Annotated in this window: 44 protein-coding genes (1 of these 44 only partly in view); 25 read left to right on the top strand and 19 right to left on the bottom strand. The window is 36.8% G+C overall.

The genetic code is table 11. The features are described 5' to 3' along the window. The 8 genes from IWC72_RS18060 to IWC72_RS18025 form a co-directional block, all read left to right on the top strand. Positions 1–9: the final stretch of a Gfo/Idh/MocA family protein gene (locus tag IWC72_RS18060; protein ID WP_194530753.1), read on the top strand. The gene continues 1131 nt to the left of window position 1, outside the view; 9 of the gene's 1140 nt are visible here — the last part of the coding sequence; its start codon lies off the left edge, out of view; the stop codon is at positions 7–9. Between the two features lie 262 nt (positions 10–271). Then, positions 272–1810: a hypothetical protein gene (locus tag IWC72_RS18055; protein ID WP_194527573.1), complete on the top strand. Its 1539-nt coding sequence runs from the start codon at positions 272–274 to the stop codon at positions 1808–1810. 87 nt (positions 1811–1897) lie between these two features. Beyond that, entirely contained in the window at positions 1898–3745 is a 1848-nt protein-coding gene (locus IWC72_RS18050) for a cytochrome-c peroxidase (RefSeq protein WP_194530752.1), read from the top strand. A 111-nt stretch (positions 3746–3856) separates the two neighbouring features. Further along, on the top strand, positions 3857–5005 hold the full coding sequence (locus IWC72_RS18045) for a fasciclin domain-containing protein (protein ID WP_194530751.1): 1149 nt from the start codon (positions 3857–3859) through the stop codon (positions 5003–5005). A 166-nt stretch (positions 5006–5171) separates the two neighbouring features. Further along, positions 5172–6056, top strand: coding sequence for a M14 family metallopeptidase (locus tag IWC72_RS18040; protein ID WP_194530750.1), 885 nt, complete (start codon positions 5172–5174; stop codon positions 6054–6056). Between the two features lie 188 nt (positions 6057–6244). Further along, complete coding sequence (locus tag IWC72_RS18035; RefSeq protein ID WP_194530749.1) at positions 6245–7105, top strand: AraC family transcriptional regulator; 861 nt, start codon at positions 6245–6247, stop codon at positions 7103–7105. 93 nt (positions 7106–7198) lie between these two features. Then, positions 7199–7396 (top strand): hypothetical protein, encoded by a 198-nt coding sequence (locus IWC72_RS18030; protein WP_194530748.1) that lies wholly within the window; start codon positions 7199–7201, stop codon positions 7394–7396. Between the two features lie 20 nt (positions 7397–7416). Next, entirely contained in the window at positions 7417–8277 is an 861-nt protein-coding gene (locus IWC72_RS18025) for an SDR family oxidoreductase (RefSeq protein WP_194530747.1), read from the top strand. A gap of 12 nt (positions 8278–8289) precedes the next feature. Here the strand turns inward: IWC72_RS18025 and IWC72_RS18020 are convergent, their stop codons facing one another. The 5 genes from IWC72_RS18020 to IWC72_RS18000 form a co-directional block, all read right to left on the bottom strand. Beyond that, positions 8290–9384 (bottom strand): aldose epimerase family protein, encoded by a 1095-nt coding sequence (locus IWC72_RS18020; RefSeq protein ID WP_194530746.1) that lies wholly within the window; start codon positions 9382–9384, stop codon positions 8290–8292. A 137-nt stretch (positions 9385–9521) separates the two neighbouring features. Then, entirely contained in the window at positions 9522–10511 is a 990-nt protein-coding gene (gene gap / locus IWC72_RS18015) for a type I glyceraldehyde-3-phosphate dehydrogenase (protein WP_194530745.1), read from the bottom strand. A 264-nt stretch (positions 10512–10775) separates the two neighbouring features. Further along, positions 10776–11189: a DUF1348 family protein gene (locus IWC72_RS18010; protein WP_194530744.1), complete on the bottom strand. Its 414-nt coding sequence runs from the start codon at positions 11187–11189 to the stop codon at positions 10776–10778. A 73-nt stretch (positions 11190–11262) separates the two neighbouring features. Further along, positions 11263–11694 carry a DUF1348 family protein gene (locus IWC72_RS18005; RefSeq protein WP_194530743.1) on the bottom strand — a complete coding sequence of 144 codons (432 nt, stop codon included), beginning with the start codon at positions 11692–11694 and terminating at the stop codon, positions 11263–11265. 56 nt (positions 11695–11750) lie between these two features. After that, complete coding sequence (locus tag IWC72_RS18000; protein WP_194530742.1) at positions 11751–12311, bottom strand: TetR/AcrR family transcriptional regulator; 561 nt, start codon at positions 12309–12311, stop codon at positions 11751–11753. Positions 12312–12669: 358 nt separating this feature from the next. Here IWC72_RS18000 and IWC72_RS17995 point away from each other — a divergent pair, with 358 nt between their 5' ends. The 3 genes from IWC72_RS17995 to IWC72_RS17985 all read left to right on the top strand — a co-directional run bounded on the left by IWC72_RS17995 (position 12670) and on the right by IWC72_RS17985 (position 17339). Beyond that, entirely contained in the window at positions 12670–13932 is a 1263-nt protein-coding gene (locus tag IWC72_RS17995; protein WP_194530741.1) for a TolB-like translocation protein, read from the top strand. A 176-nt stretch (positions 13933–14108) separates the two neighbouring features. Next, positions 14109–15974 carry a PorP/SprF family type IX secretion system membrane protein gene (locus IWC72_RS17990; RefSeq protein WP_194530740.1) on the top strand — a complete coding sequence of 622 codons (1866 nt, stop codon included), beginning with the start codon at positions 14109–14111 and terminating at the stop codon, positions 15972–15974. A gap of 723 nt (positions 15975–16697) precedes the next feature. After that, positions 16698–17339, top strand: coding sequence for a response regulator transcription factor (locus IWC72_RS17985; RefSeq protein WP_194527559.1), 642 nt, complete (start codon positions 16698–16700; stop codon positions 17337–17339). 114 nt (positions 17340–17453) lie between these two features. On the opposite strand, the gene lpxD is transcribed toward IWC72_RS17985, so the two are convergent. Further along, positions 17454–18446, bottom strand: a complete 993-nt coding sequence (gene lpxD / locus IWC72_RS17980; RefSeq protein WP_194530739.1) for a UDP-3-O-(3-hydroxymyristoyl)glucosamine N-acyltransferase — start codon at positions 18444–18446, stop codon at positions 17454–17456. 395 nt (positions 18447–18841) lie between these two features. Continuing rightward, positions 18842–19795, bottom strand: a complete 954-nt coding sequence (gene rlmF, locus IWC72_RS17975; RefSeq protein ID WP_194530738.1) for a 23S rRNA (adenine(1618)-N(6))-methyltransferase RlmF — start codon at positions 19793–19795, stop codon at positions 18842–18844. A 172-nt stretch (positions 19796–19967) separates the two neighbouring features. On the opposite strand from rlmF, the gene IWC72_RS17970 reads away from it, so the two are divergent. The 9 genes from IWC72_RS17970 to IWC72_RS17930 all read left to right on the top strand — a co-directional run bounded on the left by IWC72_RS17970 (position 19968) and on the right by IWC72_RS17930 (position 37888). After that, on the top strand, positions 19968–21260 hold the full coding sequence (locus IWC72_RS17970; protein ID WP_194530737.1) for a DUF2254 domain-containing protein: 1293 nt from the start codon (positions 19968–19970) through the stop codon (positions 21258–21260). 163 nt (positions 21261–21423) lie between these two features. Then, positions 21424–22056 carry a nitroreductase family protein gene (locus IWC72_RS17965; RefSeq protein ID WP_194530736.1) on the top strand — a complete coding sequence of 211 codons (633 nt, stop codon included), beginning with the start codon at positions 21424–21426 and terminating at the stop codon, positions 22054–22056. Between the two features lie 50 nt (positions 22057–22106). Beyond that, positions 22107–23297, top strand: a complete 1191-nt coding sequence (locus tag IWC72_RS17960; protein ID WP_194530735.1) for a DegT/DnrJ/EryC1/StrS family aminotransferase — start codon at positions 22107–22109, stop codon at positions 23295–23297. Between the two features lie 122 nt (positions 23298–23419). After that, a complete protein-coding gene (locus tag IWC72_RS17955) occupies positions 23420–24205 on the top strand; it encodes a 3-keto-disaccharide hydrolase (RefSeq protein ID WP_194530734.1) in 786 nt (261 codons plus the stop codon). Between the two features lie 391 nt (positions 24206–24596). Beyond that, positions 24597–27641 carry a SusC/RagA family TonB-linked outer membrane protein gene (locus tag IWC72_RS17950; RefSeq protein WP_194530733.1) on the top strand — a complete coding sequence of 1015 codons (3045 nt, stop codon included), beginning with the start codon at positions 24597–24599 and terminating at the stop codon, positions 27639–27641. A gap of 17 nt (positions 27642–27658) precedes the next feature. After that, positions 27659–29308: a RagB/SusD family nutrient uptake outer membrane protein gene (locus tag IWC72_RS17945; RefSeq protein ID WP_194530732.1), complete on the top strand. Its 1650-nt coding sequence runs from the start codon at positions 27659–27661 to the stop codon at positions 29306–29308. Positions 29309–29414: 106 nt separating this feature from the next. Next, a complete protein-coding gene (locus IWC72_RS17940; protein WP_194530731.1) occupies positions 29415–31466 on the top strand; it encodes a glycosyl hydrolase 115 family protein in 2052 nt (683 codons plus the stop codon). Positions 31467–31479: 13 nt separating this feature from the next. Next, positions 31480–33792 (top strand): GH92 family glycosyl hydrolase, encoded by a 2313-nt coding sequence (locus IWC72_RS17935; protein ID WP_194530730.1) that lies wholly within the window; start codon positions 31480–31482, stop codon positions 33790–33792. 58 nt (positions 33793–33850) lie between these two features. Beyond that, a complete protein-coding gene (locus IWC72_RS17930) occupies positions 33851–37888 on the top strand; it encodes a two-component regulator propeller domain-containing protein (RefSeq protein WP_194530729.1) in 4038 nt (1345 codons plus the stop codon). A gap of 14 nt (positions 37889–37902) precedes the next feature. Here IWC72_RS17930 and ribB read toward each other — a convergent pair whose 3' ends face one another. From ribB to nhaC, 10 genes are all read right to left on the bottom strand, one after another. After that, positions 37903–39045, bottom strand: coding sequence for a 3,4-dihydroxy-2-butanone-4-phosphate synthase (gene ribB, locus IWC72_RS17925; RefSeq protein ID WP_194527547.1), 1143 nt, complete (start codon positions 39043–39045; stop codon positions 37903–37905). After that, positions 39042–40619, bottom strand: a complete 1578-nt coding sequence (locus IWC72_RS17920) for an LptF/LptG family permease (RefSeq protein ID WP_194530728.1) — start codon at positions 40617–40619, stop codon at positions 39042–39044. The genes ribB and IWC72_RS17920 overlap by 4 nt, the downstream gene beginning before the upstream one ends. Before the next feature lie 10 nt (positions 40620–40629). Next, positions 40630–41274, bottom strand: coding sequence for a LolA family protein (locus IWC72_RS17915; RefSeq protein ID WP_194530727.1), 645 nt, complete (start codon positions 41272–41274; stop codon positions 40630–40632). A gap of 24 nt (positions 41275–41298) precedes the next feature. Then, positions 41299–43692 (bottom strand): DNA translocase FtsK, encoded by a 2394-nt coding sequence (locus tag IWC72_RS17910; protein ID WP_194530726.1) that lies wholly within the window; start codon positions 43690–43692, stop codon positions 41299–41301. Positions 43693–44099: 407 nt separating this feature from the next. Further along, on the bottom strand, positions 44100–44468 hold the full coding sequence (locus IWC72_RS17905; RefSeq protein WP_194530725.1) for a diacylglycerol kinase: 369 nt from the start codon (positions 44466–44468) through the stop codon (positions 44100–44102). Further along, positions 44461–44967: a thiol peroxidase gene (tpx, locus tag IWC72_RS17900; RefSeq protein ID WP_194530724.1), complete on the bottom strand. Its 507-nt coding sequence runs from the start codon at positions 44965–44967 to the stop codon at positions 44461–44463. The genes IWC72_RS17905 and tpx overlap by 8 nt, the downstream gene beginning before the upstream one ends. 186 nt (positions 44968–45153) lie before the next feature. Further along, positions 45154–45411, bottom strand: coding sequence for a DUF6952 family protein (locus IWC72_RS17895; protein WP_194530723.1), 258 nt, complete (start codon positions 45409–45411; stop codon positions 45154–45156). Beyond that, positions 45392–45706, bottom strand: a complete 315-nt coding sequence (locus IWC72_RS17890) for a thioredoxin family protein (RefSeq protein ID WP_194530722.1) — start codon at positions 45704–45706, stop codon at positions 45392–45394. Before IWC72_RS17890 ends, IWC72_RS17895 begins: the two co-directional genes overlap by 20 nt. 96 nt (positions 45707–45802) lie before the next feature. Next, a complete protein-coding gene (locus tag IWC72_RS17885; RefSeq protein ID WP_194527539.1) occupies positions 45803–46447 on the bottom strand; it encodes a peroxiredoxin in 645 nt (214 codons plus the stop codon). Between the two features lie 237 nt (positions 46448–46684). Further along, positions 46685–48175, bottom strand: a complete 1491-nt coding sequence (gene nhaC, locus IWC72_RS17880; RefSeq protein ID WP_194527538.1) for a Na+/H+ antiporter NhaC — start codon at positions 48173–48175, stop codon at positions 46685–46687. 131 nt (positions 48176–48306) lie between these two features. Between nhaC and lpdA the strand changes: the two genes are divergently transcribed. Continuing rightward, positions 48307–49713: a dihydrolipoyl dehydrogenase gene (gene lpdA / locus IWC72_RS17875; protein WP_194530721.1), complete on the top strand. Its 1407-nt coding sequence runs from the start codon at positions 48307–48309 to the stop codon at positions 49711–49713. Between the two features lie 96 nt (positions 49714–49809). Here the strand turns inward: lpdA and IWC72_RS17870 are convergent, their stop codons facing one another. Then, positions 49810–50994 (bottom strand): heparan-alpha-glucosaminide N-acetyltransferase domain-containing protein, encoded by a 1185-nt coding sequence (locus tag IWC72_RS17870; protein WP_194530720.1) that lies wholly within the window; start codon positions 50992–50994, stop codon positions 49810–49812. A gap of 219 nt (positions 50995–51213) precedes the next feature. Between IWC72_RS17870 and IWC72_RS17865 the strand changes: the two genes are divergently transcribed. The 4 genes from IWC72_RS17865 to IWC72_RS17850 all read left to right on the top strand — a co-directional run bounded on the left by IWC72_RS17865 (position 51214) and on the right by IWC72_RS17850 (position 56385). Continuing rightward, the gene (locus tag IWC72_RS17865; protein WP_194527535.1) at positions 51214–51747 is read left to right on the top strand and encodes an NADPH-dependent FMN reductase; all 534 of its coding nucleotides are present in this window, start codon (positions 51214–51216) and stop codon (positions 51745–51747) included. A gap of 12 nt (positions 51748–51759) precedes the next feature. Beyond that, positions 51760–53052: an anthranilate synthase component I family protein gene (locus IWC72_RS17860; RefSeq protein ID WP_194530719.1), complete on the top strand. Its 1293-nt coding sequence runs from the start codon at positions 51760–51762 to the stop codon at positions 53050–53052. A 106-nt stretch (positions 53053–53158) separates the two neighbouring features. After that, entirely contained in the window at positions 53159–54418 is a 1260-nt protein-coding gene (tilS, locus tag IWC72_RS17855; RefSeq protein WP_226979627.1) for a tRNA lysidine(34) synthetase TilS, read from the top strand. Beyond that, the gene (locus IWC72_RS17850; protein WP_194530717.1) at positions 54418–56385 is read left to right on the top strand and encodes a protein-disulfide reductase DsbD family protein; all 1968 of its coding nucleotides are present in this window, start codon (positions 54418–54420) and stop codon (positions 56383–56385) included. Before tilS ends, IWC72_RS17850 begins: the two co-directional genes overlap by 1 nt. Before the next feature lie 59 nt (positions 56386–56444). On the opposite strand, the gene IWC72_RS17845 is transcribed toward IWC72_RS17850, so the two are convergent. Further along, positions 56445–57659 (bottom strand): hypothetical protein, encoded by a 1215-nt coding sequence (locus IWC72_RS17845; RefSeq protein WP_194530716.1) that lies wholly within the window; start codon positions 57657–57659, stop codon positions 56445–56447. Positions 57660–57671: the final 12 nt, after the last annotated feature.

Genomic DNA, 57671 nt, shown 5'->3' with positions numbered 1-57671 from the left:
AGGGCGTAAAAAAACAAAAAGACAGTATGTACAAAAGGGCGGTTTCTATGACCGCCCTTTTTTTATTATTTAGATAGATTCTATTCTAAACCTGATCTTATATGCCAAAAATCAATCTTATTTAGAACGAATATGAATGGTAACATTGAGTTAACAATTTAACACAAAGTTATCATCTTGTTTATAGTATGGCTATAATGAGTTAACGTTTTTGGTATAACAGTAAGATACTTTTGGTGAAAATTAGTATAACTAATAACCAAAGAACAAAATGAAAACAGTATCTAAATTGTTATTACTAGCAGGTTTGGTAGCTACTACTTCCTGTGAAAAATTAGAAGAACATGTTGGGCATGGTGGTCCAAAAGAAGATGAAGGAACAATGTTCGAGAACAAATCGAATCTTGAGCCTTTAGTAGTAATGAATTCAAACTTTAACTTTGTAAAACCTTATTCTTTAATTAGTTCTACTGATATTTTAGAGGACGGTTTTCAATTGGTAGGTGCTCAAGATGGAGCCGGTTTCTTAAAAGAAGGTAACGGTTACATGTATATTGTAAATGCTGAAGATGATTATGCGGTTAGCCGTATCCATTTAGATGAAAACTTAAACCCAACAGGCGGTGAGTGGTTATTGAACTCAGGGGTTGCAGATTTCGCTCGTCAGTGTTCTGGTACTATGTGGGAAGCTGACATTCACGGTGGTGCAAAAGATATTTTTCTTTCTGCTTCAGAAAGCTTTCACTATGATGTTAAAGGTATAGACCCTCATGTTGCCGTACCTACGCCAACTGCAGATTTCGGTTTAGATGCTTTAGGTGAGTTCTCATGGGAAAACGCTGTTCCATTACCAAGAGATACGTATAAAGGTAAAACAGTAATTATTGGAGGTGATGATGACTCTAGCGGTTCTGAAGGTCAGATTACTCTTTATTACTCTGAAAACGGAGATGCCGATTTAAACAACGGTAAAATCTACGTTCTTAAATTGAAAGAAGTTGCTTCTGGTTCTACGGATGCAGATGGTAACCCGATCGCGCCAATGGCCGTTGAAGAAGGTGTTATCTATAACGAAGGTCAGTTGGCTTTTCAAGAAACTTATGCTTTCGAATTCGTTGAAATCGAAAACGGTGCGGCTATGACCAAAAATGAAATGGAAGATGCTTGTGTTGCTGCAGGTGCTTCTGCTTTTATGCGTGTTGAAGATGTTGATTACCAAAAGGGTTCTGTTGACAATGCAAGAAATATTTTCGTTGCCGTAACAGGTAGAGGTCCGGGAAGAGGTACTTATAACGATTGGGGTACAGCTTACAAATTAGAATTGGATGAAGAATCTCCATTGACTGGAAAAATCACTCAGATTATTAGTGGTAATACAGATACTAATAACATGGACGGTAACCTTCCTGAGCTTCAGAGTCCTGATAACATTACGGTTACAGAGAACTTTGTATACCTTCAAGAAGATCCTAACTCTTTCGATAGAAACCACGCAGCTGCTATTTATCAAACAGATTTAAACGGGAACAATGCAAAAACCGTTTTGGAATTATTGATCAGAAACGATCTTGATCCATCAGGAAGCACTGGTTTCAGTGGTGAGTTTGGTGCATTGGTAGATATATCCGATAAAGTTGGTGAAGATGACACGTTCTTATTAAACCTTCAGCCACACTACTGGCAGAATGATGATTACAAGAGCAAAGACGGTCACGATATGGAATCTGAAAATCCTGACGCAATTGCAGCAGGTGCTAGAGAAGATAACCAAGGTGGTCAAATCATTATCTTAAAAGGTTTGCCTAGATAAGACCTTACTATTTTATGGTGAAAGACCTCTATCTGTTGATGGGGGTCTTTCCCTATTTTATAATTTTTGTTTCAACTTACTTCTGTTATGAATAAATTTCTCCTCTTTTTTTTATCGATATTTTGTATTCTTTCCTGTAAAAATAAAAATAACGAATTAGCACAAGTGGACCATGTCGAAACTACCGACTGGAGTTATGCACAAGAGTTCTATATAAAAAATATGACCAAGGCGGTAGATTTGATCGATACCTTGAGTAAAATAGATGCAGAAAGCAACGAGGCTAAAAAAATCTTCAAAGACCTTCGCATTGCTTTTAAAAGAGCAGAACCCTATGCATCATATCTAAACCCAGAAGTTGGGCACCGTGCTAATGGGCCCGCTTTGCCCGTTTTTGCAGAAGATACAGAACGTATATTGAACCCTATTGGATTACAGAAAATAGAAGAGTCTATTTATGAAGGCGGTGAGTCACCTGCCGTTTTTAAAAAAGAAACGGTTCTGACCAAAGGTTTGATGGTCAATTTATTGAAAAATGTTACCGAACGGGATTTAAGTGCCGAGCGTTTTTTTATAGCCACTCATCAACAACTTTTACGAATCATTAGTTTAGGTATTTCAGGTTTTGATACACCGGTAAGCGGTTTGGGACTTTCAGAAAGTGTGGTCTCGTTGCGAGGGTTGGAAGAGGTTTATGACCATACATTGCGTAATTTGATACAAGAGAAAAACAGTGATTTAGATACTAATTTTCATCAAAACATAGCAAAAGCGGTCGATTTTCTTCATAAAAACACAGATTTCAACACTTTTGACCGCTACACCTTTATACGGGATTATATGAATCCTATTACGCGTAATTGGGTGAGTATAAGAAAAGAAAGTGGTCTTTGGGAGGGGGTAAATAACAAACCTTTCAATTTTGATGCGCCTACTTTCTTTGAAAAAAATGCTTTTAATCTGGAATACTTTACCCCTCCAATTAATAGAAATCCATCAGAAAAACAGATTGCACTTGGCGAAAAATTATTCTTTGACCCTAACTTGTCGCAAACAAAAAGCATGGCATGTGTTACGTGTCACATACCCGAAAAAGCATATACTGACGGTATTGCCGTAAACAACGGAAATAATGGGAGTCCGTTGCAGCGAAATACGCCAACTTTGATTAATTCCGCTTTTCAAAAAAGCTTTTTTTGGGACGGTCGTGCAGAGAATATTTTAGATCAGATTTCTATGGTTTTCAATAATGAACAAGAATTCAATACGGGCGTTCATGAATTTTCTACCGATATTTTAAAGGATACTACCTACCACGTTTTGTTCAAAGATGCTTTTGGGAGAATCTCCAATAGAAATACAGATATTATTAAAGCCATATCTTCTTATATCTCCACTTTAAACGGATTTGATTCCAAATTCGACAGGAATATGAGGGCAGAGGAAGATACGTTTACAGAAGAGGAAAAATTGGGTATGAACCTGTTTATGGGTAAAGCGCTTTGTGCTACTTGTCATTTTATGCCTTTAACAAACGGTACAGTGCCACCATTTTATGCGGAAACTGAAAAAGAAGTTATTGGAGTTCCAGAAACTGCCGAGAACAAACTTTTAGATGATGACCTAGGTTTTTATTGGCGCTACAACAAGGCAGAACATTTAGGAATGTTTAAAACACCCACAGTTAGAAATTCCGAATTCACGGGACCTTATATGCACAACGGAGTTTACAATACGTTGGAAGAAGTTATGGATTTTTACAACAAAGGAGGGGGCGGAGGCATGGGCTTTGAACTAGAGCATCAGACCTTGCCTTTTGATGAACTGGAGCTGACCCTAGAAGAGCAAAAAGCTATTATTTCGTTTTTGAAAACCATGACAGATACAAATGTTGATAAAGAGGAAATACCTCAAATAGCCGAAGTTACACCTTAATAGAATACATTTTTCCTGATAAATTTAAAGTTAAGCTAACCTAGAATTAAAGAAAAGCAGGGTTTGTGTTTTTATTAAAGAACTACTTTGTAGCCCAGATAAATAACCGCTATGAAAATGATGATTACTATAAAATTTCTAAAAAATATAGCCTCTTTAATTTTGGTTTTGGCAATAGCCATAGGGTGTTCAAATGACAGTGACCCTATTGACGATGTGGATCAAGAAGAGGTGGCCCAAGAACAAACGGAAGAGGAAGAAGAAATTACTGGAGAAGAGACTGCAGAAGAAGAGGAGGAGGAAACCTCAGAGGAAGAATCCTTATTGAATGCCGTAGAGTTTATTGATTCTGAAGAGAGTTTGTCCATGTCTTCGGATGCCTTGAATGTAATTGACAATACCCTTACGGATGCTCTTTCCGACGAAAATGGAACGGTTACATTTTTTGTGCCAAGTAATGAGGCTTTTGCCGATTTTTTGGAATCTTTAAAAGAGTATGCGGCTGTTCTGGATTTTGATGAGGAACTAGAGAAAGAGATTCTTGCCCAAGTATTAAAATACCATGCTGTTATTGGTGGAGCCAATTTCTCAACAGAACTGTCTAACGGAACCATTTTGGAAACGTTACAATCCGAAGAGATAAAAATTACGGTAGATGGTGATGTTTATATTATTGATACCACAGAGATCGACGCAAAGATTACCGAAGCGGATATTCAAGTTGCCAATGGAGTTATCCATATCATTGATAAAGTTTTGATTCCAGAGGCCGTTCTTGCCGATTTATTTCCAGAATCCCCATCTTCACTAATGGAGTTGATAAATGGGAACGAAGACCTTTCTATGTTCGCTGAGGCCATTGAAGAAGCAGATTTGGAAAGTAGATTCAATGATGGTGACTTAACTGTTTTTGCTCCAACGAACGAAGCCATTGAGGAATTGTTCAATACACTTGGTGACGATTATAATTCGTTTTCGGATTTTTCTAACATATTGGAACAGCAGGCGTTAAGAGAGATAATTTTAGGCCATGCCGTGGCACAGGTTATTCCGCGTAGCGAGTTGAAAGTAGGCTCGCTTCCCACTTTAATTGAAGATGATGCAGTAGATGTAGTTGAAGGTTCTGGCGGACTTGCGCTACAGGATGCTTCTGAGTTTAAGGCTAATTTTGTGGAGTTTGATATTGAGGCATCAAATGGAGTTATTCATACCATAGATAAAATTCTTATTCCACAAAAAGCACTTTTGATTCTTAATTAGAGTTTTGTTATATTGTTGTTGAATCGCTGTAATCTTTACAGCCCAAATCTCTATATTTAGCGCTTTTTAATTCCCCAAATCGCGAGACATTCTAATCGTGAAAAAATGAGCGTATGATATTACCAAAGACAACGAAAATAATATTTACGGGATTACTATTTTTTTTATGACCATTTCCTTGGCACAAGGTAACTTTAAGCAAGTTTTTAACGAGAAAACAAGAGGTACGACCACGAATATTAAAATAGATGTCACTGATGATTTGGGCAACGAAGGGTACTTGCCCGTTTCAATTGTAAAAGGAAAAACAGATGGTCCTGTTTTTACCATAGTTGCGGGCGTTCATGGGTTTGAGTATCCACCCATTGTAGCCACACAAGAGTTAATGCAAGAAATTGATGTGGATAAACTGGCTGGCACACTTATTTTTATTCCCATAGCCAATAGGGCTTCTTTCTATACGCGAACGCCCTTTATGAATCCGCAGGATAAAACAAATTTAAACGGAGCTTTTCCGGGAGATGCTTCGGGTTCTATAACTCAAAGAATGACATATAGTATTACGGAGAAAATTATTCCTGTAAGCGATGTTTTTTTGGATATCCATGGTGGAGATGCATGTGAAGACCTAATTCCATTTATTTGTTATTACAATAATGAACAGAAACAGGAACAAACCAGAAAAGCAAAAGAACTTTCTGAAAATAGTGGTTTTGAATACGTGGTTTCTTATCCCTATACATTAAAAGATGAAGATCCTGCCAAATATGTGTTTAAGCAAGCCGTACAAGACGGGAAAACCGCGTTGAGCATTGAAGCTGGTAAACTAGGGAATGTTCAAGAAGAATCGGTTCAATTGATTAAGACCGGAGTTTATAGTATGCTCGCTCAAATGAACATGTACGACGGGCCAAAAACTACTCCCAAACCAGATTTAATTAAATTGAATCACCAAACCTACATCAGGTCAAATGAAAAGGGCATCTTTTATAGTCCTCTAAAAGCAGGTGATTCCGTAAAAAAAAGGAGATATTGTTGGCCGTACCACTGATGAATTCGGGAAGACCATTACCGAGTACAAGGCAACCAGTTCCGGTGTTATTCTATATAAACTAGCTACACCTCCAATAAATAAAGGAGATACGGTAATGTGTATAAGTGAGCATCGCTAACAAACCAGTGTATTTTATTATTGGTTAACTTTAAGAGCCTATTTAAAAATCAGAAAAGAAAACTTCATTGGAGAACATTCCTAATATAGCGTTTGAAGGGCAAGAAAACACCAAGGAGTTTGAAGTGCTAAGCATATCGGACCTATCTGCAAAAATAGTAGAAGGTTTAGATCATAACCCTAACAAACCGCATCGTATTACTTTCTTCGCCTTACTTATGGTTACTGAGGGTAGTGGCTTTCATAGGGTTGACCTTAAAGAATATCCTATTAAAAAAGGGAGCGTTTTAAAAATTGCAAAAGGACAGGTGCATTCCTTTCAGGAGGATATGGATTATAAGGGTTTCCTTGTCATCTTCACGGAAGATTTTGTGCTAAAATATTTTTCCAAATATTCAGTTGAGTTTATCTCCCATTTATACAATTATCATCTTTCTGACCCACTGGTAGAGAACACTAATTGTGAGCCGTTTATTGAGCAGATTATTGAAGAAATGAATCTTGAGCCCAGCTATGCCCAGCAAAACATTTTGGCAAAAATTCTTGAGCTTTACTTGTTAAGATTAGAGCGTGAGGCCAATTCAACAATTAAGTCAACCCAACATAGTGATTACTACCCTTTATTTCTTCAGTTTAACAATCTGGTAGAATCTAATTTTAGGACCACAAGAAACGTAAAGGATTATGCCCAAAAGCTAATGATAAGTACAAAGCATTTAAGCAAGGTGGTTAACGTCTTTACTCTTAATACAGCCAAACATTTTATTGACCAGTATGTGGTGTTAGAGATAAAGAGAGCACTATTGAGCACTGATAAAAGTCTAAAAGAAATTAGCTACGACATTGGTTTTGATGAGGTTACAAATTTCACTAAGTTCTTTAAGAAACATACAGACCTTACTCCAAAGGAATTTAAATCTAGTTTTTAATTTAATAGGTTCTCAGATTTACCATTCTTGGTAGTTGATTAACCTTTACCAATGCTTTGTATTCATAGAACTTTGTATTCTAAAATTAGAATTATGAGTCAAATAGCAATTTGCCCAACATGTGGTAGTAAATCAAAAATAAAGGAGAAAGACGGTGTGGTTACCTATCGGGCCGTTCAAGACGAAGAAGCTTTTAAGAAAATTGGCCAAATGAAAAAGGCTATGGAGAAATTTAAAGAAAAAGCAGATAACCTAGAGAAAGAACTAGAAGCGCTTAAAGCAAAAATGTAATCCAACAAATAAAAGAAATCATGAAAATAGCAGTTACTTCAGCCAGTGGTCAGTTAGGTGCATCTATTGTAGGACATCTTATAAATAAGGTAGGGAAAGACAATGTAGTGGGTATTGCCCGCACACCGGAGAAAGCCAGTAATCTAGGAGTTGAGATAAGAAAGGGAGATTATAACAGTCGCCCGGACTTTGATGCTGCTCTAAAGAATATAGATGTTGTTCTTTTGGTTTCTGGAATGGATGCACCTGAGAAAAGAATACAGCAGCATAGAAATGTCATTGAAGCTGCAAAGCAAAACGGTGTTCAGAAAATTGTTTATACCAGTATTATTGGTGATGAAAAGCAAACGGCCTTTAGCCCTGTGGTGAAAAGTAATCGTCAGACAGAGCAAGATATTATTGAATCTGGACTGGAGTGGGCTATTGGTAGAAACGGGATTTACATTGAACCCGATTTGGAATATATAGACCATTATGCAAAAGATGGAGAAATTAAAAATTGTGCAGGCAATGGCAAATGTGGGTATACCAGCCGAGGAGAGTTGGGGTATGCATATGCGCAAATGCTTTCGGAGAATGATCATAACGGGCATATCTATAACCTGATGGGTGAAGCTATTACTCAGTTAAAGCTTGCCGAGCTTATCAATGAGGTGTATGGTCTTGACCTACAATACAATTCTCTTTCCGTTGAAGACTATGCCGAAGAAAGAAAAGCGGAATTAGGTGAGTTTATGGGAACAATTATAGCTGGTATTTATGAAGGAATCCGCAATGGTTCTAACGATATTGAATCCAATTATGAACTGGCGGCAGGTAGACCTCACAAAGACCATCTTGAAGTTATAGAAGCGTTCAAAAGAGACAATCAGACCTCATAAGATGGACATTTTTTATTGTAGCGTACCAAAATCATAGATAACAACTTCAGAATATTTTTCACCCGGTTTTAGTACCGTGGAAGGAAAATTGTGATGGTTCATGGCATCTGGATGGTGGTGTGTTTCCAAACAAATGGCAGCATGTGGTTTATAGGCAATATTATATTTCCCTGTGATATTGTCCAAACCATTGCTGGCATAAACTGTTATTCCCGGTTGTGTGGTAAATACTTCTAATTTTCTTCCGGAGGTGGGTTCAATAAGCTCTGCAGCCTTTTTCATTTCACCATCCTTTTTATTCAAAATATAAAAATGATGATATCCGTTCAAGGGAATGTCGTGTACTTTATCTCCAATTCGTGTCATAGTAGAAAGATCCCAAGCCATATCTTTTAAGAGGGGCATTGTTCCAGTGGGGGTGATGTCTTCACCAAATTCTGTGTAGGTGTCCGCATCAACCATTAGTTCATGGTTATATATCAACTCATTTGCCCCGTTCAGGTTGAAGTAGCTATGGTTGGTCATATTCACGTGGGTATCTTTATCGGTAGTGGCTTCAAAAGTTACATGAACTGCATTATTGTCATTTAACAGATACGTAGCGTAAACATCAAGATTTCCTGGAAAACCATGGGAACCCTCTGGTGAGAGGTAATGAAACTGAATTCCTTGTCCGTTTTCTGAAGTTATGGTTTTAGCATCCCAAATGGCATCTCTAAACTCGTTTCCACCATGTATGGCAGTTCCATCTGCATTTGCAGTGAGTTTGTAAACGGAATCATTTAGTACGAATTGCGCATTTTTTATGCGATTGGCGTATCTGCCTACCGTTGTTCCAAAACTTGGGTGTCCGTTTAGGTAATCTTCTAAATTATCAAAGCCAAGAACAACGTCATCTAGATTACCATCTTTATCGGGTACAAAAAGGGAAGTTATAATGCAGCCCAAATTAGTAATCTGCATTTTCATACTATTGGTGTTAGTTATAGTGTAAAGCAAAACTTCTTTGCCATTAACTTTCCCCCAATGTTCTTTTGTAATGGTTTGAGCGCTGCCGGTATAAGTCATTAATATAAAAATTGCGCTTCTAACAAGTATCCTCTTCAAAATTTGAAATTTAGAAATCGCATCAAATTACAAAAAAGTACAAGGGCTATAAAGTAAAAACAGGTCAAACTATAAAAGCTTGACCTGTTTTAATCTATATAAGTAAATAGAAAAGGGAACCTTAATAAAATTCAGATTTATAAACTCAATATCTGACGTACCATTTGATTGGTGAAGCCCCATTCATTATCATACCAAGCCAATACTTTAAGTAAATCTCCATCTACAACTTTTGTTAGAGATAAATCAGCAATAGAACCGTAAGGGCTTTTAATAATATCACTAGAAACCAAAGGAGCGTATGTGGTCTGTAACACTTTTTTATAACGGTCCGTCTGGGCTTCTTCTTCTAATATTGTATTGACTTCTTCCGCAGTAACCGTTTTTTCGGTTACGATGGTGATATCGGAAACAGAACCAACGGCCACAGGAACACGAACTGCCATACCATCAAATTTTCCTGCATATTCTGGTAAGGCTTTAGTGGTAGCTACTGCTGCTCCTGTTGTTGTGGGTATAAGGTTGTTGATACCTGAACGCCCCATTCTAAAATTACCTTTATTAGGTGAATCTACCATAGCGTTAGAGCTTGTATCGGCATGAATAGTGGTCATAATCGCTTTTTTGATTCCGATGCGTCTACCAATTATTTCTATAATTGGGCTAATGTTATTTGTAGTACAACTAGCGCAAGAAAAGATACTTGTCTTGCCATCTTCGGAGTTTACACCATGAACAACAGTTGGAACTTCAGGGCTTTTAGAAGGACCCGATAATACTACGGTTTTAGCACCTGCCTTAATATGTCTGTCCGCATCATTATAATTGGTAAAAATACCAGTACTCTCTACAACGACATCAATATCTAATTCTTTCCATGGAAGATCTTCTGGATTTCTTTCGTTCAAGAAACGAATGTCTTTTCCGTCTACAATAAGTCTAGCATCTTGGAATTCTACTGATTTTTCGAACTTTCCGTGAACACTGTCATACTCCAACAGATAAGCTATATTTTCTATGGAGGCGATATCATTAACCGCTACTACCTCTAATTCTGGTGTTTCTAGCATTACTTTTAATGCAGTACGGCCAATACGGCCCATTCCGTTAATTGCTATTTTTTTCATAGTCTAAAATCTATATATGTTTGTTTTTAGGTGTAGTAAAAAATTGAATATAAATTCTTTCTACATTCCATTTGTCGTACTTAAGGGTCTAAACCAACTTTAAAGGCGTTAAAATGATGTTAACCTCCAAAAGGTCAATCACACCATTAGGCAAGTGGTAGAAGTTATAAGTTTACTTACCAAAGTATAACCGTTACGAACAATAATAGAGAGCTCTATTGAATTTGTATTGTGCTTTATACGAAGAGACGATGAATAGAATCTTTAGTATAATTCTCTTTCACTCTCACATATAGGAGAGTTTACAATTCTAATAAAAAGTTTTTCTATAAGACCATCTTCAGTAAATTCCCAAGTCTCGTTTCCATAGGCGCGATGCCATTGTCCTGTTTCCGTATGGTATTCATATTCAAACCTAACGGCAATACTCTTGTCCGTATGTGCCCAGTATTCTAGTTTAAGCTTAAAGCCCAGTTCTTTTTCTCTTTTATTTTTTAAAAAGGTTTGAAGGCTAGAACCGCCACACAAGAAATCGGGACCATTGTACCACTCACAGTTAGAAGTATAGACTGTTGCAATCTTTGTAGGGTCTTTACTATTCCAAGCATTTTCTATACGCTGAATATTTTGTTTGGCCGCTCTTAACGTAAATGCGGGTAAAACCAACTTTTTATTCATAGTACGGATTATTACAAAATAGTTGTTTTTTGCTTTATCATTTTTACAGAAGGGCAAGCGGTCTGAAGGAATTTTAGGAAATGGATACATGCTCTAGATGTAACATTCTTTCTTCTTCTTCTATAGGGAAGTCATTGACTCTAATGAAGCGATTTTGTATAAGCCCGTTTTTATCTAACTCCCAGGTTTCGTTTCCGTACGCGCGATACCATAACTCATCATCAGTTTTAAATTCATAAACAAACTGAACAGCAATACTCATATCTGTGTGAGCCATGTATTTCAGTTTAAGTTGATAGTTTTCTTCTTTGTTCCATTTGTCCGTTAAGTAGTCTTCTATAGCCTTGTGACCTTCTATTAAAAGTGGTCCTTTATGCCATTTACTTTGTATTGAAAAATGGGTCAAAACGTTGGTCGGGCATTTGGTGTTCCAGGCCTCTTGTGCTTGTTTGATCTTTTTTTTTGCAGTTTCCATGGAAAACGGTTGAAGTGGTGTCGGTTTCATAGTTTGTTAGCTGGTTTTACGAACAGACCAGTCTGTTTGGTTGTTTCAAAAAAAAATTACATATTTAAAATTTTTCTACAGGCTCTCTTTCCTACATTTATTGGGGCGGTGCTTTTTTGAATTTGTGATAATATTAGGGCACCTTCTAATAGCACAAATATTTCGGCACTTAGTTCTTTTGCTTTCTTGTCGGCTATAGCATTCTTTTTAAGTTCATTATAGATGAATAAATGAAAATCATTAATATGTATTCTTACAGCTTCTACGATAGAATCCTGCCCCTTAGGCAAGTCTGTTATAATATTTTGAAATCCGCAGCCTCTAAACTCAAACTTTCCTATATAATATTCGATACAATCAAATACTGCAAGTACTTTATCGTTTCCATCCTTTTCATTGACTACAAATTCCTCTAAGCCCTGCATGAATAACCAATGTCTCTTCTCTAAGTAAGCAACGGCAATGGCTTCTTTGGACCTAAAATGCCGATACATACTATCTTTTGAAACCTGAGCAACTTCTAAAATTTTATTAATCCCCGTCTGGTTATACCCATCTATATAAAAAAGGTCAGATGCCGCTGAGATTATTCGATCCTTTACACTTTCTTTTGCCATAGTAAGTTAAAGGTAACGCTATACTTTAAATGCTATCTAGTTATTCTTGTACGAATATACGACAAAATATGCTATGATAGACTATGCTACTAAATAAATTTCTTACTTTTTTTTAAAAACCATTTGATTACTAGGTTTTTATTCAACAAGGAAATATTTAAAACTGGTAAGAATTACTAGTAAAGGAAAAGTAGTTTTATCGGTTTTTTTGGTACATAAACCTATAAAAATGCATTTCACCGATGATTTTAACATAAAAAAGCATGATTTAAGTGAAAACCTATGAATTATTGCTAACTGTAGGTATAAGAGTTTTTCTGAACTTTGTCGAAGATATTAACCCCTAATCGAATTTATTATGAAAAATGCGCTAACCTACAATGTGCTTTTTGCCTGCGTCTTTTCGTGCTGTTGCAGTTCTATGACTGCTCAGTATTCCAGTAGTAGTAATGCTACAGAGATTCACCAGGCAACCAACAAGAGGATGGAAAATTACCAATACCTTAAAAAACAAGGGTATAAGGATAAAGCCATCTTTGAAGACTTGGGCAATGCCAACTTCTTGAACAAAAATTATGATACCGCCTTGTTTTGGTATGATAAGTTAAAAGAGGTAAACAGTTCTGGCACCTTAAGTAAAAACTATCAGAAGCGTTATGATTACGCAAAGACTAAATATCAAAATGTTGGATCAGCTACCAGGTCCGATAGTAATGATTGGGTCGCTCAAATTGAGTCTGATTATAAAGTAAAGAAACATAATTCAAAGAATATATTGGATCAACCTTTAACAGAAAGGTATAGAGAGTTGGATTTTCAACGAAAAGATGGTCAGTTTATAGTAGATGATCAAACTATTGTTGAAAACGAACTCAGAAACTTCTTAGGCGAAGAAAGTGAAGACCACAACGGTTATAAGATGCCAGTTGCGGTAACACCAGACGGACAAACAGCCTATTTTAGTAAAAAGGTAGAAGTAAAACCTTTATATGGTGTTTTTTCTAAAAGTGAGGAAGTGCACAAGATTTTTAGAGCGGAAAAAGTACGTGGTGAGTGGAAGAATATTAAGGAAGTAGCGGTTGCTCCTAAGCATGCGTCTGCAATGCACCCTTCTATATCTTCAGACGGGAAACGTTTGTTTTTTGCTTCTAACATGCCAGGTACCTTTGGTGAGTATGACATATATGTATCTGCTATTCGTAAAGATGGTAGCATGGGTGTCTCTAAAAACCTTGGTCAAAAGGTAAATACTAAGAAAGATGATATGTACCCAAATGTGGTAGGAACAAATACGTTGTTCTTTGCTTCAGAAGGTAGAAAAGGACAAGGCGGACTAGATGTGTATATGACGCAAGTAGGTCAAAAACATGTAGATCTTGCAGTTAACCTTGGTAGCCCAATTAATAGTGGCGAAGATGATTTTGCCATTTCGTTCACTTCAGATAATGGAAAAGGTTATGTAATGTCTAACCGTGGTAATAATAAAACTGCGGTACAGAAGGTAGCTTTTACTTATGCTAATAAGAGGTCTGTAGAAGACGAAGGCGAATACAGAGCGCTAGAAGCTTTCAACGTAGATTCTAAAGCAAGATACACTTCCAATTCATTTGAGGAAGATTAATAAAATGGGGGATAAGATAATACCGGCGATTACCGTCGCCGGTTTATAACCCAGTTTTAGGTAATCTAAATGTTCTAAGAAATAATGGACATCTACCACAATAGTTCCAAATTTCAAAATTAATTAGAGCACACTTTATTACCAACAGTTTTCAATAATCCCATAATATCACTACCATGAGCCACATAAAAAATAATATCAACACAATTTTCCTGCTCCTTTTATTATGTACCATTTTTGGTACACAGTCTAACTACGGACAAGAAGCAGTGACTGAGATCAGTACAAAGAGCACATATCACAATCAATTGTTCTTTAACAGGTTTTTGATCAACCCAACATTTTCGTTGGTAAGAGAGAACAAGTCATATATTAACATTCTTCACAGAAACCAATATGCTACGTTTGAAGATAACAACCAGAACTACTTTTTGGGCTTCAGTAATAAGCTTAATGATAAATCAGCATTGGGTATCAGTGTATACAGCCAATGGTCCGGCGTTGTTCAAGAATTTGGTTTTAATGCCAATTACGCTACAGCTGTACAACTAGGAGATGAGAGTAAGTTAACTTTTGGTACGAATATTACCTATTATACAGAAGGTTTAGACCAAAATAGAATAGTAGTAGCTGAAACGGATACTAAGATTTCAGATGCCAAAAAAGAGAGTAAAGTAGCAGTTCAACCAGGGGTAACCTTGTCTTTAGGCGGATTTGATTTTGGCCTTTACGCAACAGAACTTTTTAAATATAACCAAACAACCAATGAATTTTTAACGAACCTAAGTACTAAGAGTGTAAAAGCTTCAGTACAGTATACACACCAGTTTTTGGCTAACAGAGGTCTTTTTGCCAATGCGCGTTTAATGCCAATGGTACAAGTTGGTAAGAACAAAGATGGTGGACTAGGTTACGTAGGATCAGTATTATTAGACTTGCCTAATTTAGGTTGGTTTCAGACAAACTTTGATGATGATTACGGTCTTTCTTTAGGACTAGGTTTTAACTTAAGCAAGCGTATGTCTTTAGGTTATTTATTAGAAAAAGATTTAATGACGGATGATGCTGATTTAGGATGGAACCACGAGGTGTCTTTAGCATATACTTTTGATAACCATGGCTCTAGTATGGATGCGTATGCCGATAGTTCAGAAGATGCCAAAGTAGACCGTATTGTAAGAAACTATGAGGAGCAAATTTTAAGATTGACAGCAGAGAACAAAAAGAACAACGAAAGAAATAATACTCCCATTGCAAATAGAGGCTTTACCAATTCAATTTCTACAGAAATAGAAGAAGATATTAACGGTATGGCTTACGAAAACAGGTTAATTTTAGATGAGATGATTATAAGACAAGACTCTATAGATGCTGCTAGAGATGCTGCATTTGAAGAGCGTTTAAAGTCTTTGGTAGATGTATTGAAGAAAGAAATTAAAGAAAACATGAAGCCAGATGTTGAAGAAGAAGTGATGCCAGTTCCACCAGAGTACACAGCTTTAGCCTCTAATACCGTAAAGGATACCCCTAAGAATGTAACTACAGCTAATGATAGTGATGCAAGGTTTAATGATGTACAAGATTTCTTAGCAGTAAATGAAACTCAAATGTCTGGTGTTTCTAAACAAGAAAGAATTCAAGAAAAAACAGTTGAAGTTGTTGCAGAGACAGCATCTAAGCCAATTGTTGAAGAAGATGCAAATGCTAAGGAAATAAAGGATTACGTAAAGCTTCCTATCAAAATTTTAAACCAATCAGATATAGTTGGTGTAAAATCAGGATACTATGTAATTGCTAATGTGTATTCAAACAAAAAGTATTTGAATGCCTTTATGGAAACATTAAAAGAGCAAGGTCTTGATGCAAGACAGTTTTACAACAAAGAGAACGGTTTACATTATGTATACTTAGCAGATTATAACTTTAAAGAAGATGCTAAAACAGCATACGTTTCTAATCTGAACGGAAAGTACAACGATGAGAAATGGATTATGCAAGTAGATGATCATTCTGCAGTAGTGAATAACACATATGAAGATTAAACAATATTAACTTATGGTTAGTGGGACCTGATTTTTTGGTAGAAAATTAGGCTATAAACAGCGGGGGAGGCCCCGCTGTTTTTTTGTTTTTCACCACTATTTTTACATTTTTCACCTCCTTTTTAACTAATTTTTTGATTTCGGAGCATCGATAATTGGTATGAAAATACCGATATAATGCAATCTGCCAGGGTCTTTGACTGTCGTTTAACGAAAATGGGCGATCTTACAGTGGGTAGGATACAAATAATGCTTAAGTTTGATTATAATCATACCAAAAGCAACCTATTTATTAATCCCCAAATCGCACAAACCATGCAACATTACCTACACAATTACCACAAGAAAAGCACACTTGATCACTTCAAAAAAGTGCAACATCTCTGCCTCTGATAGAGATAAAATTTCAAAGCAATCATTTTAAATTTTAGAGCCTTACCTACAGCAATAAAATTTAACGATTCACCCAGCGTATAGCGCATATACCTGTTTTAGTTTTTAACTAAGGCCCGGCAGAATACTGTCATAACCATAGGTCTTAATTACGAACAATAAAAAGCAGTTAACAAAATCTCTTGATTTTTAAATCACTGAGAAAGAGCCTGCTTACGCCAAAATTTGAATAAAAAATCGTTTTACCGAGCGATTATCTATTAATAGTAAACCCCAAAATTAACCATGTGTTCTATTGATTTTCAATAGGATGCTAAAAATCCCACTACCATGGAATCAAACATTTTAAAAATTATCGTAATTGATAATGATGTAACATCGCATGAATCTTATGAGACTTATTTTAACTCGTATTCGGAGTATTCCTTAAAAGGAATTTACGCTTCGGTAAAGGATGCCTTGGCAGAATATGATAACGTTTCGCCAGACATTATTTTTTCGGAAGTTTCTTTGCCAGAAATTAATGGCATAGAAGGTATTCGCCTTTTTAGAAAGAAAGACCCGAAAGTAAAGATTATCATGCTCAGCGCACAGAACAATTTTGACTTGGTCAAAAAAGCGTTCAAAAATACCGCAAATGGCTACCTATCTAAACCGGTGACTGAACGCGCCCTTTACAATGCACTCGATTCGATCAAGTCAGAAGGCGCAACAATGAGCAATGATATTATAAGTCAGATTATTTCAAAGTTTCAGCGTAAATCCAATGAATTTTTCTCAGAAAGAGAAAACCAGGTGATAGATTATTTAAGCCAAGGAGCTACATATAAGACCATTGCCGAGAAATTATTCGTAACAGCCAGCGCAATCAATTTTCATGTGCAGAACATCTATTTAAAATTGGATGTTAACTCCAAATCGGAAGCACTTAGAAAGTTACAAGAATTAGAATATTCTAATGCACTGGTATAAACAACTAAGGAATAGTTGCTTTCCCCCGGAGGTTCAATAGGAGGGCCTCCATTTTACAAAGAAAAAGCTTTACATATTGTAAAGCTTTTTTTGTTTTATAAATTAAACTAAATTTTATTTCTTAATGAGTCTCCTGACTGAAGCCCATTCTTTAAGCATATCTCTTGCTTCTTGCGCAGGGTAACCAAGAACGGTCTTGCCTGCTTCTACATCATTCATAACTCCAGAACCAGCACAAACCGTAGCCCCAGAATGTATGGTGGTATGATCTTTAATTGAGGCACTACCTCCAATCATAACTCCATCACCTAAAGTAACAGATCCCGCAAGACCACTATGTCCGGCCATAATACAAAAACGCCCCATAACACTGTTGTGAGCTATTTGTACTAAGTTGTCAATTTTGCAGCCATCACCAATAATAGTAGAGCTGAACTTGGCCCTGTCAACACACGAATTTGCGCCAATTTCAACATAGTTTCCAATGACTACATTACCTATCTGAGGTATTTTTACAAGCCCTCGGCCATCATCACTAGGTCTATATCCAAAACCATCTGCGCCAATACTAACGTTAATATGAAAAATACAGTGATTGCCAATAACACAACGTTCACGTATAGTAGTTCCGGACCATACAACGGTACCTTCACCAATGGTAGTTTCATCAAACACACAAACATTGGGGTATAGAATAACACCTTTTCCTAATTCTACATCTTTTCCTACATAGCAATTGGCTCCAATTTTACAGCCATCGCCAATTTTTGCGGTTTCATGTACTACGGCTGTTGGGTGTATATCCGTATCAAAAACGGGTGTAGATGGTTTAAATAATGTTAATATTTCTGCCATGGCCAAATCCACGTTTTTTACCCTGATAAAAGCACGGTTGTCACCTGGTTCAATCACAGATTTTGGACATACTAGAGCGGCACAAGCCTTGGAATCTGACCAAATTTTTGAATATTTAGGGCTCCCGATAAAGCTTATTTGATTGTTATTTGCTTTTTTTAATTCCTCAGCTCCTTGAATTATTTGATTGGTATTGCCTATTAATTCGCCTTTAAGAATGTCGTTAATTTCACTTACAGAGAAAGATGTCATTGGTTTATTATGAGTTGGTTGTTAATTAAACAGAAAAGTGAAATCAATATTGCTTTTGAGCAAGCATGTTTATATATCGCTTATTTATTCATTTTTAGTAATTTATATTTTGATGCGTATTTGCTAATTAAAATTAGTGGTATGAGTACTAGAAATAGGGTGTTTGAGAAGATTTCAGTGTTTTTTCGAGGTCAAAAAATGTCTATCTCGCACGTTTTCATGGGAATATAGTTAAAATACTGAAGAGTTGAAGGTAAAATTATTTATATAATATAGGTTTGTCTTTGTAAGGAAGGGAATTTACTCGATAATGATGATTAAACGCTCCGAGGCTTGCCTTGAAATTAAAATGTATTCCTTTTAATTCCTCATGGGCTTGACCTGAGGTAGTTTGCTTACCATTTGGTTTTGACCCATTCTTTTTGTTCTTCGTCAGAAAGAAAGGTCCATGTAACTATTCGGCTAGATTTATTACCGGTTCCCATTGGGATTGTTGTGGTTTTATAAGCTTCAACTTTTTCTAATAATTTGTAAATACGTTTAAGGTTTGATTCTTTTGATACTAAAGTTGAAAATAGGAAACAATTTTTGGATAATTTCCTGCTTTCCCAAATCATATTCTCAATAAACCTAGATTCTCCTCCGTCATAAATAAGTTCATTGTTAACCCCTGAAAAATTGAGCTCTGGTGTTTTTACTTTTTTACCGGATAGGTTCTTTATTTTTCTTCGTGTTCCTTTTTGTGCTTCTTCAATTGAGGAGTGGAAAGGAGGGTTGCTTATTACAATATCTATTTTTTGTTCGGGCGATAATACACCGCGAAAAATATCTCTTGCACTTTTTTGTAATCTAACTTCCACCTTGCCTCTTAATGATGTATTGGAATTGATAATATGCTGCGCCGATGCAATTGATTTTGGATCTATATCAGAGCCAAAGAATTGCCAACCGTATTCTGTAACTCCAATAATTGGGTAAATACAACTGGCCCCAATACCAACATCAAAACAAGATATTTTATCACCTGTAGGAACGGTACCAGAATTGGCGTCACCTAACAAATCTGCAATATGATGTATGTAATCTGCTCTCCCAGGTATGGGCGGGCATAAATTTTCATCAGGGAACTCCCAATTTTTTATGCCGTAGTAATGATTTAACAAAGCCGTGTTTAGAAGCTTAACCGCTTGAGGGTTAGAAAAATCAATGGACTCTACTCCAAATTGGTTAGGTTTTATAAAATCTTTTATCTTAGGGTTAGAAGTCTTTAGAGCCTCTAGATCATATCTCTCCCGATTTTTATTTCGTGGGTGTAGACGCGCTTTTTCTTGTGGTTTTTCTGAGGACATGATTTACTTTAGAGTTATAAAGATTTTCAATAGTGCCTAAGTTAAATATCTTAATTACGCATATTGGTTTCTATAAAAACAGCAAGATATAAATAACAGACTAACTTTTCTGATTGGTTTACGTTATAAATATCTAGTAACTCTAGATTGACGCTTAAATTTAATTGTAGAAATGAAAACAATTATAAAATTTTTACAGAAAACTTATCGGGAGGTCCTGCGTAGTATTGCTTTTTATCCGGTACTCATTTCCATATTATGTGTCGTTCTAGCTATGGTCACTTTAACATTGGAAGACGTTAAAATTATAGAGTCTATCAAAGAAAAAGTCCCCTACTTGTTTATTCAGGATTATGAGACGGCTCGTTCCATTCTTTCCGTTTTCATAGGCGGAATCATTTCGCTAACCGTATTTAGTTTTTCAATGGTTATGGTAGTTTTGAGTCAGGCTTCTTCCAACTTTTCGCCAAGACTTCTTCCCGGGTTAGTCTCTAATAGTAAGCATCAATTTATATTAGGGACCTATGTGGGTACATTATTGTACTGCATTATAATTCTAACTTCTCTTGGTGCACGCGGAATAGATGCCAATACAGTGGGACTGTCTACCATGTTTGCTGCAATTTTATCAGTATCTTGTATTGGGCTCTTTGTTTACTTTATCCATAGTATTTCGGGAGCCATTCAAATACAGAATATTATTGACAAGATTTTTGAAAAATGTAATGGGTTTGCAGATGGTGAATTGAGAAATTCGGATGTTTCTAAAATTGCATTACAATATATTGACACCTCTGGATGGATAGTTCTGAACAGTGACAAAACCGGATATTTTAGAGGTTTTGATAGCAAATTGCTTAAAAAATCTATAGAGAAACAAGAAAACCAGATAGAGGTTATACCATACCTAAATCAGCACTTATGGCAAGGAATGCCTATTCTTAGGATCAAGGAAACGATATTGGATGATGAGTTAAAAAATCTTATGTTCTGTATTGACATATCTTCTGATCGCCATGAAGATGATAAGGGGGTTGGTGGAATGATTAAATTAATGGAAATAGCTGTAAAGGCCATGTCCCCTGGTATTAATGACCCGGGTACAGCTATAGATGCCATTGCTAAATTAGGAAGGTTATTGAGTAAATATCTTCAATTTCCTCACATAACCTCTCAACCGGTAGAAAGCGGGAAGTGTATTTTAATAAAGAATAATATAACCGCAACTGACCTCATGCGTATTATAGTTCAGCCCATTAGACTATATGCAAAACAAGATAGTGCGGTAATACATGAATTAATTGGGGCTCTACAGTTCATAACTAAAGGACCAAACATTTCAGATGAGAATAGGGCTTTAGTTTTTATGGAATTGCAAAATCTAAAAGAAGACATTAAAGAACACATTGAAAACACCGCAGATAGGAAACAACTTTTAAAACTCTTCAAAAAAGGTATGGTTTAATTTTAGACAAGCATCTAGTTGATTGGGCTGTGTTTCATAATTATCCTATTTTTGCACAAGATTGGCCAAGAAAATATAAATACGTTGAAGTTTTATATAATTCTACCTTTAAATAGAGCTAATCATCATATTCCGCCAAAGTGGAAGCATAAATAAAGTGAGTTTGGATTCTATTAAAGATTTAGAATGGCGCTATGCCGTAAAGAAGTTTAATTCGGAAAAAATACTTCCGCAAGAAAAAATTGAACGTTTAAAACAAGCTTTCAACCTCACGGCAACTTCTTACGGTCTGCAGCCTATTACTTTGGCCGTAATTCATAATAAAGGGTTACAGAATAAGCTGGTAGAACATTCGTACGGCCAGCAACAAGTAGCCCAGGCTTCTCATGTGTTGGTTATCTGTATTCAGAATGATATTAATGAGACATATATCAATAAGTATTTTGAACAGGTTAAAAAGGTGAGGGGTACGAGCCAAGATATTTTAGATCCGTTCAAAAATGCCTTAATGGCCGATTTTTCAAAAAAAGAAGTTCATGAGATTGAGCAGTGGTCCAAAAACCAAGCGTATTTGGCACTTGGGAATTTGCTGACTATTTGTGCTCTAGAAAAAATAGATTCATGCCCAATGGAAGGCTTTGTTCCTTCCGTTTATGATGATATATTGAATTTAAAGAAAAATGGATTAACCTCTGTCTTGGTACTTCCGGTGGGCTACCGCGCTGATGACGATGTGTTTTCAGAATTTAAAAAAGTCCGTAAAAATCTAGAAGAGAGCATCATTGAGATAAATTGAAATTTTTTACCTAACGCCTAACGCCTAACGCCTAACACCTACAAAAACGTATGCCAGGATTTGAACTATTCGGAGATAAAGAACGCCAACAAGTAAATGATGTACTGGACTCAGGAGTACTAATGCGCTACGGTTTTGATGGTATGCGAAATGGTCACTGGAAAGCTTTGGAGTTAGAAAAAAAACTAGTGGAAAAAATGCAGGTGAAACATACGCAACTGGTAAGCAGTGGTACCGCAGCTTTAACGGTAGCTTTGGCAAGTGCAGGTATTGGTGCTGGAGATGAAGTTATAATGCCCACATTTACCTTTGTGGCTAGTTTTGAATCTATTTTAGCAATTGGCGCAGTCCCTATTCTGGTTGATGTAGATGATACCTTGGCATTGAACCCGCAAGCTGTAGAAAATGCTATAACAGAGCGAACAAAAGTGGTTATGCCTGTACATATGTGTGGTTCAATGGCAGATTTAAAAGCTTTGAAGACTATCTGTGATAAACATAACTTATTGTTGTTAGAAGATGCTTGTCAGGCTATAGGAGGTACTTTTGAAAACAAACCGTTAGGAAGTTATGGAGACTTAGGTTGTTTTTCTTTTGATTATGTAAAGACCGTTACTTGCGGAGAAGGCGGAGCCGTAATTACAAATAATGACACGTATAAAATCAATGCCGACCATTATTCCGATCACGGTCATGATCATGTAGGAAAAGATAGGGGAGCGGAGACACATCCGTTTTTAGGGTATAATTTCAGAATTTCAGAATTGCATGCGGCTGTAGGTTTGGCGCAAATTGAAAGGTTGGACGAGTTCTTGGCGATTCAGAAGAAAAACTACTCCGTTTTAAGGGAAGCATTGCAGGATTTGCCTAACGTAGAATTTAGAAGGGTACCTGAGGGCGGCAAGGAAAGTTATGCCTTTTTAAGTTTCTTTCTTCCAAATACGGAAACGGCTAAAAAAGCACATGGTGAATTAGGTAAAGCTGGTGTTGATGCATGTTTTTATTGGTTTGATAATAATTGGCATTATTACCGAGAATGGCAACATTTAATTGAGAAAAAATCTTTGGGTAGATTACCGGCGGAAGTCCAGAAACAGTTACCAGACTATTCAAAATCAGATTTTTCAGCATCTGATAAATGGGTGGGGCGTACCATTTCATGCCTTGTTAAATTAGGCTGGTCATCGGAAGAAGTAGAGGAGCGCGCCCAAAAAATGAAAAAAGTACTTTCAGGCCTCTAATGCTTTTGTCTTAAAAGTACCTGAGTGTTTTTTCCTTTGGATGAAATCCCTTTTAATTAGTTATAACTATATTTAGTTCCTTATAAAATAATACAGAACCAAAACAAAATGTAATTATCATTATGAACTCAAAAAATTATTTTTTCTTCTTGGCTGCAGCTGCATTTTCATTGCAAGTAACAGCGCAAAAACACTCAAGTACACCCCCAGAAGTATCACCAATGCCTATGAAACCTCAGATGACAGAAATCTGGGAGCCAGAAGTAGCAGTAGTAACTCCGGCAAAAGTATTAGGAGATGCTCCTTCTGATGCTATTATATTATTTGATGGTAGTAGCCTTGATCAATGGACAAGTCAGAAAGACAACACAAAACCAGCACCATGGAAAATAGTAGATAATGACCATTTTGAAGTAGTTCCCGGTTCTGGTGGCATCAGCACTAAAATGAAGTTTGGTGATTGCCAGTTACATATTGAATTTAGCGCACCGGATAAAGTTGAAGGAGAAAGCCAAGGACGTGGTAATAGTGGTTTATTTTTGCAAAACAGATATGAGCTTCAGATTCTGGATTCATATAATAATAGAACCTACCGTAACGGACAAGCAGGTAGTATCTACAAAGATCACGCACCGTTGGTAAATGCTATGCGCGGCCCGCTAGAATGGAACACATACGATGTAATTTATAGAGCTCCTAGATTTAAAAAAGATGGAAGTCTAGATTCAAAAGCTGAAATTACAGTACTTCATAATGGTGTCTTGGTTCAAAATCATACAGTAATAAATGGCAATACCTATTACATAGGTTTACATAACTACCCTTCTGCACATGGTGATGATGTTATCTCTCTTCAAGACCATGGTAATAAAACTCAGTTCAGAAATATCTGGTTAAGAAAATTATAAACATCATAATTCAGATGTAGATTATAAATGATTAGACTACATTTTTAATGCTGCTTTTAAACTCAAGGAGCCTCCTAAATTCATATGAATTTAGGAGGTTTTTTTGTTGAATTTAGCCTGGTTTATGAGTTTAATATACATAGCTATAGCATCAAACTAAAGAAGTAGAGTGAAAGTCATTTTAGCAATTATGAGCATTAGAAATGATGAATAAGTAACTTTTTAGTTGAATTTTTATCAAATTATAAATTCGTTATAAGTATTTAACATACCTGTCAGCTCCCGTAAAATGGGATGTTGTGGAATTCATCCATGTTTTTGAAGAATATGTCCATAATGATGGATGGTAAGAACCTTAGGTTTGGTCAAATGTTCAACTAACTTATTTAAAATGAAAAAACTCAAACTTTTAATGGCATTCCTCCTTTTAGGGGTGACAACTGTTTCATGGGCGCAGACACAAATTACAGGTGTAGTGGTCGATGAGGCAAATGTACCTTTGCCAGGTGCCAGTGTTTTAGTAAAAGGTACAACCAACGGTGTTGTATCTGATTTTGATGGTAATTTTGCCATTTCAGTAGCTGATAGCGGTAAAATTTTAGTGGTTTCGTACATTGGTTATGAGACTAAAGAAATCACTTTGGGCAGTTCTTCAAACTATACAATTGAACTCATTGAGTCCTCAACAGGCTTAGATGAAGTTGTGGTTATTGGTTATGGTTCTGTAAAAAAGAGTGATTTAACAGGTGCGGTCGCTTCATTAAGCACAGAGACCCTAACGGAGCAAAAGAAAACGGATATAGGTCAAGCTATTCAAGGTAGGGTTGCAGGTGTAGATGTTCGAACATTAAGTTCAAAACCGGGTGCGCCACTTTCAATAAAAATTAGGGGAAATACGGTAATTACAAATAATAATGCTGGCCGTGATGGGGTAAGTGATAATCTTGCCGATGACCTTTCCAAGCCGCTATATGTTGTAGATGGTATTTTCTTTGAAGATATCAATGTTTTGAATCCGGCGGATATAGAACAAATGGACATTCTAAAGGATGCTTCTGCAACTGCAATTTACGGATCCCGTGGTGCTAATGGTGTTGTTATTATTACAACTAAAAATGGTATTGAAGGGAAAACCGTTTTTACTTATGATTCTTCTTTTGGTCTTCGTACAGCTACCAATGTACCGGATCTGTTTGATGGTCCTGAGTATGTTCAGTTCGTAGATGATGTTTTAAGAGCTAGAGCTTGGAAAGGTACCGGTTCTGTTGCTGATTATAATAATGTTGCTATTGATCGGTCAACCGAATTTCAAAACTCTAATGAAGAGGCAAGTAATGTTGCCAATGGAAGATATACAGACTGGATGAAGCTTTATAGAAAAGCTGGTATTCAGACAAGTCATACTTTGGGAATGTCCGGAGGTACTAATGGATTGGTATACAACGCATCTTTAGGATATTTGAATGATGAAGGTGTTATGGGAATAGAAGGGTACGAACGTTATAATATAAGTGCTTCGGTTTCAAAGAAAGTATCGGAGAAAGTTACTGTGGGTGTAAAGGCCTATTTAGCATTTGCCGAGCGTGAAGAAGGCAGTAGAGAGTTGTTTAGGAGTACACTCCGCTTGGCACCTACAGTAAATCCTTTCGATTCTGCAGGAGAACCAATTTTGTTCCCAGATGATCAAGATCTTCGTTTTGTTCATCCTATTTATGATGCAGAGGGTGCTTGGCAATTAAACACCAAGACTTTAGATGTGATAGCAAACGTATTCTTAAACTATAAACCAACAAAATGGTTGAGTTTTAAAACGCAGTTTGCACCTAACATTACTTCACAGCGTTTTGGTGAGTACCGCGGTCTTTTAACAAAATCATCGCGTAACGATCCAAGTAGAATACAATCGCACTATCAGTCAGATTTTAATACGGCTTATACTTGGGATAATATACTGGATTTTGATTTTGACCTTGCGCCTAACCACAATTTAAAAACGACTCTGATTTCTTCTATATATCATAACAATAAGGAAGGTAGTGATATACAGGTTCGAGATTTTGATACGGATGCCTACCTTTTTTATAACACCGAAGGAGGTACGGATATTAGGAATTTTGGTAGCTTTTATCAAAAAGAAACACTGGCTTCTTTTGCAGGTCGTTTAAACTATTCTATTAAAGACAGATATTTATTTACGTTTACCGGAAGATATGATGGTTCTTCAAAACTATCGGCCGGGAATAAGTGGAATTTCTTTCCGTCTGCCGCATTTGCATGGCGAGCAAGCGAAGAATCTTTTCTTCAAAATGCAGATTGGTTAAATAACTTAAAATTCCGGGTTAGTTATGGTGAAGCCGGTAACGATAGCACAATAGATGCATATAGCTCATTGGCATTTTTATCAGCATCAAACTACCTATTTGGAGAGAACCCAAGCGTTGGGAAAACAGTGGCAGGCTTACCTAACGAAGATTTAACTTGGGAAGTTTCAAAAGAATACAACCTAGGTTTAGATCTTTCCGTTATTAATAATAGAATTGGTTTGGGTTTTGAATATTACAATAAAAAGACAGAAGGCAGTATACTTGCTAGAACCTTATCTAATATAACAGGATACGGTAACGCTCTTGGTAATTTTGGGTCTGTACGAAATAGTGGTATAGAAGTAACCTTAAATACGGTTAACGTTAAAACGGATAATTTTTCATGGCGTACTAATTTCAACTATACCAAGAATACCAACGAAATTGTAGAGATTGATGGTGATTTGGATGAGATTCCTTTTGGAAATCATGGGGTATTAAAAATTGGAGCTCCTGTTGATGCTATCTGGAATACAGAGGTTGCCGGTATTTGGCAAATAGATGAAGTTGCGGAGGCTGCTACTTATGGAGACCTTCCAGGGCAATACAAATTTGTTGATCAAAATAATGACGGAACAATAGATCAGGATGATAAGGTGTTGTTAGGTCAAAATTCTCCTGATTGGATAGGAGGTATGACCAACACCTTTAATTATAAAAACTTAGAATTAAATGTACAGGTATATACTAGACAAGGGTCTTACGGGCATTCTGAGTTTTTCCAAAATTTCTCGACTTCGGGAGATGGTGCTGTATTTAATAGCTTAGATCTAGATTACTGGACTCCTAATAATCCAGATGGTGCTTACCCAATTCCTGATTATGGAGATACAGGTTGGACTTACGAAGACCTTTCTTTTGTTAGAATTGGTAATATTGGTTTGGGGTATCAATTTCCGCAAAAACTAGCAGACAAGTTAAGAATGTCTAAGTTAAAAATGTCGTTAGACGTTCAAAACCCGTTCACTTTTACAGATTATAAGGGGCCTGACCCAGAGACTGCGCTTCAGAACTCTTACAATATGACCTATGCGGTAAAAACAGTTTTATTGGGGCTAAAACTTGCCTTTTAACATTATAAAAAATTAGGATGAAACTAGATATAAAAATTAAGCATATTGGCGTCATACTTCTAGGTATGGTTACTTTTAGTGCATGCGATAGTTATATTGAAGAAGATATTTTTTCTGATATAACAAGTGAAAATTTCATTGAAGAAGGCACGGCCGATCAATTGGTTGTTGGAATATATTCAACTCTAAGAGAGGTCTATAAGGATTATAATCTGCAGTTTTTAGGTACGGATTTGTTTACTGTTAAAGGTGAATTGAATTCAGTTTCTGCGGTGAACGACTATTTTGGTTTTGATTCAGGTGTAGGAGGCTCTTTATGGTCCAAAAATTATAATGTGGTGGCAAAAGCTAATACGGCCATCAATCGTTATGAAAATCAAATTAGCTGGACAGACTCTAAATTAGGAGAAAAAGCGTATGGTATTGCTCAGGCAAAAGCATTACGTGCCTTGGCCTTTTTCAATATGGTTCAGCAATATGGAGGATTAGTTCTAGAATTAGATGAACCTACTACTATCCGTTCAGATTATGCTAGAAGCACAGAAGAAGAAACATACGTTCAGATCATTAGTGATTTGGAAGATGCTATTCCAGTTTTACTTGATGCTCCTGAAACCGGTCGGTTTTCAAAAAGAGCCGCACAACACTTATTATCGGAAGTTTACTTAACAAGAGGCTATACTTCTTTTGGGAGCACTGATGATTTTAATACTGCGGCAGCTCTTGCGGAAGATGCTATTGGATCATATGATATAAGGAGCCAATCTTACGCAGAAGTTTTTGCTTACGACAACCAGGTAAATGACGAAATTTTATTTGCCATGCAATGGGGGACTAACGGACTTGCTACTGATCAGGTAAATACAAAGCATTCCCTTTTTATGAATCAAGTGGCCAATTATCCAGGAGTGAACAGAACAACTACTCCGTATGGTTTTAGTGATTTTAACGCTATGCCTACGCCATTTTTCTATTCTTTACTGGCAGCTAACGATAGCAGGGACGAAGCAACGTTGCACAGAGCAATTCTTGCAGACGGTGATGAACCGGAAGGGCCGGATGCTATTGTAGCTGGTGATACTATTGTGTATTACCCAAAAGTAGCTTTGAATACCACTGAATTAGCGGAACGCTTGGATAGATATTGGGTATACCAACCTGACCAGTATTTATTTGGACAGCCAGATAATATCCCTGGTGTAAACTATTTATATTCCCTTAACCCAGAGCGAACCAACTTTCCTATTTTCAAGAAGTTTGATGATGAAATTTTTAGTGAAGCTACAGATGGTGCACGAGATACATTTGTATTTAGGGTAGCAGGAACACACTTATTGGCTGCTGAAGCTTATTTGGGTGCGGGCAATCCATCAGCGGCATTAGCCCATATGAATATTGTTAGAGAACGTGCAACTGGTGTTGCTAACGAATATAGCTCTGTAACAATAGACGATATTCTAAATGAGAGAGCTTTGGAATTGGCCGGAGAAGCTAATAGATGGGCAGTTTTAAAACGTACCGGGAAATTAGAAGAGCGCATTACAGCTTACAATCCACATGTTCAAGACCATGGTGCTTTTGATGCAAGTGTACATTTATTAAGACCTATTCCTTCCAGTGAGTTGGAACTTTCAGATGGTTCTTTAACCCAGAACCCAGGATACTAAAATAATTGAGTTTAGTTAATTTGAGTTAGTTGAATATGGACGGGAGTGGTATTCCCGTCCATATTTTTAAATGAGTTTGAGGTTATAAACCAAGTAGATACGTATAATGATTAAGAAAATAAGTTTTAACTGGGTTCTTTTGTTACTTCCCCTTTTTGGCTTGTTCTTGTTTTATTCCTTTTCCAATAAACCAGAAAGCACTTGCTATCTTGTAGTAGGGAAACAAGCAAACAAAACCGAGTTGAATGCTGTTGAAGATTTTCAAACTGATATTAAGAAGGCCTTATCCATAAAGGTAGAGGTAGTTTCTGATATTAAAGAAGTTCCTAGAAAAGGAACAGTTATAGTTTTGGGAACGCCAGAGTCAAACGCGCTAATAGCGTCTTTAAATAAATCACATAAAATAGAAATTACGGCTACAAATCCTGGTCCTAGAGGTGGTATTTGGGCTAAAACAATTTTAGGGAATAATAGAAAGATAATTGTAATAGCGGGTTCAGATGTACAAGGACTTCAGTATTCAATTTATGATTTTTCAAATGACATATTGGGTGTTGACCCTGTCCAGTATTGGACAGGAAAGGAAGTAGTAAAGAAAGAACTTAAAGACCTCTTCGCTTTTGAGAATAGGCGTATCGCTCCGCCAAAAGTACCATTGCTTTGTTATTTTGAAAATGATGTAGATGAGTTGGCAAATTACCGAGGAAACCTTCTAGAATATGACTGGGAGAGTTATACGGAAATGATTAACTCATTGGTACGATTACGATATAATGCGATTCAAATTTTTGATATGCTGGGTCGTCCGGAATTTTTTATTCGTCCTGAATATAAAGATTTAACAGATTACCAAGTAGATGTAGCCTATGTTGAAAAAATGATAGACTACGCTCAAAGTAAAGGCATGAAAGTAGCTATAGATTTTGCACTTGGCTATCAAATACACCCCATGTCTGCTGATAAAGCTACTTGTTGGCAAGATTATAAAGAAGACTGGATAACGGCATGGCGTTATTACCTAGAGAAAACACCTTTGCGTAAAACTGATATTTTTATATTACGACCACGTCATCAAGTATGGGACTGGGAGTATGAAAGTAGTTGTGGCGAGGAGAAAATAGAGGTTTTTAATAAAGTTTATAAAGCTTTTGGAGATTTAGTAGATGAATACAAACCAGAAGCGGCCAAAGTATTAGTTTGCTATTCCGATGGAATGGAAATGTGGAACGACGGTTTCAGACCTCCTAAAGATTGGATAGTGGCATGGTCCGATCATGGTTTTGGAGATTTTGAACATTTGCCCAACACAACTGACAATTACAATTTTGGAACCTATATGCATGCTGGGTATTGGTTAAATCATACGGTACATAATCCTTACCCGGAAAAAGTGGAATCTGTAATGAAAGAAATGTTCAGTACGTATGATGCCGACAAGTTTTGTTTAGTAAACGGACAAAATTTTAGACCATTTTTACTTAATATAGAGGCTTATTCAAAAGTGTGTAATAATCCTGATACTTTTTACGCCCAATCGTTCTACAAAGACTGGGCAGAGCGTTATTTTAACGAAGCTAGTGCCAAATATGCAGTGTCTTCAATGAAAGTTTTACACCAAGCACAAAAAGAACGAATTGGTTATGTACAGCATCTTTGGGAAATTAAGGAGGCCATTTCTTATTTATCAAACAGTCCAATAAAACGACCGGGAAAATCTCCCGTACCCCATGATTATACGAGGGTAGAGAATGACCTTGAACATGTTAATAGAGTTGAGGAATTAATTGCTTTATCGGTTGAAGAAGCAAAGAAAGGACTTCAGAAGGCTACATCAAATAAAACCTTCTATCATGATTACATCTATTTGCCAGTGGTTCTGTATCAAGATTTAATTCGGTTTGAACGAACATTACATAAGATGGCAATTTTGAAAAAGCAATATGAAAATACTTCAGAAGAGAAGTTTCGTAGAGATATGAATAAAATGCTACCAGAGGCTAGAGCTCAATTGGAAGTAATTTATATAAATAGAAAAAGTGGAGACAAGGCACTAAAATGGAATAATTGGTACAATCCTGAAATTAGAAGGCCAAATAATGGGTTTCCAACTTTTGAAATGTTGGATAAGATAGAATCAAACCTCAATACAAAAAGTTAAAGAAGTGTATTATATGAATTTATTTTCAAAAGTTCCTTTCTACGGAATCTATATCATATTAACCATTGTGCTCTCATCATGTGAGTCAAAAGTAGAGACAAAAACTAACGCTAAGGTCATAGAACCTGTAGATTTGGTTTACCCTCAATTAGATACAGAAAATTCCAGATGGTTTTTCTTTTCATCGGCCAGTAGGCCTTTTGGCATGGTTAATCTTAGTCCAGATACGGAGGTTGATGGTGCTTGGGGTAGTGGGTATAGACACAAGGTTGATACCGTTCAAGGATTCAGCCATATTCACGCTTGGCAACTTTCTGGATTATCGATTATGCCGTTGACAATAGAGAATTCTGATGAGCAATCAATATTTACAGACTTTAAATCAAAATTCAGTCATGATACAGAAAAGGTATCACCGGGACATCATTATTTAGAACTTGAAAAATATGATATAGATGTAGACCTAACCAGTACTAAACGTGTGGGGTTTCATAAATACTCCTATCCAAATAAAGGAAAAAAAAGAGCTATACTTTTTAATCTAAACGGAATGTTGGGTCCCAATGAAAATACAGATGGTTTACTTGAACAAATAAATAACAAATCATTAAAAGGACAACTAACTATAACCAAAACAGGAAGAAGACCAAAACCTGTAAAGCTGTTCTTTAGTATCGATTTAAATACAGAAATAGATTCTATAGAGCGTGATGATACCACTGGGAATTATTTAGTTGTTTTAAAAGATTCAGATTCTCAGGTTTTGATGAAAGCAGGAATATCCTATACATCAAATGAAAATGCCAGAAATAATATAAATGCAGAACTCGATCATTGGGATTTTGATAAGGTAGTAGGAGATTCAAGAGCAGAATGGAACGATTTGCTTGGTAGAATAAAAATAGAAGGTAATACAGAACTTGCAAGAAGAAGATTCTATACGGATTTATGGCATGGGTTGCAGGGACGCAGAATTATTAGTGATGCCAATGGAGCCTATCCTGACAATACCGGAAAAGCTTTTAGAATAGGTCAATTACCGTTAGATGAAACCGGAAAGCCAAAATTTAACCATTACAATTCAGATTCGTTTTGGGGAGCCCAGTGGACGTTGAATACGCTATGGGGATTGGTCTATCCAGATATTATGGAAGAGTTTGTGCATTCTCTTATGCAATATTATGATGATGGTGGAATGGTGCCACGTGGCCCATCAGGTGGGAATTATACCTATGTTATGACAGGAGCATCAGCTACGCCTTTTATTGTAAGTGCAATTCAAAAGGGGGTTATCACTGAAAATTTAGAGCATATTTATGAGGCGCTAAAAAAGAACCATATGCTAGAAGGTATTATGGGCAAAGCGGGTTACGAACACACTACAACAATTGGTGGTGGTCTTAAATACTATATACAAAACGGGTATGTGCCACACCCTATTCCTGAGGGTAGATTTGGTGGCCATCAAGATGGTGCCAGTATGACTATGGAATATGCGTATCAAGATTGGACGTTAGCGCAATTAGCGAAGAAATTAGGGTATATTAAAGATTATGATTATTTCATGAAGCGTTCTAAAAATTATGAGAATGTTTTTGATAGTTCAGTAAGTTGGATGCGGCCTAAAAATATAGAGGGTAAATGGCGAGAAAATTATAGCCCTTATGAACATGAAAACGGTTTTATAGAATCTAATGGGGCACAATCAACATGGTTCGTACCTCACGATATTGAAGGTTTAGCGGAGTTAATGGGAGGGAAGGACTCAGCAGTTGAAAAATTGAATGAACAGTTTAAAACCGCTGAAAAACTGGGCTTTACAGCTGGTAATTCGCATTCTCAAGAGTTGCACCCCGAGTATCGTAACATCCCTATAAACTATGGTAATCAACCGTCTATTCAAACAGCTTTTGTGTTCAATAAGTTAGACCGGCCAGACCTCACACAATATTGGTCACGAAAAGTAGCCGATAAAGTTTTTGGAGGCTTGTCTCCTGCCACTGGTTATAATGGCGATGAAGATCAAGGTCTAATGGGTAGCTTGGCGGTATTAATGAAGATAGGTCTGTTTCAAATGAATGGAGGTACTGAGACAGATCCTGTATATGAATTGGGGAGTCCTAGTTTTGATAAAATAACAATCTCATTACAAAATGGAAAAGAGCTTGTAATTGAAGCACCTAGAATATTAACAAGTAAGTTTGAAGCTGAAACCCTTCAGTTGAACGGGTCTCCATATCTAAAAAATTCGGTACGCCATTCGGCTTTGATGAACGGGGCTACCTTCCGTTATAAATTTAAGAATAATCGCGACCAAGTAGAATAAGTGCCTAAGTATTGGGTGTTGTTCTTTAAAATTCTAAATTGTAGTTACAACACGCCTTATGAACTATAGATTAACATCTGTTTTTTGGTTGATTTTCTCTTTGTGGGGTCTGTGTGGTCAATCCCTAAAATTTGAACATTATAATGATGCTAGTGGCATCTCACATAATTCGGTAAGGCATATTGTTCAAGATAATGATGGCTTTCTTTGGTTTGGTACGTTTTCGGGTCTTAACCGTTTTGATGGTTATGAGTTTAAATCGTACACAAGTGCTTCTCCATCTGTAAATACAATTCCTAATGATGATATTACCGCCTTGGAATTTGATAAAGAAGCTAACCAGCTTTGGATCGGAACACGTAACGGGCTTTCTCTTCTTGATTTAAACACCTATACATTCAAGGTCTTTTTGCCAGATGTCAATAATACAGGCTCATTACAGGATAATGAAATTAGGTCTGTTCATATAGATTCATTTAAACGAGTTTGGGTAGGAACCAAAGATCAAGGTTTATTTATCTACAATCCGCAAAAGCAAAGTTTTAGTAAAGTACCATTGGATGGTTTTTCTTATGTCAAAGAAATTTTTGAAGATTCTAAAGGTCGCTTATGGGTAGGTAGTTATGGTGATGTTGCTATAGCTAGAATCTCTTTGGATAACTTAGGGTCAATTGTTCAAATCAAACAGTATGCATTATCCCCCATAAATTCAAAAGAGCCTAATCCGTATGTGAATTTTATATTCCAAGACCATAAGTCTAATCTTTTTGTGGGAAGCAGAAATGGCTTGTATAAACTGAATATAACAGAAGACCGTTTTGAAAATTTATTGATTGATAATCCTGAGACCAGGGACAAATTAGGGCCTTATTTTATATCTATTGCAAGAGCACAAGACGGTAAATATTGGCTAGGAACCTTAGGAGGTATTTTACAGGTTGATGAGTTGGAAGATGTATCAAAACAAAAATATCATTGGTACTTTTCTGAATTGTCCGATGATGATTCCTTGGTAGATAATTTGGTTTCCGCTCTTTATTTTGATAATTCTGGTGTACTCTGGGTAGGTACGGAAGAAGGCTTGGATAAGTACGACCCTTTTGAAAACCAGTTTAAATACAATAGGTCCATCAGTAGGTTTATAGATAATCAAGTACCACGTGTAAGAGACTTTTCAAAAACGTTTGACGGCAATATAATTGTAGCTACACGTCACAATGGGTTATTTATTTCCAAAGGGAAAAATTACAAACCTCTGTATGATACAAAGAAAGATATTGCAAGTATGTATTCCATAGACGGGAAAATATTCTATTGCGGTCTTTGGAATGGAGAAGTATTGATATATGATTATCTAAGTAAAACGGATAAAGTAGTTGATGTAGGTTTTAAGCATGCACCTGTCTTAGCTTTTGAACCTTTGAATGGTGATAAAATGGTTATAGCTTCTCATGGTGAGGGAGCGGTTGTTTTAAATTTAAAAACACAAAAGGTTGATGATTCTTATGGTAATTTGTTACCATCTCTAGATATTAATACCGTAAAAGTAAGTAAGGGTGGTGAGATTTGGTTCGCGACACAAATGGGAACTTATTCCTATGACAGCCAGACTGCACAAGTAAAAGCTTATGAAGCTACATCTCATTTAGATATAGGGTTACCCCATAATAATGTCAGTGATATTGCTATTGATGAAAATGGTAAAATTTGGGCGGCTACACGTAAAGGGCTTTGTTATTATGACGCTAAACTCGATAATTTTTTACCCATAAATGATATAGACGGATTGTCCAACCGTTGGATTACAAATTTAGTATCTAAAAAGAATGGATTCCTTTGGTTGAACATGAATAATAATAATTTAGGGAAATATGATACGGCTTCAAAAGAATTGAAATTATATCATACAGAAAGTGGAAATCGCTTAGATATATTTAGTACTAGAGGGTTTTACTATGCAGATGAAACCCATATGTTTCTTGGTGGTAAGGAAGGAATAATAACATTCTCACCAAAAGATCTCTCAGTAAATGAATATGCTCCAGAACCCGTCATTACAAATATTAGAGTACAGAATAAGGCAGTAGAAATAGGTTCTGTGATTAACGGTCAGGAAATTCTTAAAACGGATATAAACCTAAGTAAGAGCCTAGAACTTCAAAATGCGAACAAAAACTTTTCCTTAACATTTTCAAGTCCATCTTATGTAAACGGAAGGCAGAACAGGTATAGTTATATTTTAGAAGGTTTTGATGAAAATTGGAATACCGTAGATGTTCGCCAAAGAACCGTACAATACACAAATTTATTTTCTGGAGACTATGTATTCAAAGTAAAAGCAATGAATAGTCATGGGGTATGGAGTGATGCCGCTTCGTATCATATTGAAATACTCCCTCCTTTTTGGTTTACGTATAAAGCATTCTTTCTTTTGTTATTGGTTCTGGCCTTGGCTTTTTACCTTATTCGCAAGCAAGTACGAGCGCGCATTGTTTTGAAACAGCAATGGTTAATGGAGAAGGTAAAACGTGAACGTGATGAAAAACTGAATAACGAAAAACTGCGTTTCTTTACTAATATATCTCACGAGTTACGAACGCCGTTAACGCTAATTTTGGGTCCAGCAAAGCAGTTGATTAAAGATGGTAAAGACTCTGGTAATTACTTTCAGCAGAGCAGGTATAACCTCATACATCAGAATGCCAACAGGTTGTTGAATTTGGTAAATCAGGTTTTGGATTTTAGGAGGGCACAATCAGGGGAACTTCGTTTAAAAGTAACCAACACAGATATTCTCCTATATACTAAAAACACATTTCGTTCCTTTGAGGAGCTTGCCGACGATAAAAAAATCAACTTTAATTTAATCTTTGAAAATGAAGAGATTAAGGGGTATATAGACAGAGATAAGTATGATAAAATGCTCTATAACCTGCTGTCTAATGCCTTAAAATTTACTCATAATTATGGTCATGTAGATCTTTTTATAGAGGTAAAAGAAGAGGAGGGTAGTGCTTTCTTGGTAGTTGAAGTGAGTGATGACGGAATTGGAATTCCTAAAGAAAGTCAAAAGAAAATTTTCTCTCGTTTTTATCAAGCTTCTAATAGCACTAGTCTTAATACAGGTTCCGGAATAGGACTTTCATTGGTAAAGGCATTGATAGATTTACACAAAGGTGAAGTGACAGTAGAGAGTGAGTTGAACAAGGGCAGTGTTTTTACATTAAAGCTTCCCATTGGACGAGAAGCTTATGGAGATGATGAAGTTTTTGATTATGAAAAGAACCCTGTGGTTGAAGAATCTCCGCAGCTTATTACTGCAAAAAAAATCATTCAAAGTACACATTTAAAAGAGCGAATTTTAATAATTGAGGATAATGCCGAATTGCGAAACTACTTGGTAGACTACCTTTCTGATTATTATAAAGTCTTTGAAGCTGAAAACGGAGAGAAAGGGTTGGAGGTCTGCCTTAACGTAAAACCCGCTATCTGCATTGCAGATGTTATGATGCCCGTTAAAACTGGACTGGAGTTTTGCGAAGCTCTTAAGAACGATGCGGAAATCAGCCATATTCCCGTGATTCTTTTAACGGCCTTATCTGATAATGATGATAAAATAAAAGGGTATAGTTCCGGTGCTGATGGCTATTTAGTGAAACCGTTTGACCCGTCATTGCTAAAAACGAGAATTGAAAATATCATCAATTCTAGAAAAGAACTGAAAAGTAGGTTTTCAGAGGAAATAGAAAGTCAGGTAAATACATTGACGCATTCACCTATTGATCAATCGTTCATGGAAAATTTGACCAATTTAATCCATGAAAATATGGATAATAGTGAACTAAATACTTCCTTGCTTTGCAAGTCACTAGGTATGAGTTCATCAAAGCTATACAGGAAAGTAAAGGAGCTTACGGATTTGGCTCCTAATGAATTTATACGAACCATTCGCCTAAAAAAATCGGCAGAACTACTACGAACAAAGAAATACAATGTATCTGAAGTCACCACACTTATTGGGTTTAGTGACCCTCTGTATTTTAGCCGTTGTTTTAAAAAGCAATTTGGCTACCCGCCAAGTCAGTTGATAAAATAAATATAAGGCAAACTTTAATACGCTACGTACTCAACAATTTCCAAACCATAGCCAACAATACCTACACGTTTAGTTTGTGGTGAGTTTGATAAGGCTCTCATTTTAGCAATATCCAAATCATGGAGTATTTGAGCTCCAATACCAAAATCACGAGCATCCATATCAATCTTAGGTGCTTTTTGAATACCTTCTTTTTGAAGTTCCTTTAACTCAGTTAATCTAGAGAGCAAATTAAGGGATTGAGCATCTTGATTTATAAAGACTATAGCTCCTTTTCCTTCTTTGTTAATGGCCTTGAACATATCTTCAAGCTTGGCATCGGGGTTATTGGTGAGCGTGCCTAGAATATCATTGTTTACCAAGGTAGAGTTGATACGCGTTAGTACTTTATCAGTCTTGTTCCAAGTACCTTTGGTCAAAGCAATATGAACGTGATTGTTTGTAGTTTGTTGATACGCTCTTAAACGGAATTTCCCAAAACGAGTTTCTATATCAAAATCCTCCTTTTTGGCAATTAAGCTATCATGCTCCATTCTATAGGCTACCAAATCTTCTATAGAAACAATTTTGAGGTCAAACTTTTTAGCAACCTTTAGGAGTTGTGGTAAGCGAGCCATGCTACCATCTTCGTTCATAATCTCTACAATATAACCTGCCGGCTTTAAACCCGCCAATCTAGCAAAATCAATAGCGGCTTCTGTATGGCCAGTTCTTCTGAGTACACCACCTTCTCTAGCAACGAGGGGGAAAATATGCCCAGGACGCGCTAAATCATGGGGTTTGGTATCATTTTCAGTAAGAGCAAGTACTGTTTTAGCTCTGTCCGAAGCAGAAATGCCAGTAGTAACACCACCTCCACGTAAATCTACAGATACGGTAAAGGCCGTCTCCATTGGATCTGTATTATTATTGACCATCATATGTAGGCCCAAATCTTTACATCTGCCTTCGGTTAGCGGAGCACAAATTAGTCCTCTACCATGCGTAGCCATAAAGTTCACCGTTTCCGGTGTGGCCAATTCTGCAGCAGCTAGAAAATCACCTTCGTTTTCACGATTCTCATCATCAACTACTATGATGACTTTCCCTTTTCTGATTTCATCAATGGCTTCCTCAATAGTATTCAATTGAATTTTCTTTTCCATATCGATACTCATTCTTCTTCAGTTTTGTCTTTTTTTGAAAAAAGTCGTTTGAAAAGGTCTATGATGTTTCCAAAATTCATCATTCCCTGATCTGCTGTGGCTTGTCTTGTTAAATAGATGCCTAAAGGTAACATAACCATAGATGGTAGCCATGCTCCTATAATAGGGTGAATATTTCCTTTATAGCTATAGTTTTCAGCAAAAACACCTAAAAAGTAATACACGAGGAATAATAAAATAGCAATTACCATAGGCAGACCTATACCGCCTTTTCGGATAATAGCGCCCAATGGTGCGCCTACAAAAAATAGGATAATACAAGAAAGGGCAAGCGCATATTTGTCATGTAGCGAGAAAATGTGCCTACGGTGTATTTCATACCTTTTGCCTAATTCTTGTTTCTTACCTTCAATAGAAGTCATAATATTAGAAACTGAATTTTTGGCAGAATTCATGACCTGTACTTTTTGCCAATCTTTAAATAAGGTGATGATATCAGTAGGAGGTGTCTTTTCATCTACCTCAGTAGAATTGGACAGTGAATCTATTTTTACCTCCTCTTGAATCTCATTTTCAGCTTTAAGAGTATCAATACTATTTTTCTCAACTGTTGTTTCTTTACTAGATGGCTCTTTCTCCTTTAGGAGTTTCATTTTTTTTGACGCCGCAGTATCTTTTGGCGTAAGAGGGATAAAACCTCCCATACGGTAGACGATGTTTTTTGAGAAAGCCTGAACAATTCTCTTATTATCCGTCTCAAGAGAATCCATATCCTTTATTAAACGAGAAACGTTTTTCATCTTCTCTCGGTTGGATACATTCTCCTCCTCAAGGTCTTGTTCCATTTCCGGGATTTCAATGTTCATCCGGTAAATTTCAAAATGGGTTTGAGTAAATGGATATTTCCTTTTTTCGGTACTTTTTTTCTTATCCATATCACGGTAATCATGACCGTCACGAAGTACCAACTGAATAAGTTCCGATTCTTCACTACTGATTAACTCTCCCGTTTTTGCCTTGATTACAGTGCTATTGACATTGGCAGGAGTTTTCTGATGGATAATTACATTTTTGAGGAAACGGTCTTTTTCGCCGTATTTTTCATCAACTTTTATGCTCATTCCCTCAAAGTCGCTAAACACCCCTTTTTCAATTGCCGCAGCTGGTTTTACCTTGGCAATGTTACGGCGCATGTTGTAGATTTTCTGCTCTGAGGCGGGAATAACGCTATTGGCAAAATAAAAAGTGACACCACCTAAACCTACCATAAAGATGATAAGGCTTAGCATGGAGCGTTGCAATGAAATACCTGAGGCTTTCATTGCTGCGAATTCGTAATTCTCTGCTAGTGTCCCAAAAGTTAGAATAGAGGCGAGGATAACGGTTAATGGCAGTACCTTCTCCGTTAAACTGGGCATCATGAAAAAGAAAAATTTCCCTATGATAACAATGTCCAGACCTTTTCCTGCAAAATCATCAATAAACAACCATATCGTCTGAAATATGAAGATAAACATCAATATTACAAACGAACTCAAAAAATTAGAAAGGAATCGCGATAATATATATCGGTCTAGAATTCTCAATGTGGCAATATTAGTTTCTTACTATGTAGTACCCGTCATTTTTGTACTTCGCCTCATCAAAAGTAAACAAGGTTTTTGACAAAGGTTGGTCAGTTTTGAAAGAATTAACGGTAATGGTGGTAGTGGTACCATTTTCGCCAGTTTCTATCAGTTTGTAAATATGCTTCGTTTCAGCATCAATACCCAAAAGAATAGTCTTTATTTCTGAATTCGTGTCAATAGGAGTAAGTTTTACATACTGAATTTTTCTACCGTTTACGTTCTGAAGAATATCCATTTCATAATTGTGACCTTCTCTGTAAAAGGTTAACATTTTTGCCGGAGTAAGGGCATTCTCATCGTTAGATTTATCTTCGATGGTTACCTCTTCGTTTTCCGGTATAATAGTGTAAACTTTGGAACCGTCATATAACAATGTGGTGCCAAAGAAATTACCAATGTACTTATCACCTTGTAAAGTGACATCACCACGGGTTTCTTGGTTTATACCAGCCTCTGCATTATTAAGGACATATTTAAAATCAATATAAATATTATCGTAGCTTTTTACTTTAGCATAAACGTCTTCTAACAATGCTTTTGCTTTCTCTGAATTTTGTGCAAAAGTTACGTTTGATACTAATACAAGGGTAAGCACTAAAAAAATCTTTTTCATTTCACTGTTTAAGTTAATAGCTTGTTATAAGCTCTCGTTGCTTAATAATTGGTCTAGTGCAATAAGGTCTGGCACCAAAACTTGTCTGGCTTTACTGCCTTCAAACGGACCTACAATTCCAGCAGCTTCTAGCTGATCCACGATACGACCTGCACGGTTGTACCCCAATTTTAATTTTCTTTGAATTAACGATGCAGAACCTTGTTGTGCTGTTACAATTACTTCTGCGGCATCACGGAACAAAGCATCTCTGTCTGCTATATCAATATCAATACTTGTGCCAGAATCCTCACCCGTATATTCTGGCAGTTCATGGGCATTTGGATAGGCTCGTTGAGAACCTATATACTCTGTAATTTTAGCGACTTCGGGGGTGTCAACAAAAGCACACTGTATACGTGTAACATCGTTACCCTGTGTGTACAACATGTCACCTCTACCAATAAGTTGGTCAGCCCCTTGCGCATCCAAAATAGTTCTGGAGTCAATTTTAGAGGTTACCCTAAATGCTATTCTGGCAGGAAAGTTTGCTTTTATGATACCGGTTATCACGTTTACCGATGGCCTCTGCGTTGCAATAATCAAGTGAATACCAATAGCCCTGGCCAATTGAGCAAGACGTGCAATTGGGGTTTCTACCTCCTTACCTGCAGTCATTATTAAATCTGCAAATTCATCTATGACCAGTACGATGTAGGGTAGAAATTTATGTCCGTCGTTTGGATTTAACTTACGTGCCTTAAATTTAACATTATATTCCTTAAGATTACGTACTTGAGCATGTTTCAACAGTTCATACCTGTCATCCATTTCTATACAAAGGGAATTCAAGGTATTAATGACCTTTGCGTTATCTGTTATAATAGCTTCTTCTGAATCTGGAAGTTTAGCTAAGAAGTGTCTTTCTATTTTATTGTAAATAGAAAGCTCTACTTTTTTAGGGTCAACCAGAATAAATTTGACTTCCGCCGGGTGTTTTTTATAAAGGAGGGAGGTAAGAACGGCATTTAGACCCACTGATTTACCTTGACCGGTAGCACCTGCCATTAAAAGGTGAGGCATTTTTGCCAAATCCACTACAAATGTTTCGTTACTAATGGTCTTGCCAAAAGCGATCGGCAGTTCCATTTCTGCTTTCTGAAACTTGCTTGAAGCCACAACGGACCGCATAGAAACGATAGTCGCATTTTTGTTAGGTACTTCTATACCAATGGTTCCTTTACCGGGAATAGGTGCAATAATACGTATACCCAAAGCAGCAAGTGAAAGGGCAATATCATCTTCTAGGTTTTTAATTTTAGAAATTCTAACCCCGGCCTCAGGTACAATTTCGTAAAGTGTAACTGTTGGGCCAATAGTTGCTTTAATTTGCGAGATTCCAATCTTGTAGTTTTTTAGCGTCTCTACAATCTTATTTTTGTTCTCCTCAAGTTCTTCTTGATTAATAGTGATTCCACCGGTAACACCATGCTGGTCTAGGAGCTCTATGGTGGGGAACTTGTAATTGCCAAGTTCTAGGGTAGGGTCAAACTCACCAAAATCTTCAACTAACTTATCGGCTATATTATCGGTCTCTTCCTGTTCTTCAACAATTTTCTCCACTTCCATTGCTAACTCTTCGGTAGTTTCTTCCTCAACGGGAACGGAAATCTCAAAATCATCTAAAGTTATTTCTTTCTCTACTTCTATAGGAGGGATGTCTTTCTTGTGAGTGTAGGTATCGAGAATTACAGGTTCTTCTTTTTCTGTTTTCTTTATAGTTTCCTGAACATCTTTCATAGCTTGAGAAGCTTCTTTAGATGTAGACTTTAATTCCGATTTTAAGGAAGAGCTTTTCTTCTTGAAAAAACTGGCCATTCCTTCTGGGGTAAAATGAAAGAAACGTACTAGAATAAAAACAAGCCCAAAAAGCAGAATAAGAACAACACCAATGTTCCCGGTGTAATCTCTAAGAAAATCGTTCATTTCATAACCTACGACACCACCAAGTAAGGGTTGTGTATCTGCTAAGAAACCTAATGCAATAGATATCCAAATCATAAAAATGAGTCCCCAAATCCATTTTTTGAGAAGTCCTTTTTTATCCAAACTTAAAAATAGGTGTAGTCCGGTAATACAGACTAGAATGGTTAGAATAACGGAAGCTATTCCAAACCCTTTGTAAACAAAGAAGTGACTAACACTAGCTCCAAATTTATTGAGAAGATTTTTAGCTTGTTCATTTCTATTGGCAAATTCAGACAATAGGCTTTGATCGTCCTGCCACGTAAAATAAAAGGAGACGAACGAGAAGAATAACGCCATACTGAAAAGAATCAGCAAGCTTCCTAAAATAATCTTGTTCTTTTTAGATACTGTAAAGCTAGCTTTTTTGGGGCTTGCCTTTTTTTTGGTTGTCGTTGTTTTCTTTTTGGCCATTACTTTTTTTCCACTGGGTGCAAAAATACGTATTACGAAGTTTTTGGAGTAGGGATTACGAAAAGTCTTTTCATTTTTATACTATACATACTCCTGAAAAGGCGGTTATGGTTCTTTTGCCCCCTAGTTTTCAGCATCTAAACACCTGTCTAGAATGCCGTTCATATGGTCCTGAATAAAGCCTTTTGCCATCTCATCCTTCTTTTTTGTTCTTAACGGATTTTTTTTTGCAATGTTGTTCTCCAGTCTTTTATCTGGCTTGGGCAACGTCGTGAAAAGTATAGGCTAAAAATATATACTATTGAATAATGACATATTCGTGGAGTGAATATATTCTATGGATTCAGGAAGTGCTTTGTGTTTGTTTCTGCCAAAATGAACAGTCATCAAAAATAGGGCATGACCTACTAGAATATCTTTGGGATGTAGATAATACAGCCTACAATAGTAGCACCAATTGAGACAAGCATTACCGCTCCTGCTGCAACATCTTTTATAAAGCCTATTCTTTCATCGAATTCAGGATGAATGAAATCACATATTTTTTCGATAGCAGTATTAGCACCTTCAATACCAACCACTAAAGAAATTGCGAAGACTTGAAAAATCCACTCGGTGGTAGAAATTTCATAATAAAACCCGGCTATAGTCACTGCGATAGCCAAAAACACCTGAATTTTAATACTGGCTTCGGTTTTAATTAAAAGAAGGGCTCCACGCATAGCGAAGCCCACACTTTTTATTCTATTTACTGCAAATGACTCTTCCTTAGGCATTGGCTAAAGCTTCTAAAGCTGCTTTGTAATTAGGCTCATCAACAGTTTCTGTAACTTGTTCAGAGTAAATGACATTGCCCGTTTCGTTAAGAACTACAACTGACCTAGATAGTAACGAAGCCAAAGGTCCGTCAGTAAAGGTAACAGCGTAATCTTTTCCAAAACTACCATCGCGGAAGTCAGATAGCATTTCTACATTGTTGATGCCCTCTGCGCCACAAAAACGAGCTTGAGCAAATGGTAAGTCTTTGGAAACACATAAAACCACTGTGTTTTCTATTTCTGCCGCCTCTTGGTTAAATTGTCTAACGGATTGAGCACAAGTACCAGTATCAACGCTGGGGAAAATATTCAAAACCACTCTCTTGCCCGAGTAATCCGAAAGAGATGCTAATGAAAGGTCATTTTTAGTTAATGTAAAATTAGGAGCTTTGCTTCCGTTTGCGGGAAGATTTCCTAAAGTATGTATTTCGTTTCCTTTTAAGGTTACTGTAGCCATGATATGTTCTGTTTATATTGGTGGTGAAAATATAAAATTATGACTAATTAAAGGTGCTCCATAAAAGAAATATACTTTTATATAAAAAATGTGAAAACAAAAAAGTGAAACAACCCTATTGATTTGGTTAAAAATCAAAAGTCATTTCACTTTTAAATAGGTAAGTAAATAAACTGCTTACTTAAATTATTTATCTATTGAACCCATTACGCGCTTCATAAATTCATTCAAAGCCTCTTTTTGAGGTTTGCCCTCTTTGATGCTTTTTTGAACTTCTAGTGCACCGTACATGTTTGAAATCAATTCACCAATAACATCTAGTTCTTCGTCTTTAAGCGAGGGTACTTCGGTCAGTGCTTCCAGTGTCTCAATTGTTTCAACAACAAAATCTTCGTCGTTTTCTTCAATAAAATTCGTTAAATGCTTAATTACTGGCAGCTTCACTGATCAATTCTTTTAGAACATCGTATTTGTTCGTTTGTACTTGATTTTTAAACTCTCCGTTAGTGAAAGTGGCAAACGTAGGTAAGTTGTCTACATTAGCTAGTTTCCTACTTTCCGGAAACTTCTCTGCATCTGCAATTACGAAAGTGAAATCTCCGTGCGTTGAGGCCTCTTTTTTAAATTTAGGCTTCATAATACGGCAGTTGCCACACCAGCCGGCAGAATACTGTACAATCACATTTTTTTTCTCTGCAATGATTTCTTGCAGATTATCTTGATCCAATTCCAATACCATATCTAAAGGGTTTTAAAATTTGTGAATACTACTTTTAAATGATACCGCTTGTATTTTTGGGATACAAGCGGTTATCTTTTGGTTGATTCGCTTAAGTTAGTTAGCGTGTGCAGAAAGGTAACTTGCAACACCTTTTCTATCCGCGGTCATTGCATCTTTTCCTTCTTCCCAGTTTGCAGGGCAAACTTCACCTTTTTCTTGAACGTGAGTGTAAGCATCAATAAGACGTAAATATTCATTTACGTTTCTACCTAATGGCATGTGGTTGATACCTTCGTGAAAAACTGTACCTTCTTCATCAATAAGGTAAGTTGCACGATACGTTACGTTATCACCTTCAACAGTAACAACGCCAGTTTCTTCATTATACTGCTCGTTAGTAATATCTAGGATACCTAAAGTAGAGGCAAGGTTACGGTTGCTATCTGCCAATAATGGGTAGGTAACACCTTCAATACCACCATTGTCTTTATCGGTACTTAACCAAGCAAAGTGTACTTCTGCTGTGTCACAAGATGCACCAATTACCAATGTGTTTCTTTTTTCGAACTCACCTAAGGCCGCTTGGAATGCATGTAATTCAGTTGGACATACAAAAGTGAAGTCTTTAGGGTACCAGAAAAGAACAACTTTCTTATTATTTTTTTGAGCTTCTTCTAAAACGTTCAATTGGAATGTATCGCCTAAATCATTCATTGCGTTTACATTCAAGTTGGGGAATTTTTTACCTACAAAAGCCATATTCTATTGTTTTTTAAGTTTCAATTTGAATACAAAATTACATGAATATTATGGCGGACAATGTAATGTGTATTTAAAAAATCGATATCAGAATAACTAATGTAAATGCTAGGGTCTAAAGTTTAGTTTTCTTGTTTATTCAATAAAAAATAGGCTGTAAAATTGATTGATTAACAAAGAATGGCAAGCTGTTTTCTAAATTCATAATTAATGGATTTACGAATTTCTCCCTTTTCGTTAAGAAGAAGGGTTTTTTGTGGTCAGTTGCTTCAATTTAATACTGAAGGCAGCAAAAATTAAAGTCATAATTGGGCTTAACCAGTTAAAAACGGCGAATAGGGCAAACTCGGCTGTTCCAACCCCCAAAACGCTACTGTGGTATGCTCCACAAGTGTTCCAAGGAACAAGTACCGAAGTTACTGTACCGGAATCTTCTAAGGTTCGACTAAGGTTTTCGGGAGCTAAGTTTTTATCGGCATAAGCTTTACTGAACATCTTGCCGGGTACTACAATGGCCAAATACTGGTCCGAAGCAGTAATGTTCAGTGCCAAGCAGCTTCCTACTGTACTGGCAAATAACCCGAACGTAGTTTTTGCCATCACCAATAGGGATTTGGTAATACGGTCCAAAGCGCCAATTCCGTCCATAATACCTCCAAAAACCATGGCACAAATAATAAGCCAGATAGTGCCCAACATTCCGGCCATGCCAGATGCGGAGAATAGGTCATTTAAGGACTCATTGTCGGTTGGAACAGATGTTTCTACGGTAATAGCCGTGAGAATCCCTTCATAGCCAGATCTTAATGTAAGTTCTTTGGCTCCAGTTATATTCGCAACTACATCTGGCTGAAATATAAGAGCAAATAAAGCACCTAATAATGTTCCGATAAGCAAAGCTGCTAGAGGCGGAGTTTTCTTAATAATCAGTACTACAACAATTATAGGTACTAGGAATAACCATGGATTGATATTAAAAGCGGAGTCAATTGAAGTTAAAATTGAATTTACATCCGCAGAACCTGTAGTGTCAATAGTGAAACCTAGGATAATAAAAAAGATAAGTGTCACTGATATGGTAGGAACGGTGGTGTAGAGCATATACCTAATGTGCTCAAAAAGTTCTCCTCCCGCCATGGCAGGTGCTAAGTTGGTGGTGTCGCTAAGTGGTGAAAGTTTATCACCAAAATAAGCTCCTGATAATACTGCGCCGGCAGTCATACCTAGGGATATACCCAAAGCATCGCCTATACCAATAAGAGCAATACCTACGGTGGCGGATGTTGTCCAGCTACTACCTGTTGCAACGGATATGATTGCGCAGATAAAAACGCAGGCCGCTAAAAATATTGTGGGATTCAAAACTTGAAGGCCGTAATAGATCATTGCGGGTATGATTCCGCTTATCAGCCATGAGCCGGCGAGTGCACCTACCATTAGTAGTATGAGCAGCGCACCAGTGGTGGATTTTAGGTTTTCGGCAACCTCTGCCATCATTTGCTCATAGGATACTTTGTTGAATACACCAACAATCGCGGCAACCGCACCTCCCAATAAAAGGATAAATTGGTTAGAGCCACTAAGGGCATCGTCTCCAAAAACAAAAACATTATAGGCTAGCATAGCAACAAGCGCTATTACAGGAGTTAGTGCTTCCCAGATATTCAACTCTTTGTTTTTAACGATGTTTTCGTTTTCTCTGTGCTCCCCTGAATTTTGGTTTGTCATTAATATCGGTTTAGCTATTAGGTAATATTACAATTTTGATGGGGTTTGTGCAACTTTTGTATAAATTGGTAAAGGATACCCTAAACCGGAAAATAGTGTTAATTTTGTAATTCAAATTCAAAGAAAATTTTATGAGTTCATATGACGTGGCCATTATTGGCTCAGGACCAGGAGGGTATGTAGCAGCTATTCGTTGTGCACAATTGGGATTGAAAACAGCAATAATAGAAAAGTACAGTACTTTAGGTGGAACTTGCCTTAACGTAGGTTGTATTCCTTCAAAGGCTTTGTTGGATTCTTCTCATCATTATGAGGATGCCGTAAAGCATTTTGAAGCGCACGGAATTGATATTCCAGGTGAAATAAAAGTAAATCTAGAGCAGATGATTTCTAGAAAGGCGTCTGTTGTAAAACAAACATGCGATGGTGTTAAGTTCTTGATGGATAAAAATAAAATTGATGTTTTTGAAGGCTTGGGTAGCTTTAAGGATGCTACTCACATCAATATTAAAAAGAATGATGATAGTACGGAAACGATTGAAGCTAAGAATACTATAATCGCTACTGGAAGTAAACCTTCATCTCTTCCATTTATCAAAATTGATAAGGAACGTATTATAACGTCTACCGAAGCATTAGAGTTAAAAGAGATACCAAAGCACCTTATTATTATTGGAGGTGGAGTAATTGGGTTGGAATTAGGACAAGTGTACAAACGTCTTGGTGCCGATGTTACTGTGGTTGAATATATGGATAGAATTATCCCAACTATGGATGCTTCCCTTTCTAAGGAATTGACAAAGGTTCTAAAAAAGCAGAAGGTGAAGTTCAATCTTTCGAGCAAGGTAAAATCTGTGGAAAGGAAAGGTGATGAAGTTATTGTTAAGGCCGATGATAAAAAAGGGCAAGAGATAGAGTTGAAAGGTGACTATTGTCTGGTAGCAGTGGGAAGAAAGCCATATACCGATGGTTTGAACGTTGAGGCAGCCGGTGTTAAATTGGATTCTAGAGGTAAAGTAGAGGTGAATGACCATTTGCAGACTTCAGCTTCTAATATTTACGCTATTGGCGATGTTATTCGTGGTGCTATGTTGGCTCACAAAGCGGAGGAAGAAGGTACCTTGGTGGCTGAGCAATTGGCAGGTCAAAAACCGCACATTGATTATAATCTAATTCCCGGTGTAGTGTATACATGGCCAGAAGTTGCTTCTGTGGGTAAGACCGAAGAGGAATTGAAAGAAGCCGGTATAGAATATAAAGTGGGGCAATTTCCAATGCGTGCATTAGGTCGTTCTCGTGCAAGTATGGATTTGGATGGATTTGTAAAAATGCTAGCGGATAAGAAAACGGATGAAGTTTTAGGAGTTCATATGATTGGAGCCCGTAGTGCGGATTTAATCGCGGAAGCAGTTACTGCAATGGAGTTCCGTGCATCTGCTGAAGATATTTCTAGGATGAGTCATGCGCACCCTACTTTTGCAGAAGCGGTAAAAGAAGCGGCTCTTGCTGCAACGGATGATCGTCCGTTACATATTTAAAAAAGAAACTTGTTACTATATAAAAATCCCCGAAGAGCATTGCTCCTCGGGAATTTTTTTTTGGATATATAGAGTTTTATAAATGCTATCTGATACTTAATTTTTTGCCCAACCCACTCTTCTTAGTAATCTGTACAATCGGTTTTTTGCTATTTGAAAAATGTTTGTAGCATAAACCTCGGCCTTTAAATAAGCAAACCTTAAAGCGATTGTTGCTTTTTGGTTAATAATTTCTTTGTGTTCTTCATATTTAAGAGCGGTAAAAGTACATAGGAACATAAATGTCAACGCTCCTGAAATGGCAACGGTAGGAGTTAGGGAGTGATTGAAAAATCGATACAATCCCAAACCTGTAAAAGAGCCGTAAAGGATAATAAAATGAACGATATAAATGGACAGTGTGCTTTGTCCGATTTTTAGTACTGTGCTATTTTTAAGTAAGCTTCTAAAGAGCATAAATACGCTAAAAACAATTAAAACGTCACCTAATCGTATAAATAAGTAATTATTGAAGTAAATGTTCGCAAACAACTGTAAATCTGTCCATTTAGATAGCTGTAAAAATAAATCCGAAGAAAATGAAATAAGCACTGCTCCCGCTAAAGCGAAAAACGGAATAGCAACGGGATACAAGTACTTAAAATTTTTATACTTCGTAAAAACAAGTGAAAGAAACCCACCAAAGGAAGCATATCCGAACCAAGGTAGAATGGTGAAAACAGAACCATTGCTTTTGGTTAGGTAATTCGCAAAAGCATCCGGTAAAAATGAGAATCCCCATGTCTTGTAGGTCGGTTCAAAAATGAACAGCAATAGCGTAATACTGACCAATACTGTTGGGAAAACAAATTTCTTTCGGTTTTGAGCTAATAGATATATGCCAATAATCCCCAATAAAGAAAGACCTATGCAATGTAGAACATCAATTAAATAAAATGAATCGTATATTTTCCCCTGTAACAGACCTAAAAGGTTCATCCGTAACAGATATCCAATAAAGAGTAATTCTAGCCCTCTTTTAACTCCTTTTTTAACTCGTGGATTTTGAAGTCCGGTTGTATCGCCTTTGACTAAAAGATAGGTAAATATAAAGCCGGAAACCGTAAAGAATACTGGTGCTGTAATACCTCTAAAGTATTTCCAAATAGAAAAAGAGGTGCTTGTGCCATCTCTAAAGGCAGTATCAAGTAGCCCATCTATAAAATGCCCTTGTAGCATCATTAAGATAGCCCATGCTCGCATGGCATCAATAAAGTATAGTCTTGTTGTTTTGTTTTCCACTAGTGATAATATCAAAAATTGGCAAAAGCATCAATAAAACTCAAAACTTTGCTTTTTAGTACATCCGCCATAAACCTGCGGACAATTAAACGGCAAAATAACTATCTTATATACTTGTAATACAGTTAGTTTGGATGTTTGCGTCGCAAAATTAGATAAATTCCTCGCAATTCAACTGTATTTGCTATATTTTCGCTAAAACACATCTAATTACTCACTATGGCAGCGATATTAGCATTTGCAGGTAGCAATTCTTCAAAATCTATTAATTACCAATTGGTTAAATACACGACATCCCTTATGGATAACCATACAATTCAATTGTTGAACATGGTTAATTATCCATTTCCTATGTTTGGTGAGGATTACGAGAGAGATAATGGGTATTCAAATTCTTTGGTGGAGCTTAAGGATGATATGGCCAAGGCAGACGGCATTATTATTTCGGTAAACGAGCATAACAGCGGGCCTTCGGCATATTTTAAGAATCTAACCGATTGGCTTTCGCGTGTGGAGCGTAAGTTTTTAGATGGCAAACCGGTATTGTTAATGTCTACTTCAGGAGGTCAAAGAGGAGGAATTACTGCCTTAGAAGCTACTAAAACTGTGTTGCCTAGGTTTGGTGCTGAAGTTGTTGCAACGTTTTCTTTGCCTTCGTACAGTGCGAATTTTAAAGAGGGAGAAGGTATCACCAATGCGGAACTTGCTAAGACGCACCGTGCTGCTGTAGACCAATTTTTAAGTAAACTTTAAAGGAACTCCCATTTGCGTATTTCTGCGTCTTTCACTGTTTCCGATATTCAAAAATTCAAAGAGAGGTTATTGCTTTGGGCGCAACAATTTGAAGAAATTGTTTGGCTTGACAGTAATGGACACACGGGTAAATACAACTCGTTTGATGCGCTGTTGGCTGTTGATGCGCTTACAACAATTAAAACGGATAGTGATAAGGCCTTTGATAAGCTGAGAGAATTTCAAGAGCAAGCTAAAGACTATATTTTTGGGTATCTTTCGTATGACTTAAAAAATGATATTGAACGACTTTCCTCTAAAAATAACGATGGTCTAGGGTTTTCCGACTTGTTTTTTTTTCAGCCTAAAAAAATCATTAAAATCACTGGTAACACCGTATATTTTGAATATCTACTTATGGTAGATGATGAAGTCCAATCTGATTTTGAATTGATTTCCAACGAAACAAAGATAGAGGAGGAAGCGGTTACCGAAAACATTAAAATAAAACTCCGTGTTTTTAAGGATGAATATTTCCGGCAGGTAAGAAAAATGCTAAGCCATATTCACCGTGGCGATATTTATGAAGCTAATTTTTGCCAGGAATTTTATGCGGAAGACACTCAAATCAATCCTTTTAAAACCTATCAGAAGTTAAATAAGATATCAGAAGCACCGTTCGCATCATATCTTAGGGTGTATGACAGGTATTTGCTTTCGGCCTCTCCGGAGCGCTATTTACGAAAAGATGGGCCTAAGCTAATTTCCCAACCTATTAAAGGAACCGCAAAGAGGGCTGAAAATGCAGAGGAGGACGAAAGATTGATTGAGGCTTTAAAAAACGACCCAAAAGAGCGTGCGGAAAATATAATGATTGTGGACTTGGTTCGTAATGACCTTTCAAAAAGCGCGCTAAAGGGAAGTGTAGGGGTTGAGGAACTGTGTGAAGTCTATACTTTTGAGCAGGTGCATCAAATGATTTCTACGGTTGTTGCGCATGTGGCGGTAGATGTTAATCCGGTAGATGTAATTAGACAATCATTTCCCATGGGCAGCATGACGGGAGCGCCAAAAGTTTCGGCCATGAAAATAATAGAAGAGCTCGAGGCTTTTAAAAGAGGTTTGTATAGTGGTGCGGTAGGCTATTTTACACCTGAGGGTAATTTTGATTTTAATGTCGTCATCCGAAGTATTCTTTATAACGCTACCCAAAAGTACGTTTCTTATTCCGTGGGAGGGGCAATTACAGCAAAAGCAATTCCTGAAAAAGAGTATGAAGAATGTCTTTTGAAGGCTAAGGCTATGCGTGAAGTTCTGGAAGGTTGAGCTAGCGTAAGAGTAAGCTAGTTTCTACTTCTAAATTATAATTCTTGATTACCTTTGTGATGTGCTAGAAGAGTTCCAAAAACATATTGAAACAAATTTTAAAAACTTGCTCAAAAGTAAATTTTTACTTGCTTGCAGTGGAGGCTTGGATAGTACTGTTTTGGTAGATCTTTGCAGTAAGTCTAAACTGGATTTTGCCATAGCACATTGCAACTTTAACTTAAGGGGTGAAGCAAGTAATGGCGATGAAGAGTTTGTTAGAAAACTGTCTTCTTTAAGTGGTAAAAAATTTTACACAACTAATTTTAATACAATTGGTTATGTTGAAAAAAATAAAGTATCGGTTCAGGTAGGTGCAAGGGAGCTAAGATATGATTGGTTTTCAAAAATTATGCAAGAAAATGATATCAAAACCTTGGTTACGGCGCACCATGTAGATGACAGTGTTGAGACATTTTTAATTAACCTTTCCAGAGGTACAGGTATAGATGGCTTATCTGGAATTCCCGAAAAAACCGATACCATTTCAAGACCGCTTCTTCGGTTTTCTAGAAGTCAAGTTTTAGCGTACGCAGAGGCTCAGAATTTACAATGGCGAGAAGATGCCAGTAATGCGGATACCAAATATCTGCGGAATAAAATTCGGCATGAGATTGTACCGCTTTTAAAAGATTTGAATCCTTCCTTTTTAAAGAATTTTACAAAAACACAAGATTATCTTTCTGATAGTGCAGTAATTATTGAGAAACATATTGCTGAATTAAAGTTCAGCTTGTTTCAAGAAAAAGATGGGGTCATACGTATTCCGATCAGCGAATTGTTAGAATTAAAGCCTGTATCGGCTTATTTACATGCTTTATTTAAGGAATATGGATTTACGGAGTGGAACGATGCAGAGAATCTATTATTGGCCATGAGCGGCAAGGAAATACATTCTAAAACACATCGATTGGTAAAAGACAGAGATTTTCTTCTCTTGACTGAAATTAAGAAAGAAATAGATGTTGCCTATCAAATAAAAGAGGATCAGATTCAAGTTTCTGAACCGGTTCCACTCAAAATAGAATCAGTAAAACATTTATCGTCTTTAAATACAAATACACTTTACGTAGATAAAAAAGCGTTAAAGTATCCATTGACGATAAGGAAATGGGAAAAAGGCGACTACTTTTACCCTTTAGGGATGCAGGGTAGAAAAAAGCTATCCAAGTTTTTTAAAGATGAAAAAATAGATGTGGTTTCCAAAGAGCGCCAGTGGTTGCTCTGCTCTGCCGGTGAAGTCGTTTGGGTAATTGGCAGGCGAGCGGATGAACGCTTTAAGGTGACCGAAAGTACAAGTGAAATTTTAAAATTCACATTAAATTAATGAAGCATATAATAGTATTTATTTCGTTGTTTTTTAGCTTTTTAAGTGTGTTTTCTCAGGATGATGAGAATCCGGTGGTTTGGTCGCAAGAAGTTAAGAAAATAAGCGATACGGATTATGAGTTGATACTTAAGGGAGTTATAGCTGAAGGTTGGCATGTGTACTCTCAATTTACTTCAGAAGGTGGTTCTTTGCCCAGTGAGTTCAATTATAAAAATGTAGGCGAAGGGTATGAGCTTGTTGGTGAAACTTTAGAGAGCGAAACCATTGTTGAGTACAGTGATATTTTTGAGGTAGATGAAACTTTTTTTAAGGAAACGGCCATTTTTACTCAGAAAATACGACTGCTGAAGCAAGATATAAATCAGATAGATATTAACTTTTTTTACCAGGTTTGTAAAGAGGTTTGTATTCCGGTAGACAAAGATTTTAGTTTTGTTCTTGACGGGGGAGACGCTGTACAGGAAGAGAAAACTATAGATGAACATAGTAAAGCCCTAAGCTCGGCTTTAAAAATAGATTTGAAGAACAAAGAACTTTTAGGAACTACTCATGAGGTAGGTGAGGCAAGTTCCGGCCTTTGGATGATTTTTGGTTTAGGTTTCCTAGGTGGATTAATAGCATTGCTAACCCCTTGTGTTTTTCCTATGATTCCCCTTACGGTATCTTTTTTTACCAAGCATTCTCAGAAAAAATCAAAAGGAATCATAAATGCCCTGTTGTACGGTTTCTTTATTGTTTTGATATACTTTTTATTAAGTCTGCCGTTTCACATTTTTGACTCCGTTGACTCGCAAATATTGAATACCATTGCTACGAACATCTGGTTGAATATTGCTTTCTTCTTAATTTTTGTGTTCTTTTCGTTTTCGTTTTTCGGGTATTACGAACTGACTTTACCGAGTTCTTGGGCGAATAAAATGGATGCTGCTTCTTCTAAAATAGGAGGTGTAATCGGTATTTTCTTTATGGCCGTTACCTTGGCTATTGTTTCATTTTCATGTACGGGACCTATTTTGGGAGGTCTTTTGGGAAGTACGGTTTTGGAAGAAGGTGATGTAGCAATGAACCTTTCTGCGGGTATGACCGGGTTTGGTGTTGCCTTAGCATTGCCATTTGCTCTTTTTGCATTGTTCCCTGCGTGGTTAAATTCGCTCCCAAAATCTGGAGGTTGGATGACAACAGTAAAGGTGGTACTTGGTTTTCTGGAATTAGCGTTAGCGCTTAAATTCTTGTCCAATGCAGACCTGGTGGGTAATTGGGGAATACTTAAACGTGAAATTTTCTTGGTCATATGGATTGTATTATTCGTACTGTTGACCTTGTACCTTTTTGGAATTTTTAGATTCCCTCATGATGGTCCAAAACAAAAACTGTCATTAGGTCGTAAGGCTACGGGCATAGTGAGTGCTGGTTTTTCAATTTATATTCTTTTGGGGCTTTTGGGAGTTTCCAACCTTAAGATGCTCAGTGGTTTTCCACCACCGGCATTTTACAGTGTTTTTGAAACCGAAAGTGATTGTCCGTTGGGAATAGATTGTTATAAAGATTTTGATATAGGGGTGGCGCATGCAAAAAAAGTGAATAAACCAATTCTATTGGATTTTACGGGCTGGGCTTGCGTTAACTGCAGAAAGATGGAAGAAAACGTTTGGAGCGAACCAGATGTTTATTCTATTCTAAAAGAAGATTATGTGCTTATTTCGTTGTATGTAGATGATAGAAAAGAGCTACCGGAAACGGAACAATTCGATTTTAAATATGATACCGGTCGTGTAAAACATATTGAAACGATAGGTCAGAAATGGGGCACTTTTCAGACCATTAATTTTAATGCGGCTTCTCAGCCATATTATGTATTAATGTCTCCTGACTTGGAAATCTTGAACAATGCCGTACAGTATACCGATAGTGATGTGTATAGGGAATGGTTAAAAGAGGGATTAGAAAATTATAAAAGCAAGTAGAGGTCAAAAAAAAGGAGTTCCAAAATATTTTGAAACTCCTTTTTTTTTGCTTTTATAACCTATTGCAACGCATCAGGCTGAACATCCAATTTAAATTCATCTTCAATTTCATCATCAGTAGTTTCAATAACTCTTAACGGTTCCTCGCCAAGAATTTTATCTAGTTTATTCAAAAACCTTTTATGAACTTGATTGGCATTTAAGACCATACCCTTTCTCTGCATATTTCTAGCTAATAAATAGCCTCTTCTTGCAGCTTCCATACGTTGTAGCGGTGTACCATGGTGACCATCACTTGTAAAGCTACAATCACCAATATTAAAGAAAAGTTCAAGAAATTGCTGAGTTCGTCTCCAGTTTTGGGTACCACCTCTTTTATGGGTTACATAGTAACCTGTAAAGAAATCGGCTTCTAATTCAGTTGTTCTTGTGGCTTCCGGAGCATTATCTGCAGCGCCGTTTGGATACCACTTGTCTTGATTGTTAAATTGAATTTGGTGTGCCCATTCGTGAGCCATGATGCCGTTCCAAATTACACCTCTTCTTATTCCTGTCTGCTCTAATAAGTCTACTATTCCGTCTCCAATAACAATTAGGTCATTCTGCCCAAACTGACCATCCAAGGCAATAGCAAATCCATCAGAAGCAATTAGAGGTGTTTCTGTAAGAAAGGTACTTTCTGTATTAACAAATTCAGTGAAATAATAGGCAAATGCATTAGCTTCTGAGGCGGGCATTTCGTACCAGAAGCTTAAAATATCAACAATTTTATCATAATCTTCTAAGGTGCTTTTGTGTTGTCCGCGTACCTCTACTTCGTGAGGCATAAACCAAAACCTTTCAAGACTTCTGGTAATATTTTTTACTTTTTGAGTGTCTTCTCCATCTGCGCCAAAATATTGCTGACTGTCATCCGTGATGGTGGAAAGAAAATTCATTTCAGCATAGAGATCATACCATTCAAGCCCAATAGAGTCAAGGTTACTAGAGACTGAAGCGGCTACAACATCATCTAATGGTGTTAAGGTGCATTTGCTTGGTTCTACAATAGAAGATAAATTAAAGGGAACGTCATGGAACATTGACTTTTCAGGCAGCTTTTTAATCAAGGATGGCACCTTAAAATCCATGTTTGTAGAATGGATATTAATTTTTGAAGTCAAAGGCGTTAAGCCTTCTTCATTTCCAACCTCAAATTCATCTTTAGTACATGAGACGAGAACAAGGCTTGCACTGAAAATAATTCCAGCCATTTTGTGGTAAGCATTTTTCATATAGGTTCTATT

This window comes from Zobellia roscoffensis, assembly GCF_015330165.1.
Classification (GTDB): Bacteria; Bacteroidota; Bacteroidia; order Flavobacteriales; family Flavobacteriaceae; genus Zobellia; species Zobellia roscoffensis.
The sequence above is the reverse complement of the archived record's forward strand: the minus strand, read 5'-3'. Positions and strand labels throughout refer to the sequence as shown.

Coding starts and splice junctions, on each gene's coding strand:
- ribB (WP_194527547.1), bottom strand. CDS start 39,045: ATGAGTATCGATATGGAAAAGAAAATTCAATTGAATACTATTGAGGAA.
- IWC72_RS18040 (WP_194530750.1), top strand. CDS start 5,172: ATGACCATTTCCTTGGCACAAGGTAACTTTAAGCAAGTTTTTAACGAG.
- IWC72_RS17915 (WP_194530727.1), bottom strand. CDS start 41,274: ATGAAAAAGATTTTTTTAGTGCTTACCCTTGTATTAGTATCAAACGTA.
- IWC72_RS18045 (WP_194530751.1), top strand. CDS start 3,857: ATGAAAATGATGATTACTATAAAATTTCTAAAAAATATAGCCTCTTTA.
- IWC72_RS18010 (WP_194530744.1), bottom strand. CDS start 11,189: ATGAATAAAAAGTTGGTTTTACCCGCATTTACGTTAAGAGCGGCCAAA.
- IWC72_RS17930 (WP_194530729.1), top strand. CDS start 33,851: ATGAACTATAGATTAACATCTGTTTTTTGGTTGATTTTCTCTTTGTGG.
- tpx (WP_194530724.1), bottom strand. CDS start 44,967: ATGGCTACAGTAACCTTAAAAGGAAACGAAATACATACTTTAGGAAAT.
- IWC72_RS17890 (WP_194530722.1), bottom strand. CDS start 45,706: ATGGTATTGGAATTGGATCAAGATAATCTGCAAGAAATCATTGCAGAG.
- rlmF (WP_194530738.1), bottom strand. CDS start 19,795: ATGTCCTCAGAAAAACCACAAGAAAAAGCGCGTCTACACCCACGAAAT.
- nhaC (WP_194527538.1), bottom strand. CDS start 48,175: ATGACAAACCAAAATTCAGGGGAGCACAGAGAAAACGAAAACATCGTT.
- IWC72_RS18055 (WP_194527573.1), top strand. CDS start 272: ATGAAAACAGTATCTAAATTGTTATTACTAGCAGGTTTGGTAGCTACT.
- IWC72_RS17905 (WP_194530725.1), bottom strand. CDS start 44,468: ATGCCTAAGGAAGAGTCATTTGCAGTAAATAGAATAAAAAGTGTGGGC.
- gap (WP_194530745.1), bottom strand. CDS start 10,511: ATGAAAAAAATAGCAATTAACGGAATGGGCCGTATTGGCCGTACTGCA.
- IWC72_RS18005 (WP_194530743.1), bottom strand. CDS start 11,694: ATGAAACCGACACCACTTCAACCGTTTTCCATGGAAACTGCAAAAAAA.
- IWC72_RS17945 (WP_194530732.1), top strand. CDS start 27,659: ATGAAACTAGATATAAAAATTAAGCATATTGGCGTCATACTTCTAGGT.
- IWC72_RS18030 (WP_194530748.1), top strand. CDS start 7,199: ATGAGTCAAATAGCAATTTGCCCAACATGTGGTAGTAAATCAAAAATA.
- IWC72_RS18025 (WP_194530747.1), top strand. CDS start 7,417: ATGAAAATAGCAGTTACTTCAGCCAGTGGTCAGTTAGGTGCATCTATT.
- IWC72_RS17985 (WP_194527559.1), top strand. CDS start 16,698: ATGGAATCAAACATTTTAAAAATTATCGTAATTGATAATGATGTAACA.
- IWC72_RS17850 (WP_194530717.1), top strand. CDS start 54,418: ATGAAGCATATAATAGTATTTATTTCGTTGTTTTTTAGCTTTTTAAGT.
- IWC72_RS17910 (WP_194530726.1), bottom strand. CDS start 43,692: ATGGCCAAAAAGAAAACAACGACAACCAAAAAAAAGGCAAGCCCCAAA.
- lpxD (WP_194530739.1), bottom strand. CDS start 18,446: ATGACATCTTTCTCTGTAAGTGAAATTAACGACATTCTTAAAGGCGAA.
- IWC72_RS17950 (WP_194530733.1), top strand. CDS start 24,597: ATGAAAAAACTCAAACTTTTAATGGCATTCCTCCTTTTAGGGGTGACA.
- IWC72_RS17970 (WP_194530737.1), top strand. CDS start 19,968: ATGAAAACAATTATAAAATTTTTACAGAAAACTTATCGGGAGGTCCTG.
- IWC72_RS17845 (WP_194530716.1), bottom strand. CDS start 57,659: ATGAAAAATGCTTACCACAAAATGGCTGGAATTATTTTCAGTGCAAGC.
- IWC72_RS17990 (WP_194530740.1), top strand. CDS start 14,109: ATGAGCCACATAAAAAATAATATCAACACAATTTTCCTGCTCCTTTTA.
- IWC72_RS17955 (WP_194530734.1), top strand. CDS start 23,420: ATGAACTCAAAAAATTATTTTTTCTTCTTGGCTGCAGCTGCATTTTCA.
- IWC72_RS17935 (WP_194530730.1), top strand. CDS start 31,480: ATGAATTTATTTTCAAAAGTTCCTTTCTACGGAATCTATATCATATTA.
- IWC72_RS17865 (WP_194527535.1), top strand. CDS start 51,214: ATGGCAGCGATATTAGCATTTGCAGGTAGCAATTCTTCAAAATCTATT.
- IWC72_RS17995 (WP_194530741.1), top strand. CDS start 12,670: ATGAAAAATGCGCTAACCTACAATGTGCTTTTTGCCTGCGTCTTTTCG.
- lpdA (WP_194530721.1), top strand. CDS start 48,307: ATGAGTTCATATGACGTGGCCATTATTGGCTCAGGACCAGGAGGGTAT.
- IWC72_RS17960 (WP_194530735.1), top strand. CDS start 22,107: ATGCCAGGATTTGAACTATTCGGAGATAAAGAACGCCAACAAGTAAAT.
- IWC72_RS17885 (WP_194527539.1), bottom strand. CDS start 46,447: ATGGCTTTTGTAGGTAAAAAATTCCCCAACTTGAATGTAAACGCAATG.
- IWC72_RS18000 (WP_194530742.1), bottom strand. CDS start 12,311: ATGGCAAAAGAAAGTGTAAAGGATCGAATAATCTCAGCGGCATCTGAC.
- IWC72_RS17940 (WP_194530731.1), top strand. CDS start 29,415: ATGATTAAGAAAATAAGTTTTAACTGGGTTCTTTTGTTACTTCCCCTT.
- IWC72_RS18050 (WP_194530752.1), top strand. CDS start 1,898: ATGAATAAATTTCTCCTCTTTTTTTTATCGATATTTTGTATTCTTTCC.